The organism is Flavivirga jejuensis (assembly GCF_030540765.1).
GTDB lineage: Bacteria > Bacteroidota > Bacteroidia > Flavobacteriales > Flavobacteriaceae > Flavivirga > Flavivirga jejuensis.
In genome coordinates this window covers 57672-115342 of the sequence record NZ_JAUOEL010000010.1, presented here as the reverse complement: position 1 = coordinate 115342, position 57671 = coordinate 57672, and the positions used below count along the sequence as shown (strand labels likewise).

26 protein-coding genes (2 of these 26 cut by a window edge) are annotated in these 57671 nt (G+C 32.1%); 3 read left to right on the top strand and 23 right to left on the bottom strand.

What is annotated here, in order from left to right; genetic code table 11:
• The 10 genes from Q4Q40_RS22575 to Q4Q40_RS22530 form a co-directional block, all read right to left on the bottom strand.
• A protein-coding gene (locus tag Q4Q40_RS22575) for a hypothetical protein (protein ID WP_303304329.1) crosses the window boundary here: on the bottom strand, positions 1-433 show its 5' portion. 404 nt of this gene lie to the left of the window's left edge; only the first 433 of its 837 coding nucleotides appear in the window; the start codon lies at positions 431-433; its stop codon lies off the left edge, out of view.
• Positions 434-642: 209 nt separating this feature from the next.
• Positions 643-4779 (bottom strand): T9SS type A sorting domain-containing protein, encoded by a 4137-nt coding sequence (locus Q4Q40_RS22570; RefSeq protein ID WP_303304328.1) that lies wholly within the window; start codon positions 4777-4779, stop codon positions 643-645.
• 713 nt (positions 4780-5492) lie between these two features.
• Positions 5493-5936, bottom strand: coding sequence for a hypothetical protein (locus Q4Q40_RS22565; RefSeq protein WP_303304327.1), 444 nt, complete (start codon positions 5934-5936; stop codon positions 5493-5495).
• Between the two features lie 132 nt (positions 5937-6068).
• Positions 6069-6293 carry a hypothetical protein gene (locus Q4Q40_RS22560; RefSeq protein ID WP_303304326.1) on the bottom strand — a complete coding sequence of 75 codons (225 nt, stop codon included), beginning with the start codon at positions 6291-6293 and terminating at the stop codon, positions 6069-6071.
• Positions 6294-6381: 88 nt separating this feature from the next.
• Positions 6382-6621 carry a hypothetical protein gene (locus tag Q4Q40_RS22555; RefSeq protein WP_303279719.1) on the bottom strand — a complete coding sequence of 80 codons (240 nt, stop codon included), beginning with the start codon at positions 6619-6621 and terminating at the stop codon, positions 6382-6384.
• 166 nt (positions 6622-6787) lie between these two features.
• Positions 6788-7384 carry an adenylyl-sulfate kinase gene (gene cysC / locus Q4Q40_RS22550; protein WP_303304325.1) on the bottom strand — a complete coding sequence of 199 codons (597 nt, stop codon included), beginning with the start codon at positions 7382-7384 and terminating at the stop codon, positions 6788-6790.
• 191 nt (positions 7385-7575) lie between these two features.
• Positions 7576-8760, bottom strand: coding sequence for a T9SS type A sorting domain-containing protein (locus Q4Q40_RS22545; protein WP_303304324.1), 1185 nt, complete (start codon positions 8758-8760; stop codon positions 7576-7578).
• A gap of 151 nt (positions 8761-8911) precedes the next feature.
• Positions 8912-10840 (bottom strand): glucosamine-6-phosphate deaminase, encoded by a 1929-nt coding sequence (gene nagB, locus Q4Q40_RS22540; protein ID WP_303304323.1) that lies wholly within the window; start codon positions 10838-10840, stop codon positions 8912-8914.
• A complete protein-coding gene (locus Q4Q40_RS22535) occupies positions 10827-12200 on the bottom strand; it encodes a sugar MFS transporter (RefSeq protein ID WP_303304322.1) in 1374 nt (457 codons plus the stop codon). Before Q4Q40_RS22535 ends, nagB begins: the two co-directional genes overlap by 14 nt.
• Before the next feature lie 477 nt (positions 12201-12677).
• Positions 12678-16763, bottom strand: a complete 4086-nt coding sequence (locus tag Q4Q40_RS22530; protein ID WP_303304321.1) for a hybrid sensor histidine kinase/response regulator transcription factor — start codon at positions 16761-16763, stop codon at positions 12678-12680.
• A 395-nt stretch (positions 16764-17158) separates the two neighbouring features.
• Between Q4Q40_RS22530 and chrA the strand changes: the two genes are divergently transcribed.
• Genes chrA through Q4Q40_RS22515 form a run of 3 tightly spaced genes read left to right on the top strand, consistent with a single transcriptional unit; the run spans position 17159 to position 21388 of the window.
• Positions 17159-18394, top strand: a complete 1236-nt coding sequence (gene chrA / locus Q4Q40_RS22525) for a chromate efflux transporter (RefSeq protein ID WP_303304320.1) — start codon at positions 17159-17161, stop codon at positions 18392-18394.
• Positions 18395-18399: 5 nt separating this feature from the next.
• Positions 18400-19422, top strand: a complete 1023-nt coding sequence (locus tag Q4Q40_RS22520) for a sulfotransferase family protein (protein ID WP_303304319.1) — start codon at positions 18400-18402, stop codon at positions 19420-19422.
• Positions 19409-21388, top strand: a complete 1980-nt coding sequence (locus Q4Q40_RS22515) for a beta-N-acetylhexosaminidase (RefSeq protein WP_303304318.1) — start codon at positions 19409-19411, stop codon at positions 21386-21388. Before Q4Q40_RS22520 ends, Q4Q40_RS22515 begins: the two co-directional genes overlap by 14 nt.
• 725 nt (positions 21389-22113) lie before the next feature.
• On the opposite strand, the gene Q4Q40_RS22510 is transcribed toward Q4Q40_RS22515, so the two are convergent.
• The 13 genes from Q4Q40_RS22510 to Q4Q40_RS22450 all read right to left on the bottom strand — a co-directional run.
• The gene (locus Q4Q40_RS22510; RefSeq protein WP_303304317.1) at positions 22114-23601 is read right to left on the bottom strand and encodes a RagB/SusD family nutrient uptake outer membrane protein; all 1488 of its coding nucleotides are present in this window, start codon (positions 23599-23601) and stop codon (positions 22114-22116) included.
• A 13-nt stretch (positions 23602-23614) separates the two neighbouring features.
• A complete protein-coding gene (locus Q4Q40_RS22505; protein ID WP_303304316.1) occupies positions 23615-26836 on the bottom strand; it encodes a SusC/RagA family TonB-linked outer membrane protein in 3222 nt (1073 codons plus the stop codon).
• A gap of 222 nt (positions 26837-27058) precedes the next feature.
• Positions 27059-28282 carry a FecR family protein gene (locus Q4Q40_RS22500; protein ID WP_303304315.1) on the bottom strand — a complete coding sequence of 408 codons (1224 nt, stop codon included), beginning with the start codon at positions 28280-28282 and terminating at the stop codon, positions 27059-27061.
• Between the two features lie 245 nt (positions 28283-28527).
• Positions 28528-29709 carry a glycosyl hydrolase family 18 protein gene (locus Q4Q40_RS22495; protein WP_303304314.1) on the bottom strand — a complete coding sequence of 394 codons (1182 nt, stop codon included), beginning with the start codon at positions 29707-29709 and terminating at the stop codon, positions 28528-28530.
• Positions 29710-29930: 221 nt separating this feature from the next.
• The gene (locus Q4Q40_RS22490) at positions 29931-30539 is read right to left on the bottom strand and encodes an RNA polymerase sigma factor (protein ID WP_303304313.1); all 609 of its coding nucleotides are present in this window, start codon (positions 30537-30539) and stop codon (positions 29931-29933) included.
• 406 nt (positions 30540-30945) lie between these two features.
• On the bottom strand, positions 30946-32391 hold the full coding sequence (locus Q4Q40_RS22485) for an aryl-sulfate sulfotransferase (RefSeq protein WP_303304312.1): 1446 nt from the start codon (positions 32389-32391) through the stop codon (positions 30946-30948).
• A gap of 188 nt (positions 32392-32579) precedes the next feature.
• A complete protein-coding gene (locus tag Q4Q40_RS22480; RefSeq protein WP_303304311.1) occupies positions 32580-32846 on the bottom strand; it encodes a hypothetical protein in 267 nt (88 codons plus the stop codon).
• A 778-nt stretch (positions 32847-33624) separates the two neighbouring features.
• The gene (locus tag Q4Q40_RS22475; RefSeq protein ID WP_303304310.1) at positions 33625-34278 is read right to left on the bottom strand and encodes an MBL fold metallo-hydrolase; all 654 of its coding nucleotides are present in this window, start codon (positions 34276-34278) and stop codon (positions 33625-33627) included.
• Between the two features lie 2 nt (positions 34279-34280).
• Positions 34281-35021 (bottom strand): 4'-phosphopantetheinyl transferase family protein, encoded by a 741-nt coding sequence (locus Q4Q40_RS22470; protein ID WP_303304309.1) that lies wholly within the window; start codon positions 35019-35021, stop codon positions 34281-34283.
• A 3-nt stretch (positions 35022-35024) separates the two neighbouring features.
• Positions 35025-36377: an MATE family efflux transporter gene (locus Q4Q40_RS22465; RefSeq protein ID WP_303304308.1), complete on the bottom strand. Its 1353-nt coding sequence runs from the start codon at positions 36375-36377 to the stop codon at positions 35025-35027.
• 81 nt (positions 36378-36458) lie between these two features.
• Complete coding sequence (locus Q4Q40_RS22460; RefSeq protein WP_303304307.1) at positions 36459-38864, bottom strand: TonB-dependent receptor; 2406 nt, start codon at positions 38862-38864, stop codon at positions 36459-36461.
• A gap of 143 nt (positions 38865-39007) precedes the next feature.
• Positions 39008-39865 carry an ACP S-malonyltransferase gene (gene fabD, locus Q4Q40_RS22455; protein WP_303304306.1) on the bottom strand — a complete coding sequence of 286 codons (858 nt, stop codon included), beginning with the start codon at positions 39863-39865 and terminating at the stop codon, positions 39008-39010.
• Positions 39866-39894: 29 nt separating this feature from the next.
• Positions 39895-57671 carry the 3' portion of a non-ribosomal peptide synthetase gene (locus tag Q4Q40_RS22450; RefSeq protein ID WP_303304305.1) on the bottom strand. The gene runs 6115 nt beyond the window's last position, so only the last 17777 of its 23892 coding nucleotides appear in the window; its start codon lies off the right edge, out of view; the stop codon is at positions 39895-39897.

The following is a 57671-nucleotide window of genomic DNA, read 5'->3' as shown; positions in this document are numbered from 1 at the left end:
TTTCTGCATGAACATAGGCGCCTTCTCTTGAGGGTAGTTTTATAAAATAATTACCGTCATAATCAACAAATCCTATACCTATTCCAGTAGAACCAGAAACAAAATATATTCGCATATCGTGATATGCTCCATTATATAACCATGGGTCTGCGAAACCAACATCATATAATAAACTCTTTATGTAGTTAGTGTTTCGATAAACTTCTGAAATGCTGCTACTAGATGCTATTATAAAATCATTAGTATTAGGAACTTGCATAGCAGCAACGGTAATTCTATTATTTCCAATATGTTGAAGATATTCAGTCATGGCCGTAAAAATAGCAGTCCTCTGTTCTAAATTGTTATATTGAGGCTTCTGTATTTGGCTTCTTGATAAACTTGTGATTAAAAATAAAACTAAAAAAGCAATATTTTTTATATAATTTTTCATGTTATTATTGTTTAAATTAAAAAGTGATTTATTATTAAGAAACTGTTTAAATTTTATCCTTTAGTTTATTTTGCCGTCTTAATCTCTCATTCTAAAGCAAAATGTCTTTTAATAGCGATACTATTCGCATTTATTTTGCCTTGGCTGAAAACGTAATCCTCCCAAACTAATTCCAAAAACAAAACTTAAACAGTTTCTAAGTTAGTCTCTTATTGTTTTACTATTTTTTTTGTATACGTGTTACTATCTGTTACTACTCTAACATAATAGAGACCCGTTTGATACGTGCTAAGATCAACCTCTAGACCATTAATGTGCTCTTGGTTATATGGTAATTGCTTTATTTTAACCCCATTGCTATTATAAACCTGTATAAGAGCAGATTCATTATTTTTGAGTTTGATAATCATTTTATTATCTACTGGGTTTGGATATATTAATACATTAGAATCGCTAATAGTCTCATCTTTTAGACTGTCTTCATTAATAATGTCTTGTTTTTCTCCTGAATTCTTATTCCCTGAACCTGAACTTCCAGTCCATGGATCTGTAGTTACATCTGTTATATTCATATATGTTCTAAGATTTTCTGAACCCCAGACATGTACACCTCCCTCAATACCATCAATAAAAGGATTGGTTATTCCTGTAGTAAGCTTCATTAAAACAAGTGTAGAACTATTATTAAAAAATGGACTTTCAATTGAAATACTTTGTTGGGTATTATTTTTGAGTAAACTCCACCCCCTAGCTAAATACGTCGCTACATCAGCTTCTGGAACTCCAATTATCATAGGTAGTGCACTATTGGTATTGGATGTTTTAGATATTTTTTCTTGTAGGGCACACGTCTCACTCGTTGTGTCATATTCCCATTCAATATTAGTTGTAGCGTTTAAACCTGTTGATAGCCAAGGTAAAACATAGGAAGATTCCTTACTAAAAACTGAAACAATGTATGGACGTGCACTTAATATATCTTTTAGTTCACCAGAAATTGGATCAGATTCAAACTTATAAACCTCAGGTGCTACATATTCAGAAGCTCCAACGAATACTGGAGAAGCGATTTCTATATTTTCTACTGTAGCACTACACGTTCCATCATCATCACTTCTTTTCACATAAACAGTCATTCCTTCTCCAAGAATCCCTGCAACTTGAGAATCAGCAGGAAAATTTAAATCTATATTCACCGTTGTATCCACAGGTTCGCCAGCTGCATTTAGTTCTGATCTTGTATAAACCCCAACTGCAACTAAAACAAGATCTGACAGAGAATAACAGTTACCTCCCGCATTGTATTCCACGAAATCTTGAACACAAAATTTATAATCTTTAAATTTTTTAAAAGTAGTGTAATAAGGCAAGGCCGATCTTAACAATTCTGCCGCATCTTCGGTCATAGTTAATATTACTTTACCCCCTGCTTCTAATACAATGTTTGCTAAAGGGTTTTGAATATTTTGGTCTAAAATACATTCTGAAAGTACTAATAGATCCACGTTATTAAGTGCTCTTCTAGAACATGTCCATCCATGGGCAGCATCTTCATAAAATTTTATTGCATGTTCTGTTAAACTAAATGCTTCATCAACATAGACCTTAGCACTAGAAGTAAAATCCCAGAAAGCTCTACTTACTTTATGCGATAATAGAATAAAATCGTTGTGATCGTGAACCGCTTCATCAGAATCATTTGGATTGGTAGGCACTTGCAGGACTTCTGTAACACCTCCTCGCTTATAAAGATCATAAACCAGTACTTCAGTTGTATTACCATCATATACATTAAGGCTTGCCGCACTTTGTAATACTCTCTCCACATTAGTAAAACCATGCATAGGATGGGTAGACGGAAAACCATCAGTACCATAAGAAGCTGGTGCTAAGAAATGAATCTGATTTTCTGAAGACTCAACCGAGTAATCATCTAATGCATGGACTATTGAATATCCTTTATTAGTTAAATCTGAATGTAAATTGGTTATTTTATGATATGCATCAATTTCAACTTCAGAGGTATTCGTTGATAATGCTATGATTTCATGAGTAGTCAAAGGGCTTAGTTCTGTTATTGTTATCTCAGAAGTATCATAACCTCCTGTTACCCAATAAGAACCATCTAAGGTAGATCCTACATCATCTAAATTACGATTTTTATGACCCTCCCAATCATATAAGGTTACTTCATTTGTACTAGTTTCATCTCTAAAGGTAGGCTGCAAATCTGCATGAGAAACTGGTATCGTATAAGTGTTATTATAGTAGTCATGACCAGAATGTGTCTCAGCATACCTCTTGTTTAGTATATAATTACTATTTGGATTGATTTGATTGCCATGAAATTTCAGATTTGTAACCTGAGTCATCTCTACATCGAACCAGATATCTCCACCATAATTACCATTAGTCAATGCAAGATATGTAGGATCCTGGTTAAAATTGCTATAGGTTAAATTATTATATACCTCTACATCGTCAACATTTGAATAATTAGACGTACTACCAATATACATACCTGCCAGCAAATTATTGGAAAATGTGTTGTCATGTATACGATGTCCTCCACTCGATGAATTTTCTACTTCATTACCAACAGACATCCCTACACCATTATGGCTAGAACTATTATTAGCCACCTCTATGTTTCGAGAGCCATCCAGATATATACCTGCAGAAACTGCTACTGGAGAAATACATCTTCTTACTGCATTACCAGAGATAATACCATTCCTAGAATAGTTTTGAGAACTACTTAACGTCGCTCCACTAAGACTTAATACCCATTCGTAGTTACCAGCAGCAACGATACCTATATTAGCAATATCAGTAATTGTATTATCACTTATTGTAAATCCATCTACGTTCCCATTTACAGTTAAAGCTTCTGTATATCCAGGGGTTATGTCGTGTATATTGTTTCCACTAATAGTTACATTTGATATTGGAGTACTATCTGTACCAACAACTTGTATAGCACCTAAGTTATTACTAGCAAGAGGGTTTAATTTTTTGATTGCATCATTAGTCCAGTGCATCTCATATATTTCATTATTAAGAATATTTATGTTGTCACCAAATCCATTAAAAATAATACCGAATCGTGTATCAAATTCTCCTGCAGAAACGACATCTGTAGTAAGTCCAGTAAGCTTTAAGCCCTTTACGGTTGTATTGTAACAATCATGGCAGGCAATCATTGATGTAAATTGACCAGTGAGATTACTTCCATCTAAGACAGCTATTTCACCTGGATAGGCTTGTAGAGTTAAAGAACTCTCTTGTGTCACGCCTTCTAAATACATAATACTGGTTAATGTATGTGTCCCTTCTCTAAAGTATACCGTTACATCTTTATCTACTTTAGTTGCAGGAACCGTTGACCAATCGTTGAAAATAGCACCAAAATTAGCAGAAGTTAGGTATTTCCATGGGTCAGATTCAGAGCCATTACCTCCATATCCAGAAGTTCCAGCAGGTACACTAGCATCTACATAAAACTCTGTAGCAGTAGCTGCACTGAAAGGTAAAATAGTACCTGTTGCTGTATTACTGTTATAAGATCCTGTAGTTTCCAAAGAGGCATATAGGTTTGATAACCCTAAGCCATCACGGCTAGACAGCCCTATTAAATGGCCATACCCAACAGCTACATTTGTGAAAGTATTATTGTTGAGACCAAAAACTTGGGCATTATCTGCTATAAGGTAAATTGGGTATAAATAACTATTATAGTCTGGTGGTGAATCTGCTATGCTTGCATCTGCTGTCCATGATATATTATTAAATTCGCAATTTTCGACAGTAACAGTAGGTTGGTTACGATTTATAACATTTATTAAAATCCCATAATTTTCATAATACCCTCCAGTTACCGTAACGGCTCCCAAAGTAAAGGCTTGTAGTGTACCAAGTGTTATGCTTAAACCAACACCACCAGCGTTACTATGATTAATTATAAAATTAAACCCAGACCAAGCTTTAACTGTTATTGTTGAAGTCGATTTTCCTTCATCAAATGTTAGATACTGTACAGTATCTGCTGTACCTCTTACATGAATGGTAATATCTACATTATCATCGTTATTGTACTGATTTGCAAAATAAACAGCTGTGCCTAAACTATCATAAGGGTGACCTGAGGTTCCATCACCATGATCTTCAATAGTAATAAACGTGTTAGGATAATCTGCCTGTAAATCGACATAGATATCTTTTGTAGTTCGAACTTGTGCGTAAGAAGCTGCATAGTTAAATAATAGCATCAAAATGAGAAGTGGTATTAGTTTTTTTGGCAAACCAGACTGTTTGCGTTTTGATTTTTCGGGTGATTGATTTTTCATAGTTTTAATTTTTATTTTTATACTTTTCAAGTAATTGAATCATTCTATTCTTTAGAAACCTCTGTTTTTTTTTAAATTTTATTTCGTTCATTTCGTTTTGTAAAATTGAATATTCTTATAGTTTTTATTTATAAGTTATAGGTTAGCAAAAGGTTAATATAAATGTCATAAAAGGTTAACATTTAGTTATAAAACAAAGCATTATGTTTTATCGATATGTTTTTTACGGGAATACAGTAATTTTGAGTCTTATTTTTTAAGCGACTTTTTTTTTGCAGATTCCCAAACAGAAGTTAAATTTTCAGGGTGAAAAGTTGGATGAAAACCTTTAAGAGGTTCCGATTTTTTAGGCAGGAAATTAGGACACTAAAGAATATGCTCCCAAATGGAAACAAAAAACGCCAGTAAATATTTATTTTACTGGCGTTTATTAATTTAGGTAATGAATGACCCCGCAACAGGCTAACGAGGCATCAAACGGAAAATATTTTTAAATCTATCCTACTTTCGGTTGTGCTATTTCTTTCAAGCTACGCAACAATTATTTCAGGTTCACGGCAAAAGGTGGAAATTACTTCTGAACCAAGTTCTGCAAAGGTCTATTAGATACACTTAATAAGCAAGTCTTTCAGCCGTGGTATAACAGTATAATCAGACCTGTATAGAACTCTAGAGCTAATTCTGCATAGACATCGGAACAATTATAAGGCTCATTAATCTATTTTTTCGTATTTAATCTGTATCTGAGGAACCACCGATGTGTTACTGATAATAAGGGTATTCTCTTCCTCTTCAAATTCTACAGTTTTTTTCGTAGTGTTTATATTTTGGAAAAATGACAATTGATTATCTTCTTGTAAGAAGAAACCATCTTGTTCTTCATCTATTTTCAATTTAGTAAGATTATATATGTACGCCCCACTTCTTGGATTTACATCATCAGCAGTATCTGAAAATAGTGAAAGAGTATCTCCAGAGGAAATAGATTCCCAATTTGTTGCCCCACTATTTAGTTCTATCTCTTTCCATTTTGTTAAATGAGCGTATGTTGCAATTTCGGTTATTGCTATGGGTTCGTTATTAGTGTTTTCTAAAGAACAAGAAAACATTAAAGTAATAAGAGATAATAGTGCTATAAAATAAATTTTAAATTTCATGTTTTTAGTAATTGTATTTATTAATAAGACACGAATTTTCCTATTTAGTTGCGTCGATTTAGAGTGTTTTTAGGTTATTTAATGGCTAATAGAGGGAATATAAACGAAAAAAAGCGATATTCTAATATCACTTTATTGCTTTAATAATTTTTTTAATGTCTTTGGATTCATTTGATTATTAAAAAATGTAATCAAATATATCTTATCGTTTTTCCTGTCTTCTTTATAAAAGAGAGAAACATTTTTATGAACTACGCCTTTTCGAATTCTTAACTTTTCATTCACAAATGGGTGGACAACTTGTTCTTTTTTCACCTTTTCCAGCAATGTATTGGTAAGGTCATTAAAGCTTTTCATTTCTTTTTTCGTCCACTTTATTTTAAGATTTTCAAGAACTTCAATATAAGTGATCTTCGATAGTTTCGTCTAAACTATTTTTATTTACTTATATACCGTAAGCTTCGTTAATTTCTTTCATGACTTGCTCATGGGTAAACGTGTTCCCTTTTTCTATATCTTTTAATCCAGATTCTATCAATAATTTTTCAGTATCAGAAATATCATCCGACCAATCTGAAGATGCGGAAATGTTGTTTTTTATAGTTTTTAATTTAGAAATAATAGTTTCATCTTTAAGACCAACTAGCCATTCCATTAATTTATATTTTTCTAATTGAATATCCATAACATTACCATTATACAAACAAAAAATAACAATTTTTGTATATAGTTTTGCTTTCTATAGGCTTAAGGTATTCGATCTACGGGAGTAAATGATAAATCTAAAAGTTTGTTAAATCGAGACCAATTTGGTAACCACTTAAAATAACACGAATTATTTGGGTCTTATTTTATATATTTAATTTTAACTTATCTACTATTTTAGCATAAATTAAATTTACAGACTCATCAATAGTATTTAGATGTGAAACTTCTATATCTGGATTTTCTGGAGCTTCATAAGGTGCAGATACTCCTGTCATATTTTTAATTTCCCCAGCCCTAGCTTTTCTATAAAGACCTTTTGTATCTCTTTGCTCACATACTTCAAGACTTGTATTTACAAAAATTTCGATAAAATTTTCAGGCTTTACAGTTTGCTTTATACGATCTCTATCAGATTTATAAGGAGAAATAAAAGTAGCAAAAACAACAAAACCAGCATCTATAAATAATTTAGAAATTTCACCAATACGTCGATTGTTTTCAGAACGATCTTCTGGTGAAAATCCTAAATCCTCATTTATTCCAGTTCTTACATTATCTCCATCTAGAATATAAGTATGTATTTTTTCTTTATATAGGAGCTCTTCCAAGTTATTAGCAATAGTCGACTTTCCTGCCCCAGATAATCCAGTAAAAAAAACCAAAAAAGAATTATGTTTATTTAATACGTTACGGTCATTCTTTGATATTGTATTAGTAATTGGATGTATATTTTTAAACATTTTTTTAGTGTTTAGTAACTTGACTACTTTTAATCATTTAAATCATTGTATATCTACAAGATCAACCTTAAAACATCATTAATTCTGGTGGTTCAACATTTGTTTTCTTCAACAAAAAGATTTTCAAAAAAATATGTCAGTATCTCATAAACTTATACAGCTTATGAGATACTGACATATTTTATTCAAGTTTAATCTTTTATTATTTTTTTTGTCTTTATACCATTTTCGGTATAGATTTTTAAAAAATAAATTCCTTTAGCCTTCGTAGTAAAATCAATTTCTTTTTCTGTCGTTTCCTCAATCAATTGACCAATACTATTATAAATCATAATATTTTTTACATCATCAAGATTTTCGATGTAAAGGGTCTTTTCGACTGGGTTAGGATAAACTGCCACCTTCTCTAAGGTGTCTTGAGTACCAGTAGAAAGACTTTGAACAGCAGCAACAGAAGAAGAAGAAGAAGAAGAAAAAAGAGTAATATTTGCTTGATAACTATAAGTAAAATACGTAAACCCCTCTAAATTGATATTATTAGTCCATCCAGATGATCCACTCGTCCAATCTGTAGTGAACGTATCTTCTGCTTCACTCATAGAGTTACTAATTAACCAATTTCCCATAAAATTTGTTTCTGATGAAAAAATGATCGACACATCTAATCCTGGTGTACCATTAGCGAAATCAATAATCCTATCATCTGCATAAGTGAAACTTGTAGATGGATTAGCTACATAAGCATGCAAAAGTAACTTATCTAAATTAGCTCCTATAGTTGCTGCTTGAGCCGCTGTTGGCCAACCTACATATGCTTCTGTAGTAATAGGGTGAGAATTATTATTTGCCAGAGTTCTCATGTCTTGTAAAATTGAAATAAAGTAATCGAAGGCTCCAGCATTAGTACAAGGTAAATTATTAGGTGTTAAATACGTATTACAATAATATCCCCCAGAATTTGTATGAGTATCGATCCAAAATTCAAATTCTAAATTATAAACATCAAATTTTTCGTTAGCATTAGTTCTACTATTATTATAAGTATCTATAACATTTGTAAAGAACCATGCATTTTCTGCCACAGCACCAACAAAAAGTATCCCATAGTTTGTTTTAGCTTTAGATATGAAGTCCGCTAAAATGAAATTGGTAGAAGTACTTGATAAATTATGATTGGCATTAACTATATGAAGTTCATATAATAATAATTTTTCTATTCCATTGGATTGTGCATAAGATAACAGAGTGTTTTCAGCGGATTCATTTCCCAAAATAGATGAAAAACCGTCAACGTACATAGAACGAAGTGTGTCTGCGTTTGCTTTGAAATTTAATGTTAATAATATTAGACAAGTAAAAAATAAAGTTTTCTTCATGGTTTTGTTTTTAATGTTAATTATAAAATATTAGGTATTATGTTCTATTTGATTACATATTTTACCCCCCTTTATTTAGTTTTTACAGCTACTACAGCGGTTTCATATTATTCTGAATTCATTAGTTTGTTGTCTATAAAACAAAAACAGGTTAGTATTCCCACCTCACAAAGGCTTCCATAGCGGCGTAGTGAGACAAGCCTAATTCATGGTATAAATGGGCTGTTTCTCTGTTTCTGTCTTCTGCTCGCTGCCAAAACTCTCTGCTATCTGTTCCCTGAAATACCACACCATCTTTTTGAGATTGATGCTTGAAAATACCTTTTCGTTTTTCTAATACTTGGTCAGGCCCCATAGGAACAGCCATTTCTATCTCATCAATGCCCCATTCTTGCCATGCACCTCTGTACAACCAAACCCAACAGTCTTTCATAAACTTTTTAGGTTTTAGTAGTTTTACGGCTTCAAAAACGGCATCTAAGCATACTTTGTGTGTTCCATGGGGGTCTGCCAAATCACCAGCTGCATATATTTGATGTGGTTTGATTTGCTCAATAAGATTCATCGTTATTTCGATATCTTCTTCACCTAAAGGTTTTTTCTCTATAGCTCCTGTTTCATAAAATGGCAGTTCCATAAAATGAATCTGGGCATCTGGAATACCTATAAAATAGGAGGTAGATTGGGCTTCTCCTTTTCTAATTAGTCCTTTGATATAACGAACCTCAGGAATATCTATTTCACTTGCTTTTTTGTTTTTAAGAAATGTTTCTGCTTTTTTGTAGATCGTTTCTGCCTCTGCTCTTTCAATTCCAAATTTGGCATTATAATCACATACAAAACTAGCGAAACGCAAGGCTTCATCATCTGCTACGGCTATGTTTCCTGAGGTTTGGTATCCTATGTGTACTTCGTGTCCTTGTTCATGTAAGCGTTTAAATGTACCTCCCATACTTATGATATCATCATCTGGGTGCGGACTAAAAATAAGCACGCGTTTTTTTGCGGGTTCGGCACGCTCTGGGCGTTTAGCATCATCGGCATTGGGCTTACCTCCTGGCCATCCTGTAATCGTATTTTGTAGTTTGTTGAATATTTTAATGTTTATATCGTAAGCTGGACCTGAATCTGCCAATAAATCACTCATACCGTTTTCTATATAATCGGCATCGGTGAGCATTAGAATAGGTTTTTTTAAATGAAGTGCTAAGCCTAATACTGCTTTTCTTACAAGCTTGTCTGTCCAGGTAATTTTTTCGACTAACCAAGGTGTATTTATACGGGTTAGTTTAGAGGCTGCTTCTTTGTCTAATACAAAGGTGGCGTTATTATGTTCTTGTAAAAACGAGGCGGGTACCAGATTGGTTACTGTACCTTCAACGGATTCTTTTGTTATATGGGATTTGCTTTCGCCCCAAGCCATAAGGATTACTCTTTTGGCTTCCATAATCTTTTTGACTCCTAAAGTAATGGCTGTTCTTGGGGTGTTGTTTAAGCCTGAAAAATCACCACTGGCGGCAACTCTGGTTATATGGTCTAACGCTACTAATCGGGTTTTTGAGTTTTGTAAGGAGCCTGATTCGTTAAATCCTATATGACCATTGCCTCCAATACCTAATATTTGTAAATCGATACCGCCGTAAGCTTCTATTTTTGATTCGTATTGGCTGCAATATTCTGAAATAGCATCTTTGGATAAGGTGCCATCTGGAATATGGTAGTTCTCTGGTAATATATCTACGTGGTTAAAGAGTAATTCTTTCATAAAACGCACATAACTATTTATAGAATCGGGTTCCATAGGGTAGTATTCATCTAGATTGAAGGCTATCACATTTTTAAAGCTCAATCCTTCTTCTTTATGTAAACGTACTAATTCGGCATATAAACCTTTAGGGGAGGAGCCTGTGGCTAAACCTAATATACAGGGTTGTTTTTGGGCTTGTTTTACCTTTATTAAATCTGCTATTTCTTTAGCTACCGCTTTTGAGGCTCTAGTCGAGTTTTCAAAAACGATGGTTCCTACATTTTCAAACCTTTTTTCAAAATCTGTAGATTTGTCTATATTACTCTGTAACATGCTGTTTTATGTGTTTCTTTATTGTAAATCTTTCTTTTTGCAACTTATTGCCTGACCAATTTTTGTATTTATGCCCTCGCATAGAAAAAAACAAGATCAATGCATAGCAAGGAATTAATAGCCAATAACTATGGGTAGAGGCTGTTGCTAAGGCATCTACTTCGTTAATACCGCTAGTTATAAGGGCTTCTTTATTGGCATCTACCATTCTACCATATAGTGGTGGGATTATCGCGCCTCCTGAGATAGCCATAATTAATAAGGCGGATCCTGTTTTTGTGAACTTGCCTAATCCTTTCAGGGTTAATGGCCATACTGCTGGCCAAACCAAAGCGTTGGAAATTCCCAGTGCTGCCACAAATAAAATGGAGGTAAATCCTGTGGTACATAGGATGCAAATACTATAAATGACCCCTAAGGTGGCACTGATTTTAAGTGCGGTGCTTTGCGTTAAGTATTTGGGTATTAAAATAACACCTAGCCCATAGGTGCATACCATGGCTAATAATGTAAAGGTTGTAAAAAACTTAGCATCTGTAGCAGGAAAACCTAATGAAATACCGTATGCGATAATAGTATCGCCTGCTATAACTTCTGCTCCTACATAAACGAATAGGGTTAGTACGCCCAACCATAAATGAGGGAATTGAAAAATACTGGTTTTTGTAGTCGTGCCATCTTTTGTGTCTTCTATTTCGGCGGCTTCTACATGAGGTAATGGGGCTTTTCTAATTAATACTCCCAATATAAATAAAACGATAGCCATCACTAGATAAGGTGTAAAAACACTATCTGCCATGGTATCTAAAAGCAGGCCTTTTTCTTCTGTTGAGCTACTGGCTAGCTTATCTTTTACTTCGTCTATTCCTGATAATAATAAGGCTCCAAATATTAAAGAGCCTAAAGCTCCTGCTACTTTGTTTGCTATGCCCATAATGGCAATACGTTTGGCGCCACTTTCTATGGGTCCTAAAATGGTAATGTATGGGTTTGCTGCTGATTGTAATATGGTCATACCGATGCCTTGAATAAAAATACCAGATAAAAACACCCAGTAGGTTCTTGCTTCGGCTGCAGGGATAAAAACTAAAGCTCCAATAGCCATAATTATTAAGCCTAAAGACATGCCTTTTTTATAGCCTATTTTATTTAAAATATAGGAAGCTGGCAGGGCCATCACTACAAATGAGATATAGGAAGCCGAGGCTACCAAATATGATTGGGCATCGGTTAACTCATTAATGGTTTTCATAAAGGGAATTAGTGCCCCATTTATCCAGGTAACAAAACCGAAAATGAAAAATAAACTCGCTATAATTATGATGGGTATTTTATTACTACTATTATTAGAGTGTGCCATATTTTTTTTAATATATTTCTTTATTCAGCTAATTAATTTCTGTTTACAGTATAAATACTGGACAGTAAATCAAACACTCCAAATGTATTAAATGAGAAAAAAAATTGAGTGCAAATATTTTTCAAAATATGCCGACATATTCGTAAATTTTAAAAATTTTGGATGAAATATACCAGACTGTTTTATTATATAAAATACAGCAGTAATGGAAGATTTTTTATAAACGTATTTCAACAAATTAATTGAAAATTCAATAAAAGGTATTAAACCTCAGGGGGAACTCTAACCCCAATAATAGGAATCGATCCAAGAGCCAATATATTAAATTATTGATCCCGCTAAAAAACGGAATTTACCTGCCTACTACTAGTCCTCTTACGAAGGGAAGGCTCTGGATTTGCTCTATAGGCTGTATTAACGATTATTTTGAACCTTTAAAACTTTACATATCAAAAAACTTGTAGTGAAAATTGTAATTTATTTAGTTTTAGACAATTCATATTTTGCTAAAAACGACTCTAAATCTATACTTCCGGATTCATTTTTAAAAACCGTTGGAGTCATTTTAAATTGTTCTTTAAAACACTTCGAGAAGTACCTTGTATCATTAAAACCTACAGCAAAACAAGCTTCAGAAACATTATATTTATTTTGAACTATTAAAACTGCAGCCCTTTTTAAACGTAATAATCTAAATAATTCAGTAATTGTTTTTCCTGTTAGTTTTTGACAATTTCTATATATATTTGAATAACTCATACTCATAATAAGAGCAAGATTTTCTAGTTTGAAATCGGGATCTTCTAATTTTGAATTTAAGATAGATATCAAGCTTTCTAAAAAAATAGAATCTTTAGATTTTTTTGGAATATTTTCTGGAGTACTTAAATATTGCAAACTTACTTTTGAAGATATTCTTTTATTTTGAACTAAAATACTATTCACTTTTAAGTGTAGCTCATTTATATCAAACGGCTTACACATAAACTCTATCGCACCATATTTTAAGCCTTTTAATTTGTGTCTGGTCGAATTTTTTGCTGTTAAAAATATGATAGGGATATGTGAAACATCATTATCTTTTTGTATAATTTTACACATTTCTAAACCATTCATAACGGGCATAGAAATATCTGAAATTATGATATCTGGCAATTTTTGTTTTACGATTTCTACTCCTTCTTTCCCATTGTAACCAGAATAAACATTGTAGTTTTCATTAAAAACTTCACATAAAAAATGTTGCATTTCATAATTATCTTCAATAATTAGTATGGAGTCTTTTTTTGAATTAATCTTTTTAGTGTTAATTTCCAAAAGCTCTACATTTGAAGTTGAATTAACAACATTTGAGGTTGGGTTAACAACTGCTTCATCTAGACTTTCAATCTTTTCGTCGTCAGAATATTTATCTTCATTTAATGGCAACACTATAGTAAAAGTAGAGCCTTTATTCTTTTTTGAATTTACATTTATTTCTCCTTTATGTAAACGAACTAACTCTTTTACAAATGCTAGTCCTATTCCCATACCAATATTATTACTTGTTTTATTGGATCTATAGAACAATTGAAAGATATCATCATATTCCTTTTTTGAAATCCCATACCCAGTGTCATTAATAGAAATTTCAAACATGTCTTTTTCATGATTCAAACGTGTTGTAATTACAATTCGTCCTTCTGATGGTGTATACTTAAAAGCATTTGACAGCAAATTATAAATCATGTGTTCTAACAATTCATTATCAAACCACAACATATACTCTTCTGCAAAATTATTTATTTTAAAATCGATTCTTTTAAAACGTGCTTGTTCATGAAATGAATCTGATATTTCTTTAATTTCTTTAATAATATCTTTTTTTAAGACTCTCAATTTTAATTGCCCTATTTCTTTATTTCTCACAGTTGTAAGTAAATTGGCAATTCTAGATAATCTTTTTGCATTATTAAAAATAACCCTAAGCCGTTGGTTTAATACTAAATCTTTTTCTACTTGCGATTTTTTTAAGATATCCCCTACTGGTCCCATTATAAGTGCTAATGGGGTTTGTATTTCATGAGACATTTTAGAGAAAAAATTCATTTTCTCATAATAAATTTTAGATTCTTGTTCATTTTTAATTTTTTGGCTAAAAAGTTTTTTTCTTAAAAGAATCCATTTGTAAATACTAAAGACTAAGGCACAAAAAATAACAACGTATAATAAAAATGCCCACGGGTGCATCCAGAGTGGTGGTTTAATAACTATTTTAATAGATTTTAATGGAATATTTTCATTCACTGTTGATGCTTTTACCTCGAAATCATATTCCCCCCAAGGAATATTGGTATACGCAGCCATACGATTATTCTTAGTAAATTTCCATTCATCATCAAATCCTTTTAACCTGTATTTATACAAATAGTTTGTATTTAATACGGTTCCCACTACAGAAAACTTAAATGAAAATGATGATTGATTATTTTTCAACTCAATCAATTTTGTGTTTTCAATGCCTTTACTTACCTGCTCTGGTATTATAGATAAAGCAGGCTTATTGAGTATTTCTATAGCGTTTATATATAATTGAGATTTTATTGAAACTTTTGAAATATTTTTAGGATCAAAGCCATCAACCCCATTTAGTCCTCCAAAATATAAAAAGCCTGATGATTTATCTTTATAAGCGCATCCTTGAGCATAATAGTCACTAAAAAAGCCATCTGCTTTTGTATATTTCACAAGACTAGAATCTTTTATGTTTAAATTCCATAAGCCGTTATTAGAACCTAACCACAAACTTTCTGGATTTTCCATTAAAATAGTATGAAATGAGATATCATTAATTAATTGAGAATTACCAATTTTCTTATATGATTTGTTGTTAGTATTAATTATATGGATTTCCCCATATAAATCTACTAACCAAAGATTGCCTTTAGTATCTGAAACCATTGAAACAATTGAATAAAAGTCTCTTTCATTATCGGTATATGAAACGTTATGAAATGTCGAATTACTTAGTATTATATTTTCATCTAACCTAAAAAGCCCTCCTCTATCAACTCCAATCCATAAGTTCTTATTATCATCTTCTACAATGCATCTAATCAATTCACCATTTAATCCATTTTCTCTAAAGGCAAATGATCCAATTTTTTCTTTTTTTGAATTATAAACAACTAAAGAAAGATCGGAACCTACCCAAATTCTGCCTTTAGAATCTGTAAACGTTGTTAAAATATCTATAGCATGTTTTCCTTTAGAATCTAAAACAAGAATTTTTGAAATTTCATCTTTTTGGGAATCATAAAACCACAACCCATTTTTATATGTCCCAATCCAAACATTACCATTTTCATCTTCTGTTATTGTTTGTATGTAAGCTCCTCCTAAATCTTTATTATTAACTAAAAACTGTCTTTCTTTACCTGTTTTGAGATTTTTTTTTGTTAATCCTTTACCATCAGTTCCAATCCAAATGTTATCATTAGAATCTTTCAAAACAGATAATATACGTGCGGATGTATTTCCTATTAATCCATTATGATGAAAAACTTTATTATGGCTATTAACAAGTATATTTATATCTCCATAATTTGAAATGACCCATAAGTTTTTATATAAATCCTGATTTATATTTATTATAGAATTAGTACTTAGAGAAGATTTGTTGAGAGGCACATGTCGATAGAGCATTATATCGCCATTTTTAGGGTTAATTTTATACAAGCCTTCTCCATCAGACCCAGCCCAAATAATCCCATCATCGTCACAAAAAAGAGATAAAATCATATCCTTTTTCAAAACATCTATACCATTCCTAAAATAGGACAGTTGTTCAAATTTGTTTTTAACTAAATCATACTTAAATAACCCCATAAATCTTGTCCCAACCCATAAATCATTGTTTTTATCAAGGGTTAAATACATTATTCCTGGGTGTATATTAAAAGGCTCTTTTAATTCACTTAACTCATGGTTGGTATATTGCAATAGATTTCCATTATTCGTACTTATATATAACCTATTACTATCAACAACCTCTAAATCGACTATTTCGGCTCCATTAAATTGGGATTTAGGAACAGATAAAATATCTTTAAGCTCCAAGGTTTTGTTGTCCAATAAATAAAGTGTGTTAAAAAAATCGGTAACATATATTTGTTTCTTTTTTACAAAGACCTTATTTATTAAAATATTCTTATTAGTTTTTGAGAAGGAATTATTTAATTGAGAATAACTTCCATTTCTTTCCTTTCTCGATAATAATCCGTTTTTGGAAAGCACTAAAAGATTACCATTAGTATCTAAAAAAATCTTTTCTATCTCATCATCAATACTAGTACTATTAAAAACAGAATCTATTGGATGAAACCAAAACTCATAGCCATCATATTTTAAAACCCCTTTGCTTTGAGACATCCATATATAGCCTAAAGAATCTTGAACGGTATGTTTAATAGTGCGATATCCGTTATCTATTTCAGGAGAAATATGAAAAAACGAGAGTTGATTTTGACTAAATAGGCTATTTAAAGTTAAGGTTAAGTAAGCAAATAAATATAGGTTCTTCATGTAAATTTTTATACGAATTTGGGTCTTCTTATAAATTATCAATGACAGAGAGCAAATATAAAGTTTATTAAATACAAACAGTTATTTTAGTAATTTATACTTACAAAACCCACCTATACCAGTAACAGAAAGGGATTGAAACAAAAAAATGCTAATACACCTAACCTTTTTGCATAATAATTACCCCTTTGCGATTGTCCTTTAAATTACTTTTACACCAAATCTTTAAGATATCTTCTATTTTGGTGGGCAAAAAAAATGATACTACAACTACAAAAGGGAAATGGAATTAAATCATAAAAAGGAAGGTTTTGCAATGGTCTCTTTTTTTTGATGTAATGGATCCTAAAAGACAAAAAGATTCTTAAAAGAAAAGTAGAAAATCTTTCCATATAATGACACAAACAGATAAAACCAATATCCCATCAACAAAAGTAACACTGCCATTTTTATTTTGGTCTTTTTTAAAGATTGGAGCAACCTCTTTTGGTGGGTTTATGGCATTAATATCTGTTGTTCAAAAAGAATTGGTAGAAAAAAAACAACTTATAAAGGATCAAACAATTTTAGATGCCACTTCATTAGCATCAATTTTACCTGGTCCTATGGCAGTTAATGTAATTGTTTATATAGGCTATTCACTTAAGGGAATTAAAGGCGCCATAGTTAGTATGCTAGGAATTTTACTGCCATCATTTCTTTTTATGTTATTACTTTCAATTATTTATATTGAATATGGGCAATTTCCTCTTTTAGCAAATTTTTTTAAAGGTGTATTGCCTGCTGTTATAGCTATTATAATATCGGTAGCAATTAATATGGCAAAAAAACATATTAAAGATTACAAGCAAGTTTTAATATGCATAGCTTCAATTTCAGCATTATTTTTTATAAAATCAGTTTTCAACACTATTATTATCATAATTGGTGGCGGGTTTTTAGGTTATGTAATTTATAAAAATTACGTTAAGCCCGAACTTAACCCTCAAAAAAAGCCTTTTAAAATAAAAAAGCAATTAGTAAACACTTTACTAATTGCAACTTCAATAGGTATAATAGTTACTATTATACCATATCTGCTTACTGGTGAATCTTATAAAAATGCATTTATTCAAAAACAATTAATGTTAACCTTTTCTAGTATTAGTGTTACATTATTTGGTGGTGGCTATGTTATTATCCCTGCAATGCAGGAAATAATAGTATCACAACTCCAATGGGTAACTAAAACTGAATTTATTGAAGCCATTGCAATGGGACAAATAACGCCTGGCCCCATTTTTATAAGTGCTACTTTTATTGGTTACAAACTAGGAGGTCTTTTAGGGGCTATTACTGCAACGTTGTCAATTTTTATTCCTCCTGGATTAATTATGATTTTCTTTTCTGAGTTTTTAAATAAAATAAAAAACTCAAGCGTTGTAAAAGCAACTTTTAAAGGCATTAGACCTGCTGTTATTGGTATGATTTTCTCTGCCGCTTTTACCATTGGTAAAAGTATTTCAATAAACTGGTTTGCAGGATTTATTTTTTTAGCTGTTTTATTGGCATCTATAAAATATAAGATCGATGTTGTTTATTTAATTCCACTTTCTGGAATAGCTGGAATCCTTTTTTTTAATTTTTACTAAAACTTATGAATAAAACAAAAGCCATACAAATTATTGGCACTCAACGCTCGGGGTCAAATCTCTTAAGAGTCATGCTAAATCAAATTCAAGACATTGATGCACCTCACCCACCCCACATTTTAAAAAGATTCTTTCCGTTATTACCTAAATATGGAAACTTAAACGATACGCATAATTTTAAAACATTAATAGATGATGTTTGTAAATTAATAGAACTCAACCCTGTACCGTGGGAAGGTTTCACCCCTGATAGAGAAAAGATCAGGTTGCTATGTACATCAAATTCGTTAATAGCCATTTTTAATGCTATATATAGCTTAAAAGCAACCGCTACCAACTCTACATATTGGTGCTGTAAAAGCATGTTTAATGTACAATACGCTGAAGAAATAGAAACATCTGGCATAAACCCTTTGTATATTTATTTATATAGAGACGGAAGAGATGTAGCGCTTTCTTTTAAAAAAGCTATTGTGGGACCAAAACACATATTTCACATTGCCAAGCAATGGAAAGAGAACCAAGAAAAGTGTATTCAATTAGGAAAAAATATAAGTAGCAACCGTTTTTTTTCAATTTGTTACGAAGATCTATTAGCAAACCCTGAAAAAATACTTAGAGAACTCTGTGTTTTTCTAAATATTAGCTTCAGCAGTTCAATGTTAGACTATCATATCTCAAACGAATCTTTAAAAACCGCTAGTTCTGGAAAAATGTGGCAAAATTTATCTAAGCCTGTTCTTAAAGATAATTTTAATAAATTTTTAAAAGACATGAGTTATTCAGATAGAACATTATTTGAAAATATAGCTGGTTCTACACTATTAAAACTTAATTATAAAGTGGATTTAAACAAACAAGAAAAATCATTTTCAAAAGAAGAAATTGAAAATTTCAATATTGAAAATGAATTGTTAAAACAAAAAATCACATTAAATGCATGCAAGGAAGATTTAAACAAAAAGCAAGCACAATTAAATTTATTAAAAGAAATTACAAATAGAAATGATGTTTATGTTAACTTATAAAAACACAAAAAAAATATTGATTGTAAGTTGTATTGTTTGCTTATTAAGCATCCAAGCTTCGGCTCAATTAAATTTAATTCCACACCCTAATACTATTAAAATTCATGGTGATACTTTAGAGCTTAAAAAGCTTAAAGTAAGTTACGATACAGGCTTAAAAAACGAGTTTGAAACACTACAAAAGCTAATGAGTGAATTGCATGTAAAAGTAGTTGAATCAAAAAATGCTAATATTGAATTATTAATAGTTGAAAATAAACTTAAAAACCTAGGGGATGAAGGCTATAATCTAGAAATTAATAATAAAAAAATTCAAATTATAGCTGCAAAACCAGCAGGTATCTTTTATAGCTTGCAAACATTACTGCAATTACAAACTAAAACTAAAAACAGTAAAATATCCTTTCCTTGTGTTTCTATACAAGATAAACCTGCTTTTAAATGGCGTGCATTTATGTTGGATGAATCGAGACATTTTAAAGGTAAAAAAGTTGTTTTTGATATGCTAGATCAAATGTCAAAATTAAAAATGAATGTATTTCATTGGCATTTAACAGACGATCAAGGTTGGCGTATTGAAATAAAAAAGTACCCCTTATTAACAGAAATAGGAAGTTTAAGAAATAACACGCAGATAAACGGTGTTAAAAGTGATAAAAGAACAGGAAAACCCCATTCTGGTTTTTATAGGCAAGAAGACATTAAAGACATTATTGATTATGCTCAAAAAAAGCACATAACCATTATTCCTGAAATTGAAATGCCTGGACATGCATCTGCAGCGATTGCGTCATACCCCTGGCTAGGCACATTAGACAAACCCATAGAAGTACCTGTTACATTTGGGATTTTACCTAATATTTACAACGTTGCCAATAACAGTGTATATACATTCATAGAAGATGTTTTACAAGAAGTTATCGATTTATTTCCTAGTAAAATTGTTCATATAGGAGGGGATGAAGTAAAATTTGGTCAATGGAAAAATAATAAGGAGATTAATGATTATATGGCTAATAATAATTTGAATACATTTTCAGACATTCAAATTTTATTTACAAATAAAGTATCAAATTTTATAGAAAGTAAGGGACATAGAATGATGGGGTGGAATGATATTTTAGGTGAAAATTTACACCAATGGAGAGCAGGTGAAGAAAAGCAAGAAAACAACCAAAAACTTGCAGAAAGCGCTATTGTTCACTTTTGGAAAGGAAGTCGTGAACTTATGCTATCCGCTATTTCTAAAGGTCATGAAGTTGTAAATTCCCAACACAATTATACGTATCTTGATTATGATTTTAATTCTATATCTCTTGAAAAAGCCTATGGGTTTAGTCCTATTCCAAAAGACATCGACAAATCTTTAGAAAATAAAATTTTAGGACTCGGTTGCCAAATGTGGGGAGAATGGATTCCCAATATAGAAGACCTTTATAGACAGGTTTTCCCAAGAATAGCTGCGTATGCGGAAGTGGGTTGGACACAAAATGAGTATAAAAATTTTACAAGATTTCAGAAAAGTCTAAAAACAGTAAAGGCCAATTGGGAAAACTCCCCTTATTTTACACAAGGCTCAAAGAATCCAGATTATGTAAATGTTGTATTTAATGTAGACATGAATGGTTCTCCTTATTTTAAGGATATTGAAGGAGGTCGTGAATTTCTTATGATTTCTGGCACATTTACAAACTCAAACTCAGGAGCAAAAGAATACTGGCACTCAAATGGAGTAACATTAACTGATTATGATTATGATGGTATTTACACAGGCACCAGACTACTACAAAAAAACAGTGCTTTACAATTCATTCTTTTAAAATCACCAGATGGTAGTTGGGATAATCATATAAAAATTTTAGGAGATAAATCTTGTAAAAATATAACATCAGAGAACAATTATAAAATTGAAATTAAAGAGGAAAATTTAAAGGTTAATTTTAAAGTAGGTCAATGCTTAAATTAACTAAACCATAGGCAATAACGAATTATATATTTACATTAGAGCCAATCAATACATACAATAAACATAAAGTTGACTAATTCCTAAATAACCAATACAGGTTATAAAGGATTAAAATAACATATTCAAAGAGGCTGTCTAAAAAGTGATAAACTTTCATTCTTAGCAAAGTAAAATAAAGAATCTTATTTATTTAAAAATGAAACATTAAAATTTTTAGGGATGTTTCATTGCTTTGCTGCTACTTTCAAAACAAAATATATTTTGTTTCTCGGTAATATTCAGAATGACACTTTTTAGAGACCTCTTTTTTGATTTGTTTTGTTTCTTTCCATTACACTAGGCGCTATTTCATTTAGGCCGAGACATTTTTCTCATGTCTACCAAAAAACATTAAAAGAAAGCTTTATAAGCTACTTCAATACTAGCATACGAGGTATTCAATAGGAAATATTTTTTAAAGATCCGAGTATTAAACCTAAAGGTTCCGCTAAAAAAGCGGGAGTTTGATATAGCAAAACACAATCTGGATTTAACAATTAAAGACTACATTTATCCAACAATATGCTAACCCTAATACAATGGATCAATAAAATACTTTAAAACCAAACGATATTAATCAAAAAACCTAAACAACGATATCAATATCATTGTTTAGGTTTAAATATTTATTTTTAATCCTTTATAATCTGCATCGGTTATTTAGGACTAAACATTATTAATAATAATTAATTTCCAAGGTTTGGATTCAATTCAACTTCAGAAGAAGGAATCAAAGCCCAAGGATTCGCTTCATTTATAGTGCCGATCACTGGTAAATCTAAAGCATCTTTATTTGCTGCTACTTCTTCAATAATTTCAGTTCTTACCATATCGAACCATCTAGAATACTCTCCTGCTAATTCCCATGCACGCTCTTGAACAATTTCTGCTTGAGTAGCACTTGTAACATCTACTGATGGGTCTGGAACGTTTACAGGCTTACCTGCAGCTCTTCTTTTTACTTTATTTAAACTAGCCAACGCTTCTGTATCAGTCGAACTTGTCGACATAACTCTCGCTTCAGCATATGTTAACAATAGCTCAGAATAACGCATTAAATATGCATTTAAGTCTGGACCTCCACCGTTATAATCAAATTTATCATCTTTAAGTGTGCCTCTCCATTTTGCAAAGTATGGATGCTTATGTAAACTATTTTGCCATGTAATAACTCCTCCTCCAGCTGCAGGAAATTCTGTAGTAAAAGTGGCTTCTTTTCGTGGTCCTTCTGGAAACCCATTAAAAAAACCTACTTCTGTAAAGAAATCTTGCCATCCTGATTCTTCTGGACTAACAGAACCAACAGATTTCCAATTTCCAAAAGTCCAACCACCACAACTATAACAGAAATTTATTGCAAAAATACTTTCAGAATTGTTTTGTGTAGTAGGGTCATTCCATAGATCAGCAAAATTAGCCACTAAAGCATACGGACCATTATCAATTACATTTTTTGCCTCAGCCGCTGCCAATGCATAATTAGCAGTATTTTTTAAAGGAAATCCTGCCGATGTTAAATAAACATGAGCAAGATAAGATTGAGCCGCCCATTTAGTAGGTCTTCCTTGCTCATCTCCCCATGTTGCTGGAAGCAAACCTTTAGCTTGAGTAAAGTCTGATATAATCTGAGCATAAATAGCTTCAAAAGAAGCTTTTTCCTCTTCTCCAGAAACTTCAGTAGAACTTAATAAAGGCACTTCTCCATATGTTCTTACCAAAAAGAAATAAGCCAATCCACGAAGAAAATGTGCCTGACCTGCCGCTTGGTCTAAATATTCTTGAGAGGCATCTACCTCTTGGTAATAATCAAGTACAGTATTTGTTGTTAATACCATTTTCCACCATGGATTCCAATTTTGAGCCTTTACATTACCATTATCCGCATCTGGATAAAATTGATCATACTGTCTGAAATTATCTTTATTACCAGCTCCCCAAGTGGTAAGATCATCACCTCCAAAATAAGGTATTTGACCATGTACATAAGTCGCAAATGATAATAGAGAATTGTATTGAGCTGTCACAGCAGCATCTAAATCTCCCTCTGTTTGGAAAAAATTACCAGCCGTTAAAGTTCCTTCTATGTCAGGCTCAAGTTCCTGACAGCTGAAAATAAAAAGACTGGTAACAACCAACATAAAAAAACTAATCTTAAATAATATATTTTTTTTCATAATATGTTTTTTTTTAAAAGTTAACATTAAGCCCAAGAGTTACTGTTTTTGTATTTGGAAATACTCCATTATCTACTCCAGGGTCGATATCGCTACCTCCACCACTAGATACCTCTGGATCAAAGCCAGAATATTTGGTCCATGTAATTAAATTTTGAGCACTTAGGTAGACTTTAGTTGAAGTTATACCAATGGTGTTTAATGTACTAGATGGTAAATTATAACCTAAGCTTATGTTTTTCAACCTAATGAAAGAGCCATCTTCTATAGAAAATGAAGAAATTGGTCTGACTGCACTATTCAAACTAGGAATATTGGTATCGGTATTGGTTGGTGTCCAAGAGTCTAAACTTCCAGGGTTAAGAGCATTCCTAGATATAGCTCCCCATCCATACGTACTAGTACCTATAGCATTATAAATCTCATTTCCTTGTAAGGATTGCACAAATAGATTTAACTCTAATCCTTTATATGTTAATCTATTATTAATACCGAAAACAAAATCTGGATTACCATTACCTAAAATAGTTCTATCATTTTCAGAATCTATCACTCCATCATCATTAAGGTCTTTATAGGTAGCATCACCTGTAGTAGGATCTGGCCCAGTGTATTCATAACCATAGAATGATCCCAATGATTCTCCAACTTTAACAATGGTAACAGCACCAGAAAACGAATTATAATCACCACCTAACTCAATTTGCTCTAAATCGTCAACTAATGCTAATACCTTATTCTTGTTTGTTGAAAAATTTGCTCCCATTTCCCAAGAAAAATCTTTGGTAGTAACCAGGTATGCATTAACCGAAAATTCATAACCTTTATTTTCTACCGCAGCAGCATTTACCCATTGGTAATTTGATCCTGTATAATTTGGCAAATTTCTTCTCATAAGCAAACCTTCTGTTTTTTTACTATAGTAGTCAAAAGCACCACTAATCTTTCCATTTAATACAGCAAAATCGAAACCTACATTGGTTTGTTTAGTTTCCTCCCATGTTAAATTTGGGTTAGCTGCTGTTTCGGAAGGTCCTATACCAATTGATAAGCTAGAATCAAGATTTCCTCCAAAAACATAATTGTTACCATTTGTTGTTAGAAAAGCATGAGCTGCTTGTGTATCAACTTTATCACTTCCTGTTACACCCCAACCTCCTCTTAATTTAAGGTTGCTTATAACAGAATCATCTCCAAAAAAATCTTCGTTTGAAATGTTCCAACCTAATGAAAAGGAAGGAAATATTCCTGTTTGATCATTTAAAAATTTACTGGATTTATCTGCTCTAATAGACCCTGTTAGTAAATATCTATCATCAAAACCATAAGTTACCCTACTTATATAAGATTCCAAACTATTTCTACTTGATCCAGACCTAACTTCTTGGTTAGTTCCTAAACCTAAATTATCTGCTCCTAAATTAGAATTAGGAAAGTTTTCAGATGATGCTTCTGTAAAACGACTATTGTATTCTGACTGTTCAAATATAAGATCGGCAGAGATGTTATGCTTTTCGTTAAATATATTTGTATAGGTAAGTCTGTTCGTATTTTGATACGAAAGTCCATCACTTACATTACTTGTAGCACTATTTCCTGTCTGAAGAACTCTAGGATCAACATACTCTCTAAAATTACTATAACTAGAATTTGCTCCTAAAGCAATATTAAAGCTTAAATTATTTGTAATTTCATAATTTAAAGCAATTCTTGATTGTAAATACTTTCCATAAGTTGTACGATCTGCTACAGTTGCTAAAAAAAGAGGGTTTTGCCATTGATTAGCAACATTATTTACTGAAAATAAATTAAATTCTCCATCACTATCATAAACAGGAGTTGTTGGATCGAATGTTAGAGCTGCTGCCATAAGGTTTTGGTCTCCAAAAGCAGAGGTGTTACTAGCTCCATTTTTACGAGTATCGCTAGTCGCAAACACATTAAAATCCATCTTTATTTTTTCGCTAATTTCGGCACCAAGATTAGCTCTAAAACCAAATCTCTCATAATTTGTGCGCTTTATTAACCCTTCTTGTTTAGAATGATTAGCAGACACATAATATGAAATACCAGGTCCACCTCCACTAAATGCTAACTGATAACTATTTGTAATAGCTGTTTGAAATATTTCATCTTGCCAATCTGTTCCTCCATTAGCTCTTAATTCACTTATTTGTTGGTCTGTATAAATGTCCACACCACCTTGTTCAAGACTTTTTCTATTTGCCAATTCTGCAAAATCCGCTCCGCTTAACAAATTAAATTCACCAATTGGATCTCCAACCGAGATAAAAGAATTAAACTCAATTTTATTCTTTCCTTCTTTTCCTTTTTTAGTTGTTATAATTACAACACCACCAGAAGCTCTATTACCATAAATAGCTGTAGCACTAGCATCTTTTAGAACACTAATAGTTTCTATATCTTCGGGAGCAAAATTAGCTGTACTTGCTCCAATAAACCCATCTACAACATAAAGAGGATCGTTATTACCAAATGACCCAGAACCTCTAACTCGTATCTTAAATCCACTACCTGGAACCCCATTATTTTGAGTTACTTGTACACCAGATAGTCTACCTTGTAATGCCTGATCTACAGATATCATTGGTTGATCTTCAAAATCTTCAGCAGAAATTTGAGAAACGGCACCTGTAAGATCAGATTTCTTTTGAGATCCTCCATACCCAACAACCACAACTTCGTTTAAACTTGTTGCATTTTGAATAAGAGTAATATTCATTTCTACACTTTCATCTACTAAAATCTCTTGAGTATTATAACCAATAAATGAAACTACCAATACCGCATTTTTGTCTTCAACATATAAAGAAAATTTTCCGTCAAAATCGGTTTGCGTACCATTTTCAGTACCTTTTTCAAGAATATTAGTTCCTGGCAGCAAGCGTCCATCAACATCTCTAATAATTCCAGTAATTCGAATACTTTGGTTAGACTCTTCTAATTGGCTAGAAGTAGTCGGTAACGTTTCTTTTTTAATAATTACAGTATTATTTTTATTAACATCGAAATTAACATTGAAAGAAGAAATACTTTCATTCAATAATTTACTAACCTTAATTTCTCCTTTTTTTAATACTACTTTTGGATGTTTTTTAAATAAATCTTCTTGGTAGATAAACTTATAATCCGTTTGGCTACTAATCATTTTAAAAATTTCATCTACAGTTACTACTTTATCAGTATCAACTATAATTTTTGCGTTTTGCGACATTAAGTTGTTCGGTGTCATACTAAACATCGAAAAGCAACATACAAAAATGAATGTTCTCATAATAAGTTTAAAAAACTGTTTTCTAAATAGAAAACAATTTTTAATTGATTTAATTTCCATAAATTTACATTGTATTAGTTAGTTAAAACATTTAATTAATTGTGCGTAACAAAGAGAGGAAGGTTTATTTTCGTTGAGATGTTAATATTTCTATTCCTCTTTTTATTTTAATATTATTGTTTTTTCTTTTATTTCATAATTACTTATAAAGTTTGTATTTTTTATCAATAATAGTATCTCTTCTAAATCTTGAGATTTACTTAACTCTCCATTAAACTTATACTTTTCAATTTCTTTATTTTGAAATTCTATACTTACGTTATACCATCGCGATAATACTTTCATGATGTCTTTTAATGTTTTTCCTTGAAAAACAAAATCTCCATTAACCCAAGCTATTTCACCTTTTATATCAACCTCAACAATTTCCATTTCACTATTGAATACATTTAAAATTGACTGCTCATTTGGAGCCAATACTTGCTTGTTTGCTAACGTGTTGATTATAATTTTACCTTCAATTAAAGTGGTATAGACATTCGGCTCATCTTTATAAGCTTTAATATTAAATTTTGTACCTAACACTTCTACTTCTTGAGATTTATTATATACTTTAAATTTCGCCCCATTATGCACATTACCAGGTGATACGTCAAAATAAGCTTCTCCATATACAAGCTCTACCTCACGAGTTTCTCCATTAATAAAACTAACAGGGTATTTTAATTGGCTTTCAGAATTTAACCGAACTTGGGTGCCATCAGATAATTTAACGAAATATTGACCACCTCTTGGAACGGTTAAATAGTTAAATTCTATTTCCGTTGCATTTTCTTGACCCCTCGTATTATAAACAATTTCCTTTCCATTGCTACTCAAATTTTCTGCTTGAAAATTTGCACCATTTTCTAGGATTACTTCTAAACCGTTCCCTAAGGTTAAAGTGGCTTTGTTTTTACCAACCTCAATATTATTTACTACTACGGGTGTATTATTATTAAGAGTAATAAGTATATCATCTTTAAAGAAATAACCACCTATTAATATTCCTGCTAAAACGACAACAATGGCATGTTTTATTTTTCCTATAGCCCTAAAACAATCTCCAATTACAGAACTAGAAAACGCAACTTTCTCCTCACTAAAAGACTCTTTTTCAATATTTTCCCAAATCTTATGCTTTCGTAAGCTCAACATTTTCTCTGCATCCTTCATTGAATTCACTATATGGCAAGCCACAATAATATCTTCTTCATTATATTCAGAAAATTTTTTTCTAATAACAAACCTCATCTTTTCTTTTCCTTTTTCCGTTACCATACGAACAAAAAGCGGGTTGTTTATTAATAATTTTACCTTTTCTATACTACCTTGGTCTTTTTTCAATTTAATATTTAATAAATATTAGAGCCCTGATTTATCACCATTGTTTATTATTAAGAGTATAATTTCTTAAAATCTAATAAGTAAAATTCAATTATTTTTATTTGTAGTTATAAAATATCCAAACTAGAATCATTATTCCCCAATTACTATTCTTAAAAAGAACTACTCTTCAGTAATTTTAAGGGATACAAAGAAGAGACTACTTTTTATCTCGCTTCAAGTATCTGGGAATCACAGTTATTTATTTACTTCTCTGAGCTTGCCCAATCCAATACTATTTTATTCATTTCTTGCCATTGTTTTTTAGCTGAATTTCCATCATAAATCCACATCCCCACACTTGAAATACCTTTTTCTTGAAATAGACTCAATAAATGACTTGTGCTATCTTTATCTGCTGCATAAAATTTCTTTAATCTACCGTCAATACTACTAGTGTATATATAAACCCATATTCTATCTAACCAAGACCAATATTTATGTACTGGCTTATCCTTATTAATGTCTTGCGGGCTTGGATAATAGCTTTGTCCATTTTTAGCATAGAGATCTTTAACACCAACATTATACTGTGGGTCTAAATAATAAATATTACTATATGCAGGTATATTAATCGTTAGTTTTTCAGTAGGTACAAATTCCATCCAAAAATTCAACGCTTGCTCTGCATATGGGTACGAACATGTGGGTCCCATTCCGTAACAATCTAATCGTTTTTTTAGTTCATCATCCATTTTCCCACCTCCAAAATTCTGATCATAAAGCATGATTCTAATATTATCACAATAATTACCAATAGTCACTGGATCATACCACCAAACAAATGGTTTTTGAAGCATTGCAGGATAATAACCTACAGCCATTGCTAATTTTAGACCTTCCTTATGCAAACGTTCTGCTGCGTATTTTACGAACTTGATATGTTCGTTTTTTACTTCGGGTGTAATATGCTCTATATCCATATCAATACCATCAAAAGCATACTTCTTTGCTTTTAAAATCCATTTATCTACCGTTTTTTTTCTTGCTTCTGGTGTATCAAAACTCTTTTCACTACCCCCTACTGCTAAATATACGATACGAATTCCTCCTTCATGAGATGCGCTAATAAACTCATCCCATTCTTTTCTATCATAATTTTCTGGTTTTACAAACATACTAATGTGATCTCCAGATCCTGATGCTATTATAGGCTCTATATAGCTCAACAAAGGCTTTCCTTCTTTTGGCACTAACCATGGAGAAAAAGTACGTTCCTGACCATAACTTGATAATAGACAAAATATTGAAGTAGTCGTTATGATCACTTTTTTCAATGCATTTATTTTGAAAAAAATCAGAAAAATAATCTTGCTTATAATATCCAATAAGCCAGAAGACTCATTTTTAAACCTTAATTTTACTTTATCTATACTATTCTTGGTCATTTTTTAATTAAATATTAGAGTAATTATTTATCGTCATTGTTTATTATTAAGAGTATCGTTTCTTAAAATCTAATAGGTAAAATTCAATTATTTTTATTAGTGAAACTCAATTTTGGGAGTCTATAAGACACATTCAAAATTCTAAATCGAACTAATCCCTATTTTTAGCAAGGTTTAGGTTTAATACCTCTACTCTTAGAAATTAATAAGCAAAAATGGAACTAAACTCTCGCATTAAGTTTCTCATCACTCAACTTTCTCTTTAAGTTGGAAATTGCACGAGACAAAAGATTATAAACACCTCCTTTACTAATACCCATAATATCGGCTATTTCGGATCCGTCTAATGATTCAAAGTATTTTAAATAAATAATTTCGCGCTGCTTAATAGGTAACACATCTACAACATTATTAACACGACTAAGATGATCTTGATCTGGCATTCCTATTTCTTCTATCTCATTTGACTCCCAATCTGATAAATCTTTATTTTTATTTTCCTTTTTTATTGTGTGTACAAGTCTATAACGAAATGCAAAAAGTAAGTAGTTAGTTATAGAATATTTTATAGTAAGATTTTCTTTTTTATTCCAGAGGTAAATAAAAAAATCTTGTAACTGATCCTCAACTAAATCTTGATTCTGGGTTATCTTGATCCCATATAAAAGAAGTTTATCAAAATTTTCATTATAAATATAACAGAATGCTTTTCTACTACCTTCTTTAAAAGAATTCCATAACAAATTATCATCAATTTTTGAAGACCCAAATTTTATTTCTTTATCAAAATTAGAAATTGGCAAACCATTGTTATTTTTATTAAAATTCATTTTTTTAATGTTTCTCAACTTATATTTACTTTATATCTAAAATTTTCATTTTATAATTCATCATTAACGAATTCAAACATAATTATACAGTGATAATGATATTTTAAGAGAAATAAAGAATTTCTTGAAATCAACTACCCCCGAGGCAACCATAGAAGTATTTCTCTGGTTCCATACCCAATCAAGTTGAGCACAGGTTTTGGTCTAGAAAGGTCAAAAACCAAAATTCTGTGTTTAAAGTCCCGTTTTAACGGGACTAATAATTTCAACGGTAATCCAGAGACAAAGTCTAAGCGAATTTTTTTCGATTAAAAGGGGGCTTGAGGTTTCTTTATGTTTTATTACTCATAAATAAGTGTTAATCAATATTTACACTAATTTATCATTCATCAGATTGTATTTATTTCTATTTTATAAAATCATTAATTTTATACATTTTGTCAACATACTCCGTTCTATAAGATTTATAACTAGCTTCTAACTGTCCAATATAATTTCCAGATATATCAAAATAGTAAACCCTTTTTTTATCAGATGAGCAAAACATAACATATTTATTATCTATAAGATATGCACTCCCTTTTGAAGCAGAATAAAATTCTTTAGGCATAGCAAAATTAATCTTTGGGGTTGCTGTCATTTTCTCTTCATCTATAATGAATGATTTAACCTTAGGAATAGAATCGTTAAGGCCATTATCTAAGAGCATAAGCTCTCCTCTACTATTTATATGAGCAGCATGTTGTCCGTAAAATTTCAAATTATCGGGCAAATTGAAATCGCCATCGTCACCTCCTAATTTCCATATAAGCTTTCCAGATTCTCCATGTATTTTCCATATTTGATTCAGGTTTCTAAAAGAGATTAAAAAATGTCCTTCTTTATCCTGCCATAAAGAATTGGCGTGTAGCCAATCTTCTTTTTTATCCATTATACCTGGATAACTCACTGGATCAAGAACATCTAATGCAGACCATTCCCAGACCTTATTTCCCTTTTTGTCTATAATAATAATACCATCACCTATTACATTTTCTTGGGCACTACCTCCTAAAGAGGTCATATCATATTTACCTTCTACATAGCTTAACGCCATGATATTATCATGGTTATCATATCTAACTTCATGGTGAATAACCTTATCTAAACCTTTTTTACCTGTTTGAATTCTAAAAAGAATATCCCCCTTTAAATCAAATTCGGCAATTTCTTCTCCCCTCGTAAACTTAGTAGGGTTTATACTTAATATGGTTAAAAAAGTATGGTGCTTTGTCCAATGTGCTACTTTAATACTTCTAGGTACTTCATGATACCATACAATTTTCATTTCGTTATCTAGAAGAAGTAAATACCCTGGAATATCTAAAGAGTGACTGAGTACATAACCTTTAAATAAGTTTTTCACAACAGTACTATCAGATTTTGGGTGGTTAAAGGGAAGCCAATAAGGAATTGAATTAGTTGTAAATGTTTTTTCTTCACTATAACTTTTACAAGTATTATCTTGAACAACTACACTATATTTATATGACGTATTTTGCTTAAGGTTTGTTAAAGTAATTTGATGTGTTTTTTTGTTTTTTGAAAGTTGTGTGTAATAAAAATGTTTTCCATTTATACTATCTAGAGAACTTTCTTTATCAACCCAATATTTAACATAAACATCCAATGCTTTTCCTGTTTTTACAAGAACATTATATTTTAGAACATTATTTTTAACTGGAGCTATAGACACCTTCTCGATGTCATGAGAGTTTACGCATTCTCCTTCCCACTTATTTTCTTTTTTACATGCAAAAAAGCAAAACAATACAAGAGTAAGGATGATACAACTATATATACTTTTATTCATTTCTTATTATTCTATTTTTTTCAACTTACATAGACATTATCTTATCTAGTAATACTTTTTGTTTAAATCAATTTTTAATGTCTTTACTCTAAATCTGACTCAACATATTGAATACCTCCCTTTTCAAATCATACTTATACAACTTCAAAACTGAAGCCTACAAACTGATTATTAAGATCGTAAAAGCTTTATGCTTGTAATTCGATAAAAAGAAAATCTCCTACAGGAAAATCTGCCGAACCACTATAAATCCCATCATTATCAAGGTCAGACAACAGCACAAGACTAGAAGTCCAACCTGTACCATTTGCGTTTCCGCCTATTCGCAGTTCTTTTCCTGTTTCAGGATATGCTGCTCTATTTAAATCTACATTAAAGGTTACACTTTGCCCATAGGCAGTAGCAAATACAGTATAAACCAAAATAAACACTGTTAACTTGTAATTTTTCATCATGTTATATTATATTAATTAAAAAGAAACTGCTTTATTTAAATAGCTTAGAAGTTAAAATCCTATTTAATTTTAAAGCAAATCACTTTCCTGCTCTCAGTTGTAAACTTACTAGTAATATGTATTTATATATGTTGGTATTTTCTGAAATCTTGTGAGACATATTCGTAAAATTGTATTAATAAAAATCCTTTTCATCTGTAATGTCTACAAACACATTCTAAAACTGCCAAAGATTACTTTGCTACACTTTATAATGAAGCATCAAGAGTAACGGATCAATCCCAAACTATTATTTCAATCCACACACAACTTTTGGGATTGATCCTTGTTATGGGTTCGTTATTATTGTTTTCTAAAGAACAAGAAAACACTAAAGTAGCAACAGATAATAGTGCTATAAAATAAATTTTAAATTTTTAGTGATATTATTTATTAATAAGATACAAATTCTTCCATTTAGTTTCGTCAATTTAGAATGTTTTTTATGAATCTAGAAAAGATGAATTTTGGAATGAAGTACGTATTGAAGGGTCTAAAAATAGACTCACTATATTATCTAAAATTGCTTTAATAGTTCTTCAATAAATTCTTTGTCAGTAACATTATTCCTTTCAGAAGTTTCATTGTTTAATATAACGTAACATCAAGTCTTATAATAAGGCATCTAGAATTTTATAGTGTTCTTTTTCTAGCTTTATTTCTGAGTAAGTTTTGTAAAATCATTCCAATCAAAAATTTATTGAAATCGAACAACAATTTCTTTAAGTTTCTATCATTTTCACTTAAATAAAAAAGGGTCAGGAGCATTCTTTCGAATTCTAAATTTCACAAAATGAGTTCTATTATTAAACTGGAAATAAATATTATTATGTAACAAAAAATTTAAACTCTTACCTGGTTGTTTTCCAAAAGAATGCCCAGGCCAAAACTTCGTATCGAGTTTTATATATTTTTTGATAAATTGTACAGAATCAAACAAATCATTTGCTCCTTTCTCATCACATATACCAACACCTTCAATAAAAAAAGTATCTCCTGTGAATAAATGATTTTCTATTAAGTAACATATTCCTCCTTCTGTATGACCTGGGGTTAAAATGGGAGTTACTCGAAACTCGTTAAAATCAATAGTTTTTAAATGATCAATAGGAATCAAGTTTATACATTGGAAACTGGAATTATCAATTTCAACTTTTGACATAAAAATTGGACAGCCATATGTTTCGGCAAATTGCTTCGCTAAATTGGTATGATCATGATGTGAATGTGTTAGCAATACTGCTAAAAGTACAATGTTATTGTCCTTCATAAAAGTATCAATGGTATGAAAATCCCAAGCTGGATCGATTAATACGCCTTTTCCATTAAAGTGAGCTAAATAGCATTGATTTTTAAAATTAGAGTGGGACACTTTAAAAACTTTTACATTCATAATTATTCATGACTTAAAGAAGCAAACATTCCCCATACTTCGTTAAAATTAGCTTTTGTTTTTCTAGGAAGAGCAATAGAAATAGCATAATTGTCATTAATATGTGCTATTGCTTTATACTGTCCAAAATGGTGAAATGAGCATTCAAATGTAGAATTTTCAAGAGTAATGCTAGATATTGTTAGTAAAGAGAAATCTAACATCATTCCCGTTTTAATCACTTTTGACAAAGATTCTTTAATACTCCAAATAACAGTGTATCCAGCGATAGTATTCATGTTAATATTTTTCAATAACACTTTCTCTTCATCTGTAATATAATTTAAAATAACATTTTCTTGATTGGTACTAATTTTTTCTAGATCGATTCCCATGGGGTGGTTTTCTTCAAAAGCAATACTTATTCCCATAATATTACTGTGGCTAATACTTACTTGTTTATTTTGCATCGCTTTGCATCGTACTACTGGAAATCCAAAAATACCAGAATCTATCCATATCGAATTTTCAATAGCCACCTTAGTTAAACTCATAAGTGCCTGTTTTGCAGCTAACCTCCCTAGTAAATAACTTATTTTTCTACGATCGTGTATAAGCATATAGTAACGTTTTTTTTCTTCATGGTGAAGTTTTTCTACATGTAGAAAAACTTCGTCTAGCTTGCTTTGAACAAAAGCAACGGCAACAATATGTATATCGTTCTCCCTCATCATAGTTATATTTTGAACAAAACTTTTTTCCATACACTATTTCTCAATTAATGTTGCTTTAGTTTTTTGTACTCTAATTTTCCAAAATAAAAAATAGGAAGCGGATAGTATCGTAAATAATCCCCAATTAATCCATTCGCTTAGCCATACTATTGTAATACTTGACTTCCATTCGAATATGGAATAATAAGCAAATAACAGATAACAGCTAAAACTAATTACAGCAACATAGGATATTATTTTAGTCTCTCCAATTCCTATTATGGCGTACATATTAATCATACTAACAGAAAATAAAAGCGTTGACACTAAGATTGTTTGCAGTATTGGAATTGCTTTGGCAATTTCCTCAGTATCATTCGTATAAATATTTAAAAAGAGTTCAGGAAAAATATAAAGAAGTACGCAAAGCAGCAAGCTAATTCCTAATCCAATTTGATGCGACTTAAAAATCGCGATTAAAACATGGTCTTTCCTGCCTTGTCCCAATAAATTACTTACTATAGTATTCACCGCCTTACCTACTGCCATAGCTGGAATGCTAATAAATAAGTATAATGATCGTACGACATAGGAAGTTCTTAAATCGCTCCCTCCCTTTTTTTCAATCATTATGAAAAAAATCCAAGTAGCAGTGATATAAAACAAGTTTTGTACAATTAATGGAAACGTTTTTGAAGTGATACTTTTAACAAACACTACATCAATGCTTTTAAATTTAAAAAGCGCATACTTTTTTATCAATCCCAATTTAAATATGAAGCATATATATAGTATCGAGGTACACATCTGGGCTATTATTAATGCTAAAGCTGCACCAAAGACCCCTAACTCAGGAAATCCGAAATTTCCAAATATTAATATATAGTCCAAAACCAGGTTTACTACTATGGTAATTAAAACCCCATAAGTAACAATATAGGTGCGCCCAAGACCGGAAAAAAAAGCAACAAAAAAACTATTGAGAATAAAAAAAGGTAAGCCAACGGCAATAACATCCAAATATATTATGGTGTTTTCAATAATCTCTTCACTCTCTACCATCCATTGTAACCCACCGTTTTTAGTTAAAAAAAACAGACCAAGAATAAATAGTAACAGTACTATGCCTAACAGTAATATGTGATCTAATATCTTTCCAACTTCTTTATATTTTTTTTCTCCAGTTTTACGAGCTACCAACATTTGACTATACTCTGAAAACCCACCCCATATAAAAGAATAAAATATTAAAGCCATGGATGCCAACATTGTTCCATTCAACTCGCTTTCACCTAACCTATTTACAAATGCAGTATCTATTATTTGGCTTATACCTACTGCTAAATTGGCCAAAATTAATGGGAATGCAATAACTAATATATTTCTATAATTTGCTTTAATCTTCATCTCTTTTAAAATTCAATCAATTTCTGTTCCCATTAGAAGCAAATAGTTACCATCTTTGTGGAAATTCAAATATTTTGATCGTTACCTACTATCAGATTCCTTTTTATCTCTTTTTTTACGAGATACCCCCTTATTCTTTCTGTTCCCAAAACGATAAGAAAAGTTCATAGAAACAAAGTTGGATTCTCCCTTAAATCGACCATATACTCCTAAAGCTTCATGAGTTTCTAAATCGAAATTTAGAGACCTGAATAGATTGTTAAAATTGAGATTGGCAGTTGCATTTTTATTCAAAAAAGTCTGGCTTAGTCCTAAGTTAACAAAATATACCTCCCCTTTTTTTGATTGTAATCGCTGGTCTGGGCCTTGATACAGCATAAAAGCAGAAAGCGTTAGACTTTTGGTTATGTTAACGTTGGAATTAAATCTAAAATTAAAAACGGTTCTATCTCCTTCAAATAATTCATCGTCAATAGTACCTTGGATTTTTGTTGAATACAAATCAAAACCAGCATTGAAATTCCACCATGAAACAGGTTTATAATTTAAAGACATCTCTAATCCAAAGGAATTATTAGCATCATAATTAAGATAACTTATAATATATTCATCTCCACTAGAATCATTAGGGTCTAGAAATACATTTCTGGCAATTTCATTTTTAGTCTTTCTATAAAAAACATTTGTGTTTATACTTCCTTTTTTAATTTGCTTTATATAGTTTAATTCTATGGAATTAGTAAATTGAAGTTTTAAGTATGGATTTCCAATAAGTCTAAATCTAAGGTTTGCAAATTGGCGAATAGGGTTTAATTGATCTAATCTAGGACGATCTACTCTTCGGCTTACATTTAATCGATATGAATTTTTATCATTTGGATTATATCTTAATGCCCCCGAAGGGAAGAGGTTAAATATTTCGTTTGAAAAATCAATATGAGGTTGGTTTTCTTTGTTTAAATATGTGTCTTCTTCATATTGCTCTATTCTTATACCTAATTGATAAAACCATTTATCCAAATCTTTAGAATATATTCCATATGCGGATAAAATATCTCGATCATTGTTATACTCCGAGTTTAAAAGCACATTATCATTTAAATACTTATTTGTTGTTCGACGCATTCGATACTCAGCGCCAAGCTCCAATTTGGAAGTCTTCGATAATGGATTAGAATAATCCAAATTTATTATTGTAGTTGTACGTTTATCTTTAATAAACTCGTTAAAGTCTTCTTTCAGACTAAAAATATTAGCAGCATCTTCCTCATTATCAAGAGCATTATAATCCGCTTCTATATCTAGAGTATGTCCTTCTTTATCAAACTCTTGTTTATATATAAAATTATAAGATCCAATAAAGCTCGTTATGTTATTATTAAAATCTAATTCAGAATTTGGTTGATCATTTAGATTGTATATGATATCAGCCAACATGGTATTTTCCCTTGAAGCAACCGTTTGATTCGTATAAATCGAAACTGCTTTTTTGTCATTAATATAATAGTCCAAACCGATTTTGTATAAATGATTATTATTACCAAAACTTAATGCAGAAAATTGCGTCGAATTGTCTATTTCTTTGCTTATAACAGAACTAAAGAGGTTTTTTCCAATATTATTAGAATAATTACCATAAACATTTATTTTCTCTCCTCGATAATTAAGAGCTGCAAAATTATTAAATATAGTATTTGCTCTCTTTATTAAGCCTGAATTGAACTTTCCGTTAAGACCTGATTTATTATTTTTATGAAGCACAATATTGATAATACCACTCATTCCTTCTGGATTGTACTTCGCCGATGGGCTCGTAATTAATTCTATTTTCTTAATGGCTGTGGAAGGTATTTGTTTTAACAATTGAGCGGTATTTAAATTTGACGGTTTTCCATCAATCATAACCCTAACATTATCATTACCTCGAAAACTCAAATTACCACTTTGACTGTCAACAGTAACCGATGGTATATTGTTCATTATTTCGGATGCACTTGCTCCAGCTGTCATCAGATCTTTACCAACATTAATTACTTTTCTATCTACACGTTGTTCGATCGTAGATTTTTCCAAAACAATCTTAACCGTATCTAGTTCTTGAATTGATTCTTCTATACTTATTATTCCAAAATTTAATCTTTTATTTCCACTAGAAATCAAAAACTCTTTAGTTTCAGTCTTATATCCAATAAATTGAATCTCTAAAATAAATTCTCCCTCAGGCAAATCTCTTACCTTAAAGTTCCCTTTACTATCAGTCATTCCGCCTGTTAATATTTTTTTATCTTTTTTATTCTTGATAATAACCGTAGCAAATACAACTGGCTCTTTACCGCTTTTATCAATTATAGTGCCTTGTACAACTCCAATTTTTGATACCTCCGACTGTATTTGAAGTTCTCCATTTTGAGCCATTAAACCCAAAAAGTAAAAATTGAAAAAAACTAATACCGCTATGTGTTTAAATAAACATCTTTTTTTATCCATATTTTTCAAAAATCATATGTATAAATTGATTTTAAATTCATTTTTTCACTCATATCTGATTTTATTATTTTAATTACATTAAACGTAATAGTCCCTTCATTTATAAATAAATTGAATTGTAGCACCACGTATTTTCCTTTATGCTACCTAATCCCCTCCTTAATAGGGCTACAGCTATTACAAATTTCGGTAGTCATTTTGGTTAACATAACTTTTCCGACCTCTTGAAATTCACTTACATCTTGTCCCATTAAGTAACGAATTGAATCACTCCAACATACAGAACGGGAAATCTGGTTACTAAGCAAATCTACTATCAAATGGTTTTCATAAGGGCGTCCAGTAACATTGGCTATAACTGGAATTTTAAGTTCATTAAAGTTAAAGTTTGATATGAAGTGTGAAAATTCCTTTTCCGCTAGCTCCATATACGGAGAGTGAAAAGCCGCGCTCACAAATAATGGAATTATGGTTATGCCCTGTGCAGTAAAATCTTTTACAACTGCTTTAATATCTGCTTCCGTACCAGAAATTACGGTTTGCGTAGGCGTATTATAATTTGCTATACTCAAGTGTTCATATACATCCGCTGCTAATTTCCGTTTGACATCTTTTATATCCACCCCTAATACAGCGGCCATACCGCCACCAGAAACCTCACTCATGAGTTCGCCTCTTTTTTGTACCAGTCTTAAGCCTGTTTCAAAATCAAAGGCTCCCGATTCCAACAACGCATTATACTCACCCAAACTATGACCTATAAGATAATCTGGAACTTGGTTGTGTTCTCTATACAAAAAACTATTTACCACATAGATGGCTGGTTGTGTATACTGCGTTTTTACCAACTGACGATTAGGATCATTAACACAAAGTTCTTCGATATCATAACCTAGAATGTCTGAGGCTAATTTGGTTTCATATGGGTACTTTCCAAACAGATCTTTACCCATTCCTTTATACTGAGATCCCTGACCAGGAAACATAATGACTTTTTTCACATGACTAGATTTAAGTTAAACATTTGCTTTTATTTTTTATTATTCAATACCAATTCATTGATCCACCGACTAACAAAAGGCTCTTTTATCAATCCAAAATGATCGCTTTCTGTTTCAATAACATTCACCGATTTGTAATATGGTGCCCAACCTAGTGTAGGATCATCCGAGTAGGATTTTTTTGCTTTGATTACATCAATGCTATGCGTTAAATTCGAAGATAATTCATAGGTCATCTTCATAGCATTATCATATATATTAATGATATTGAAGAAAAATGCCTTATTAACATTAACTCCTTTTTCAAGAAGAAAATCATACATTAATTGTTGCTTGGCTTTCCCTGATTTATTACTAATTTTTTCAGAAAACGCAGTGACTTCATCTGTATCAAGAGACAGGTTTAGATTCCCAGATAACATCAGAAATAATGACTTTACTTCTTCTTCAACAGTTACTTTTGGAAGTTCTATATAGCTATCTAGCAAAACAATTTTTTCTACCTCAATGGCTTCTTTTTCAAGTTGTACAACCATTTCATTAACGACTAATCCTCCATAACTATGGGCTACAAGGGTTACTTTACGAACATTTAGTTTCTTGATGATATTAGTGTTATGAGCCGCCTGCTCCTCAAGGGTCTTCAAAAAAGCATCTCCATTCAATGTGCCTTGCATTTGTATCCCATAAACCGAGTTGTTGTTTTCTGCAAATTTTTCCGCCAATGCTTCATAACCATCAACGATTCCTGGCATTCCTGGTATAATAAAGGTGCCGCTTGCATTAGAACTTGTATCCTCTAATTGATTAAATACAATCAAATGCGGGTCTAGCCTCTTATCTTTGGAATTATCCAACAATAACGCATGGTTCTTAATTGTTGGCGTAGAGATGAAATCCTTCAACATAAAAGATGGCTTATTTAAATCATTTCGAATATGTTGAATCAACTGAATTGCGAGTAGAGAATGTCCGCCTAATTCGAAAAAATTATCTTGAATACCTATTCGATCAACATGTAATACCTTTTGCCATATCTCAACCAATTTTAATTCCATTTTAGTTGTAGGTGCGACATACGCATGGACACTGGCTATTTCTAATTCTTTTCGATTTAATGCTTTTCTGTCTATTTTACCATTGGTTGTTAACGGAATCATGTCAAGTGAAATGATAAAGGAAGGAATCATATATTCTGGAAGACTTCTCGACAAGAATTCTTTAATCAAATGAGGATCAATTTTTTCTCCTTCAATAGCGGGAACGCTATAGGCTACCAATTGTTTAGTCCCAAGATGTTCTTTGGCAATAACAACACTGTTTTGAATACTTCCATGTTGGTTTAGCGTATATTCTATTTCTCCTAACTCAATCCTATAACCTCTTATTTTAACTTGATCATCTATTCTTCCTAAAAACTCCAGATTACCATCGGGTAACCATCTTGCCAGATCTCCTGTTTTATACAGCATGCCATCTCTAAAGGGGTTCTTGATGAATTTTTCTTGTGTTAGCTCTTGCCTATTTAAATATCCAGCTGTAACGCCTTTCCCTCCTATACATAATTCGCCAGGAACACCTACAGATTGAATATTATGACTAGCGTCAATGATATAGCAAAAAGTATTTCCTATTGGTTTTCCAATATTTTTCTCATCTGATGCTATCTCTCTTTGAATTGAAGTTACGGTCGTCTCTGTTGGACCATACTCATTGATTATTTTTACGCCTTTGTCTCCCCATCTAGCAAATATTTTTTCATCAAAAACATCGCCACCTGAAATCAACCTCTTAAGACATGAATCTGGTATATATGGGAGTTCCCTCATAAAAGATGGGGTGGTATGGAGGTGTGTTATTTTCTTATTTTTAAGAATATTTGAGAACCGCTCCATATCTAATATATCCTTTGAAGAAATTAAATGTAAAGTCCCCCCATTCAATAGAGCAAGATACATTTGTTCAACACTAGCATCGAAGGAAAAATTAGAAAACAATAAAAACTGATCACTTTCTTCAACTTGGAAATATAACTTTTGAGATCTCAAAAGATTAGTAACATTTTCGTGTTTTACTAGTACCCCTTTAGGTTTTCCTGTTGATCCTGATGTATATATAACATAAGCCAACGCATTAAAGGTCGTTTCGTTTTTCAGGGTTCCTTTTACTTTAAGAATGGATTGATTTTTCTCCCAATTAGGTGATAACACTATTTCTCTAACGCCAAACTCTTTTGTAATATCTCTAATTGATTCACCTAAATGTTCTTGTGAAATTATAATACCAGCTCCGTATTCTTTATCTGTAACACTATCTGAAACAATAAACTTTTTACGTTGCTCTGGGTATTCAGGATCAATTGGAACATAGGCGCCTCCGGATTTTAAAATTCCCAATATCCCTATAATCATTTCAATAGAACGATCCATGCAAATACCTACCAGTGTATTTGGTTTTACGCCATGTTTCTGTAAGTATAACGCTAGTTTTTTACTGCGTTCATCTAATTCTTTATAAGTTATTTCAGTATTTTCATATGATAAAGCTATGTTATCAGGAGTTTGCTTTGCCTGTACTTCAAATAGCTTATGGATACACTTATTAGCTTCAGGAAATAGTATCTCTGTTTTATTAAAATCATATAACAATTTTTGGGTTTCGGATTTTGAAATAATATCTAAGCTGTTAACATGTTTACCATCATGTAGTAAGTAATTATTAAAAAAGGTCTCAAAATATGCGACCAAATCTTTCAATTGATGTCCCGATTTTAAGTCTCTTTCTTGATTAATTAAAATCATTATTTCTTTTCCAGTAAGGCTTACGGTAATATCCAAATGTGTATTCGTTCTTTCAAAACCCAGTAACGAAATATCTTCTTCTTGATTTTCCGATTGACTTGAATGCACCTCTTCATTATCTTGAAATTTATCAAGTACATGAAAATCTACATAATTAAACAACACATCAAAAAACGGATTACTCGAATAATTTTCATTCGCCATAACCGAAATTTCATTTAATGAAAGTCTATCTTTTCCTTTTAATTCTTGTAATTCTGATGCAATGAGCCTTATATATTCTATCCAAGTACATCCTTTGGAAAGAAGCATGTTGAATCTAAAAGGAATACTATTTAAAAAGCAACCCAATAATTTATCGCCATCTTCAATAATTGGACGTCTATGTGATACTAACCCAGCCGTTATATCTTCCTGTGATGACAGTAAGTTCAATATATAGACATAACCAGCAATGAATAATGTTTTTGGTTCAATATTATCCTGTTTACACTTACTTAACACCTTACTTGTAAAACGCTTGTCATACTTCTTAAACAGTCGATTACTAGTCTGATTGTCAGTAAAAATATCCAAGCGCTTATAATCAGAAATCTTATTTTTCCAGAACGAAATATTAGCTTCATTTCTCGATTCTATAAAATCTGAAACAATACTGTCATACATGCTAGATTTTAATGTGACAGGACGGTAGGCTTTATTTTTCTTTAATGCTTTATAAGTTTCAAATAATTCAACCCTAAAATTCTTTTCCGACCATCCATCGAACATGGCATGATGAAATTGGAAAGTCAAAATAATATCTGAATCTGCAATTTGAAAAATGTGTATTCGCCAATTAGGCGCTTTAGTGACATCAAACGGATTTTGTATCCTTTCGTGCTCTAAGAATTTTTGAATATGGATTTGTATTTCCTCCTGAGTCAATTTACTAATATCTTCAACTTCTATATTAACAGGAGCTTTCTTGTGTATAATCTGAACCTGTTTCTTAAAGTCGTAGAGGTGATATGAAGTTCTTAAAGTCTCATGTTTTTCAACCATTAACTCCATAGCTCTTGTTAACAATTGAATATCTAAGGCTTTAAATTGAAATACAAATTGATCATGATATACCCCTAATTCATTATTTTCTCTCATCAACTCACTAGTGTATATCATACCTGTTTGTATGTCACTCATAGGGTATACATTCGCTATATTATGCGGTTGCGGATGATTATCCTTAACAGACGTTTCTATATCGGCAATGGTTTTGTCTATGTTTTCTTTTAATTGCCTTATATCCTTTACCTGATCTGAAGATTGAGAAATAAAATAGGCCATCCCTTCTATAGTTGGGTTCTCATAAAACGACACTATTGGAAATCCTATATTGAACGACTTATTTAGAATACTTATAAGACGAATCGTTTTTATGGAGTCTCCTCCTAACTGAAAGTAATCATCTTTTATTCCGACACGATCTAATGAAAAATGTGCTTGCCAAATTTGAGCAATTTCCTTTTCTATGGAATTTCTAGGAGCTACATAATCCACCCCACTTGAAATTCCTGAACCATCAATATCTGGCAGTGCTTTCCTATCCACTTTACCATTACGAGTCAAAGGAATATGTTCCAATTGAACATAATGGCTTGGAATCATATAATCTGGTAAGCTCTTGGATAAAAAATCACGAATCTCTGCGGTAGAGCGCTCCGCATCTTTGAATACAATGTAAGCGATCAATTCTTTTTTCCCATTTTCTACCGACTTTGCCAAAACAACAGCATCTCGAATCGCTTCCATGAATTGCAATTGCATTTCAATTTCCCCAAGTTCTATCCTAAAGCCCCTTATTTTAACCTGATTATCTATTCTTCCTAAATACTCCATATTTCCATTAGAGAGCCATCGGGCCAAGTCTCCTGTTCTATACAACCTTGAGGCTTCTTTGAATGGGTTTTGTATAAATCGATCTTGCGTTAATTCTGGACGATTCAAATAGCCTCTAGCCACACCTACTCCACTAACATACAATTCTCCTGGTATGCCTATTGGACATACATTTTGCGCAGCATCCAATATATAGCAACTTAATGTTGGTATGGCTTTTCCTATATTGCTAATACCTGAGTTTATTTCTGCCTCTTGAATCCTCTTAAAAGTTACATGAACAGTCGTTTCTGTAATACCGTACATGTTAATTAATTTACTTTGAGGATGTATTTTATACCACTCTTGAAGTTTTAACGGGCTTAAGGCTTCCCCTCCAAAAATGATATATCTAATATCTGTAGCGGAATACGTTGAAAGATATAATTCCTGAAGTAAATAAAATGCTCCTGGAGTTTGGTTCAATACAGTAACCTTTTTCTCAAATAACAGTTGTGCAAAGGCACTAGGGTTTTTAGTTGTTTTTTCTGGTACCACAATTAATTTACCTCCATACAATAAGGCTCCATACATTTCCCATACCGAAAAATCAAAACAAAAAGAATGAAACATGGTCCAAACATCCTGTTCATTGAAGTCAAAGTGACTTTCTTTATTTTTAAGTAGACTTACTACATTTCTATGCTCAACAATGACACCCTTTGGTTTTCCTGTCGATCCGGAAGTATAAATAACATATGCCGCATTATTGGGGCTACTCATATGTTTTAATTTCCCCCTTACACTTAATAGGAACTTATTTTCTTTCCAATTTTCAAACAACGAAATTACTTTAACACCTTGTTCTTCAAAACCCTCTAATATATTTTGCTTTAAATTGGAATTAGTAATTACAAATTTCACTGCATTTTCATCGTTGCCAGACAGTACACTATCATTAAGCATATAGTTAATTCGGTCTTGCGGATATTCTGGATCAATTGGGACATATGTTCCACCCGATCTTAAAACACCTAAAATAGCAACGACCATTTCTATAGATCGCCCAATACAAATTCCTATTAATGTATCTGGTTTTACGCCCTGTTTTTGTAAATAAAGTGCTAGTTTTTTACTTCGGTATTCTAATTCTTTATATGTTATTTCTTCATCTTCGAAGGATAAAGCAATGTTATTTGGAATTTGTTTGGCTTGCGTTTCAAAGATGTTGTGAATACATTGATCTTTTGGAAAGGCTATGTTTGTGACATTAAAATTCTCTAATAGCTTATATTGTTCTTTCTTCGTTAAAAAGCTATATTCTTTTAATAAACTATCCTGCTGTTTTGGTAGGGATGTTAATATGCTTTGTATGTCGATTAAGAATCGTTTTACAGTGTCTTCACTAAAAATATCCGTATTATATTCCAACGATAAAATCAATGAATCATTTTTTGGGTTGTTTGAAAAGTCAAATGTCAAATCAAACTTCGAAGCATTGTATTCTAAAGGCTCAAAAACAACGGTAGACTCTTTTAATTCTAACGGTTCATCGATACTTGCATAGTTTACCATGACCTGAAATATTGGTGTTCGAGCTGTATCTCTTTCAGGCTGAATGGCATCAACTATTCTATCAAAAGGTATGTTTTGATATTCTTGACTACGAATTAGTTCTTGGTGTGTTTTTTTAAAGATATCAAGCAATGTATCATCTTGATCAAATTGTATTCGATTAACCAGTGTATTAATAAAAAACCCTATTAAATCTTCTAAGTTCGAGTGAGGTCTGTTAGCAGCAGTAACTCCAACACAGATATCATCTTGATGGCTATACTTATGTAATAAAATATAAACACCAGTCATTAAGCTAGTAAATAATGTTCCTCCTGAATGAACACTAAACTGTTTTAATTGATTTAAAGTAGATGCCTCAAATTCTATAGTCAATCTTTTTCCTTTTCCACTTGAAATTTGCGGTCTAGCAAAATCTTGAGGTAGTGAAAGATTTGTATAATTCTTTAAATGTGATACCCAATGCGCAAGCCCTTTAGAAAACAAATCATTCTTAAACAAGTCATGTTGCCACATGGTATAATCTATATACTGAACAGGAAGTGGTTTAAGTGTTGGAGAATTTCCTTTTATATAAGCAGCATAAATTTCGTTTAGTTCTCTAAACATTATATTTATTGACCAAGCATCCGAAATAATATGATGCATACATAAACCAAATAGAAACTCATCTTTATCAAGTGTTATAATTAGAAATCTCAATAACGGTCCCTTAGACAAGTCAAACGGCTTATATACTAATGATTTAAATAACTTTTGAGTTTCATTCTCTTTCTCCTGTAGTGAAAATTTAGTACAATCTACAATTACAACATCAATCATTGCATTAGAATCAATATGCTGAAAAGCATTTTCACTATCATTTTTACGGAAAGTAGTACGAAGGCTCTCATGCCGATTAATTAAATAAACTAAACTTTGCTCTAATGCATGAATATTTAATGCGCCTTTAATACGAAATTTTGCAGGCACATGATATCGATTTCCTTGTCCTATTTCCGCCAAAAACCATAACCGTTGTTGCGCAGAAGATAAAGGTAATTGCTCTCTTTTTTCTACGATAGTTATAGGAGGCAACAACTTAAGTTGACTACTATCCACCTCTTTAGCAAGCCCTTGTAAATCAGGAAAATCAAACAGCTTAGATAGTTCTAAATCAACATTGAATTTTTTATGAATTCTTGAAAGTAACTTAGTAACTAATAAAGAATGTCCTCCAAGTTCAAAAAAATTGTCATTAAGGCTTACTTGATCAATACTCAAGATTTCTTGCCATATTTCGGCTAATCGTTCTTCGGTTTCTGTTGTTGGTGAAATAAATTTAGCTTCTCTAGAAACCTCAATATTTCTATTCAATAATGCCTTTCTATCTATCTTTCCATTAACAGTTAATGGAATCTCTTCAATAGGCACTATAGATGCCGGAATCATATAGTCTGGAAGAGTTTTCGATAAATAATCTTTAAGACCTGGAACGTTCAATTCTGTTCTTTCAAGAATACAGAAAGCAATCAAATTCTTGCTGCCGTTATAATCTTTAATTATAACAACACTACTTTGTACATGCTCATGATTGTTGATTGCATTTTCTATTTCTCCTAACTCTATTCTAAATCCCCTAATTTTTACCTGATTATCAATTCGTCCAATAAATTCAATATTTCCATCAGGCAACCATCGAGCCAAATCTCCAGTTTTGTATAACCTACCTTTATCAAAAAAATTGCTAATAAATTTTTCATCAGTGAGATCTTGTCTATTTAAATACCCTCGTGCAACACCATCTCCTCCAAGACATAATTCTCCTGAAACGCCTACGGGTTGAAGTTTGTTTGAATCGTTTAGGATATAAGCTGTAGTATTGTTAATTGGTTTCCCTATTGGTATATCACTATCGTCGACTTCTTCTATTTTATAAGTTAATGAAAATGTCGTATTCTCCGTTGGACCATAGCCATTAATAATTTCTAAATCATGACAATTATTTTTTAATTCGCGAATATGTTTTGGAGATAATTTTTCTCCTCCAACTAAAACCGTTTTTAAGTTTTTGAACAAATCGCAATCCGCTTCTACTATCTGGTTTAGCCAACCAGAAGTAAACCACATAATATTCACATTATTTTTAATAATTATTTGAGATAATAATTGATTGTTTAAAAGAACCTCGCGGGATGATACTACTAATTTTCCTCCGTTTAAAAGAGGTCCAAAAAATTCAACTGTTGTGGCATCAAATGAAAGAGCACCTGTAGTTAATAAAACGTCTTCAGAACAAAACGCATAAAAATTCGAGTTTTTAACTAACCTAACAACATTTTTATGTTCAACTACAACACCTTTCGGTTGCCCAGTAGACCCCGAAGTATACATGATGTATGCCACATTATTAGGTGTACCAACCGACTTTAAATTTTCCGTCGTATTCAGGATTATTTCATTATCATTCCAATCCGATGCTATTGAAAACACCTCTATATTCTGATTTTCTATGGTATTTACAAGGTCTTTTTTAAGGTAATCTTGAGTGAGTATTAATTTTGTGGCGTTTTCGTCATTTCCATTTACAATACTATCATTTACTATATAGTTAATTCGCTCATTCGGGTAATCGCAATCAATCGGAACATATGCTCCTCCCGATCTTAGTACACCAAGTATTGTTACAATAACTTCAATTGATCGTTCCATAAAGATACCCACCAAAGTTTCGGTCTTCACACCTCGGTTTTGTAAATAAATGGCAAGCTTTCTACTTCTAAATTCTAATGCTTCATACGTTAATGCCGTTCCTTCAAACATTAAAGCAATTTTATTAGGTGTTTGTTTCGCTTGCGTTTCAAATAACTCATGAATACTCTTTCCTTTAGGGTAAGTTACTTTAGTATCGTTCCATACATATAACTGTTGACTTTCTTCTTTTTCAGATAACATTTTAACATTTGTCACCTTTATGTTAGGATTCGTAATCGTTGCTTCTAGTATTCTTTTATAATACTCAAGATGTCTTTTGATAGAACTATCAGAAAACAACTTTTTCTTATATTTTATTTGGATGGTAAATTGTTCCTCTAAATCAAGAATTTCCATTGAATATTCATTGATAATTTCCTGCTGTACACTATCCATAAAACGAACTTCTGCCTCAGGATTTAAATTTAAAGTCTCATCAAAAATATTTTGATAAATAAATGATGTAGAAAAAAGCGTATCACCACTTCCTTTTACCAACCCTATTTCTGTTAGCATTTTCGGGTACGGATATTTAAGATGGTCTATAGCAACCATGAACTCAGATTTTAATGCCTTTAGCACATCCAAAAAACCTTTCTCTCCAGAAACTTCAGTTCGAGTAAGCATCATGTTTACATAATACCCAATACCTTTTTCAAATTCTTCTTTGGGACGACCGCTAGTTGGCATCGTAACTAAAATATCTTCTTGATTAGTCAGCCGATTAAGTAAGATTTTGAAAGCAACTAACAAGTATAATGATAGATTTACCTTTAAAGATTTGGCGTTGGATTTTAAGACCTTTAATAGTTCTCCATCTAATTCAATTTTTTCAATACCATTGGTTTCATATACTTCTAGAGCCTCCTCATCCACATGATCATATGGTAAACTTAGTTTTTCTATATCACCACTTAATTTTTCCTGCCAATAAGACAAATCTTCAAGACCTTGTTTACTTTGGATATAATCAATTTCCCAGGCAACAAAGTCAAAATAAGTCCTATCTGAAGCACGATTCTTAGAGAGCGAATTCCCCATTCTTAATTGCTTTAATGATTTCGTAAACATCGAAATAAACGGTGTGAATGAAGTACCGTCAAAGACAGCATGATGAATAACAAATAGTGCATACGTTTTTTGTTCCCTTTTATTTATTCGAACATGCAAACGAATGACTTCTTTTGACAAATCGAAAGGGGTGTGTAAGAGTCTTTTGAAAACATCGTTACTATTTTCATCGTCTTTTAATTCTTGAACATCTTGCAACAATAGTCCATTAGCAGGTCGTAATTCTTGAAATAATTCACCCTCAGCATCCATAGCAAATACAACTCGAAGAGCGGGGTAAGCTTCCAATATATGCTCTGCAACCTTATAAATTAAATCCGCATCAATATCTCCTTTCAAACATAAACCAACAGGAACATTATAGACAATTGAATTAGGATCAAATAATTGAATATGCCATAGCCCTTTCTGTCCTTCAGACAATGGATATTTTTCTGGAAGTGTTTTTTTCTCCTTTTCTTTTTCATCTACATTGCCATTTAAATTGGTGATTGCCATTTCAATGATATTAAATGCCGATTCGAAATCATCAGCACTTAAAATTTGTCCCATTTTAACCTCTACTTCAAAATATTCATTAATTCTACGAACAAATTGGATCACTTTTACAGAATCAAAATCATAATCAATAGGAGATAAACTTAAATCAAGAGCTTCCATTTTTATCTCAAAAGTATCTTCCGCAATAGACTTTATTTTATTTTGTAAACTTTCTCGATTATTTGCCTCTTGATTCGTTCGATTTTCGCCTTTCCTTTCCTCAAAAGTGCTATTTCTTGGTTCTTTATCCACTCCCGGTTTCGAATATTCTTCCAATACAATATGAGCATTCATTCCTCCAACAGCATAACTATTTAATGCAGCTCGTCTGGGATGATTTCCATTTTCCCAATATTGGGATTGTTTGTTAAAAACTAAAGAATGATTCGGATTTAGCTCCGTATTTATTTGTTCTAAACCTGCAATACCAGGAATCATTTTGTGCTCAAAAGCTTTTAAAACCTTAATGATTGAAGCTATTCCCGAAACTAGTTCTGTATGACCAATAACAGGTTTTACTGTTCCAATATGCCATTTCTTTTTCGGGTTTTTAGAATACTTTTTATATACTGAATCTATAGCTTCTAATTCCATAGCATCCGCAATACGATTCGCTATTCCATGGGCTTCCACGTAATCAATAGTATCAACTGGAATACTAGATTTCATCAAGCTTTTTTCTATGACATTCTTAAGCCCTTTAGGGTTAGGGGCATCAAAAGAAAATCCTTTTCCTCCATGAAATACCGAACTTCCTTTTATCACTCCTAAAACTTGATTATTTTCTTTCTTAGCATGTTCTAATAACTTAATAATAAGAACTCCTACGCCTTCACTTCGCACATAACCATCAGCATTATCACCAAAACTTAAGGTATATCCTTTTTTACTAAACACTTCGTTAAATTCCGAAATTTCTATCGACATCTCTTCAGGTGAAATAACATTAATACCGCCTATGATAGCTTGTTCGCACTCACCCGATGCCATACTTTGTATTGCCCTGTGAATAGCTACATAACTACTCGTACAAGCAGTATTAACAAATTCGCTTGGTCCTTTTAAATTTAAATGATAGGAGATTTTATTTGGAATAAGATGAACTAATGAAAAACTATCTCCAGTACCACCTTTATAAATTTGTTGTTGTGCTGCTAAAAACACTCCGGTCGGTTTAGAAGACAAATCTTCTTTTTTCACCCCATATTTAAGCATTGATTTGGTCAACTCTTCAAAAATTAATCGTTCTTGAAACGACATCATTGATAAATCGAACTCACTTAGGTTTAGTGTAGCGCATACAGATTCATATTCTAAATCCGCTAATTTCCCATAAGAAACTTCCGCATTTAAACCGTCGACTTTTAATTGTGAATTAGAAATTGTTTTATCCCAAAGCTCCTCTTCTGTTGAAGCTGAACTAAAACGCCCTCCCATACCTATAATTGCGACATCTAATTTTTCAGAATCGACAGTTTCATATTGTTGTTTGACCTCTTGCTCTTTAGGAGCAACTGTTACAACATTTTTTTTATTGGTTTCCGAAGAGTTTATTGCTTTTGAAGAAAATCGTTTTCTTTTGGAAAATTTAAGAGATTGGGATTCTTTCATTTTTAATCCATCATTTATAGTTGATAGATCTCCATTATTATCTTCTTTCTTGAAAAAAGATTCATATTCCTCAACAAAATAACTTGCTAATTCATTAATAGTTAAGTATTCGAAAAAAACAGATGCGGATAGTTCAGGAAAATCCTCAGAAATTTCTTTGGTAATACTTCCTATCAGAATAGAATCTATCCCCATAGACCCAAAATCAGCCTTTGTATTGATTCTATCTTTATCCAGTTTCAATACCCTACTAATAATCTCCTTCAAATAGTTTTCTGCATTTTGAACTAATTTAGTATTTGAAGAAAAATTAGAATCTTCTATTTTTTTGGTATGTTTTGATTCTGTTTCTTGTTCTAATTCTGAAGAAATTTCAATTTCCCCATCGCTTTTAGCTACTATAATTTGTTGAGTACTTTTTTCGTTCTGAGGATAAAAAACAACGTTATCAAACCCTGTATTAGTAAATACTTTTTTCCAATTCTCTTCAGGTAATCCGGGGCTTCCTTCAAGCCTTAGTTCGCTATCTTGATATAACCACCAACCTTCTAAAAGACCAAAGGTTAAAGTAAAAAACATTTCTGTCTCTGCGAGCTCATTAAGTAATAATATACCCTCTTTTTTCAAGACACTCTTAATATTACTAATACTTGTCTTAATATCTTTTGTAGCATGAACAACATTGGCTCCTATTACCATATCACAAGTACCAAAATCTATCCCCTGATTAACGGGAGTCTTTTCAATATTGAAAAGTGTAGTTTCAAGATAAGTCGCAACATCTCTATATTTATCTTCAGCATAAATGAGGAAACTCTTTGATATGTCAGTATAGATATATCGGATATGATCCTTAAATTCTTTCAAAACTTCGAATAACAATTCACTAGTTCCTCCTGTTCCTGCCCCTACCTCTAATAGGGTAAATTTTTCGCCTTCTTCAAGATTAGCAATGCTGTTTTTTACAGCTGTTTTTACTAATTGACATAGCAGTCTATTAAAATAATCAACGTGCTCATTCTTTTTATAAATTCCAGCCACTAAATCCATACTCCCTTCTGGGAAAATAATATCAGTAGATCGAATCGTTCCTTTAAGAATACCTTCAAACGATTTTAAACAAGCTTCTAATAAATTAAAATAAGCTGTATAATCTGGATACGCTTCTTTTGCAGAATTAAATGTTTCTTCTAACTTAAAAAGCTTTAGTGTATCTTTAAAAACTACGAGTTTATTTTCTTCTATAGATAAATAATTGGAAATACTCAGACTCCTGATCAACTCATTGAATAACCTTTGATATTTATCTATAATCCCCAAATCTATACGGAGTTTTTCCATATCCGCATCAGAACCATTTTCAATTCCCATTCCCATCAAGACTTGAAGAATCCCTTTATAACAAATATCTTTTAGAGTGGTTTCAGCTTCCACTTCAATAACTTTCTTTTCTTCTTTTATTTTAGAAATCTTAAGAGTTGACGTTACGGATTGACTGAATATTTTTTCTTTTGGTTCTTTTTGCTTATTAGTGGTAATTTGGACTTCATGATTTGGTTTATTACCATTTTCAACCGACGTGATGTAATTTTTAAATCTTAATAACACATCTCCTTCATCAGATAATAAATCAATATCATAACCTCTACCTTCTTGACTCTTGCGTGCATAACATAAACTAGTCTTGCTAACATCGCCATATATAGTTACTTCTCCAACTGAGTCTGGTAATTTTAAAACACTGGAATCTTCTATAAAGTTTATTCCCAAACAAGTATGCAGTGCACTATCCATTAAGCCAGGCTGAAGTACATAATCTGGTTTTATATCCAATCGGATTTTATTCAATGCCTCTTCTTCACTAAAGTATAAAGTCTCCATGCCTTGAAAACTCCTGCCTAAGTTTAAACCCCATGATTTGAGCTCCTCATAATATTCCGCTCCTGCTTTTTGATGGGTTAAACGACTTTTGATTTGAGCGATATCTACTTTCGGTAGCATCAGTAATGGCTCTGTGCTTAGTATACCTTGAGCATGAATAACTTCTTGGTTATCTTCTGACTGACTGTAAACTTCGTATCCTATATTTCCTTCATCTTCAAATAAGCTAACCTGAATCGCTTTGGTTTCTCCATTAACCCGAATGGGATCCAGCCATTTAATATCCTTCAATTGGGTAACAGGTTGATCAAGACTTTGAGCTCCTGCTTCCCTGACCAATTCTAAATAGGCTACTCCTGGAAGTATTTTTTCACCTCTTACAATATGTTCTGATAAAAAGGACTCTTTACCGCTATAAATACTGGTGAATTTCTGTTCCTCCATATTGGAACGATTCTGATGTAATAACGGGTGAAGCTTCCCTATTCCATTAGATAGTTCGGTGGTCTTTGATTTTGTAATCCAATAGCGCTCCTTTGCAAATGGATATACTGGTAGGTTGATTTTATTAGGTATATTCTCTTCAGAATAGAGCATATTCCAATCTATGATCACTCCTTTTACCCAGAGCTGCGCTAAGGAAACAGCTTCTTTATCTCGAATTGCTGTTTCTATATAGCTTTTTCCTGCGCTTCCAGTTAGCATGATATCGTTGTTATCCTTTTTGATATTTCCTGTGAAAACCGAAGTTCTTTTTCCTGACTGATAGGTGCTTAGTTTAGATTTTAATTCTTCTATGTTATTTACAACTAATGACAAGCGTTCTTCCATAGATTCCCTTCCTAGTTGTAAGGTGTATGCAACATCATATAAGTTAACAGGGCTATTCGTTTCTAGGTAATTTACCAGGTTCGAAACTTGTGCTTGTAATCGTTCTGGATTTTTTGCAGAAAGTAGAATTATCGCTGGGTCGTTGCTTTGGTATTCCTTTAATTCTTGATGGTATTCTTCTAAGATAATATGCGAGTTCGCTCCTCCAAAACCAAAACTGCTTACTCCAGCTACTCTTGGATGATTTTCTTTGGCTTCCCAGCTGGTGGTATCCTTTTGTAAAGTTAATGGGCTGTTTTTTAGTTTTAGGTATTCATTGGGTGTTTTTAAGTGAGGGTTCCCTGGAATCATTTTATGTTTTAGCGATTGGATAACTTTTATCATTCCGGCTACTCCTGCTGCTGCTTCTAAATGCCCTATATTCGTCTTTACACTGCCTATTTTTACATGTGGAACTTCGGGAAGTTTTAGCCCCTTATCTTTGTACAATTCCTTAAAGGCTAGTTTTAATCCTTCTGTTTCAATTGGGTCGCCTAGTGGGGTTCCGGTTCCATGGGCTTCCATATAACCGATGTTTCGGGGATCGATATTAGCAGATCGATAGGCTTCAAGTAAAAGATCTCTTTGAGCATTGGGGTTTGGAGAAGTCAACGTATTGGCGCTTCCTCCGTGGTTCTCGGATGTTCCTCGAATAACGGCATGAATTCTATCGCCATCTGCCTTTGCTCGACTGAGTGATTTGAGGACAACAATTCCGACTCCTTCTCCACGGACATAGCCATTGGCGCTTTGGTCGAATGTTTTACATCTTCCATCTTCGCTCAGCATGCCTGCTTGGCTAAAAGACAGCGTAAGTTCTGGGCTTAGCAAGGCATTTACGCCTCCTGAAATAACCACATCGCAACGTCCACTTCTAATATGTTCTACAGCCCTGTGAACAGCAATTAACGAGCTACTGCAAGCCGTATCGATGGGTTCACTTGGACCATGAAGTCCCAATAAATATGATATTCTATTCACTAAAATGGAATGCGTACTACCCGTTGAGTATTGAGCCAAACTTGTATCATCGGTATGCTTAGTTACCATTAATGAATAATCTGTACCAGATACTCCAATGAATACGCCAGTATTTGTTCCTTTTAACTTTTCATAAGGTATTCCAGCATCTTCTAAAGCATGATAGGTTGCTTCCAAAGTAAGACGTTGCTGAGGATCCATAAGTTCTGCCTCCAAAGGAGAAATCTTGAAATATAAGGGATCAAATTTGTCGATATCATCAATAAATCCTCCCCATTTGGATTTTGTCTTGCCTTTTTCAACCTGTGGGTCTCCATAAAGTTCCTGCCAATTCCAACGAGTTTCCGGAATTTCACTAATTAAATCTTTATTGTTTTTTAGGTTTTCCCAAAAACTATCTGGATCTGGAGATTCTGGAAAACGACAACTCATACCTACTATAGCAATAGGTTCATTGGATAATGCTTTGGTTACTAGCGAATCACTTGATTGTGTTACAATTCCTTTTCGAGAAAATTGCCTTTTTCTTTTCGATACATCAAAAGAAATTTTTGCTTCCTCAACTTGAGTTTCAGCAGTTTCACTTGGTGCTGTCTCTGGTTTATGCACTTTGCTTAGTTCATCAACATAGGTTTCAGATAAAAACAAGGTCAATTCCGCTATGGTAGGATAGTTGAAAAAGGATGTTGGTAAAAGATCTATGTCATAATAATCATTAAGTACATTGGAAAGACGCGTTAATAATATGGAATCAAGCCCATAATCTCCAAAATCTTTTTCTGGATCTAATGCGCTTATTTCTAATTTCAAAACAGATGATACCATCTCTAAAAGCACTTTCTCAACCTTAGCGACTAAAACTGAAGCATTCAGAACTGGTGTTTCAACCGATTTTGCTTTTTCTTGATAATTACGTACTAATTTTGAAGCTATTTTTTTACCTTTCCCATAGGTTACCACGACTTGTGATAAATTACTTTTCAATAGTTTTTCAAATGCAATTATCCCTTGATTAGAAGGCAATGGTTGAATGCCCCATTTTTTTTCGAGATACTTTTCGCTTTCGGCATCCATTTGCATGCCTGCATCTTTCCACAACGACCAATTGATACTTATGGCATGCCCTTTTCGCTTGCCTTTTCGTACAAGTTCATTACGGTGTCTTGCATAATCATTAAGCCAAATATTGGCACTTGCATAATCTGCCTGACCTACATTTCCTAACACCCCAGCTATACTGCTACAATAAAGCATGAAATCTAAATCGATTTCCTTGGTCGCCTGATCAATATACTTGGCGCCATCTATTTTTGGTGAAAGAACAGCCCGAGCTTCTTCCTCGGATTTATTTATTAAAAAACTGTCTTTTAGAACTCCTGCAGCGTGAATAATGCCATTTAGTTTACCATGGGTATCAAGTATCTCATGAATCAATGCATCAACAGCATCTTTATCGGTAACATTACAGCAGTGGTAACTAGCGTTCACTTTTTTAAGTGCTGCGGCACTTAACCTACTGGTTTTACTTCTCCCTGTTAGTATGAGCTTAACATTCTTACCTTCAGCCAAATAACTGACAAATAACTTTCCTAAACCACCTGTTCCTCCAGTGATTAGATACACGCCATTTTCCTTGACCACAGCTTGGCTATCGGATAAAGCAACAGGTTCTAAATGTTGAACCTCTCTTTGTCCTGAAACATAACGCACTTCTTTAGTAGAATCTTGGTGTTCGGATTGAAGGATGTCAACAAGCGCACTTAATTCTTTAATAGATAAACTATCTACGCCTATAACCTTCCCTTTTAATTTGGGATTTTCAAGTTCAGACGTTTTTAACAATCCACGAACAAAACTGTAGTTCACAACATCTTGATTACGATATA

What these genes read in the sequence shown, in the direction of transcription:
- Q4Q40_RS22570 (WP_303304328.1), bottom strand. Translation starts at nt 4,779, where the DNA reads ATGAAAAATCAATCACCCGAAAAATCAAAACGCAAACAGTCTGGTTTG.
- Q4Q40_RS22565 (WP_303304327.1), bottom strand. Translation starts at nt 5,936, where the DNA reads ATGAAATTTAAAATTTATTTTATAGCACTATTATCTCTTATTACTTTA.
- Q4Q40_RS22560 (WP_303304326.1), bottom strand. Translation starts at nt 6,293, where the DNA reads ATGAAAAGCTTTAATGACCTTACCAATACATTGCTGGAAAAGGTGAAA.
- Q4Q40_RS22555 (WP_303279719.1), bottom strand. Translation starts at nt 6,621, where the DNA reads ATGGATATTCAATTAGAAAAATATAAATTAATGGAATGGCTAGTTGGT.
- cysC (WP_303304325.1), bottom strand. Translation starts at nt 7,384, where the DNA reads ATGTTTAAAAATATACATCCAATTACTAATACAATATCAAAGAATGAC.
- Q4Q40_RS22545 (WP_303304324.1), bottom strand. Translation starts at nt 8,760, where the DNA reads ATGAAGAAAACTTTATTTTTTACTTGTCTAATATTATTAACATTAAAT.
- nagB (WP_303304323.1), bottom strand. Translation starts at nt 10,840, where the DNA reads ATGTTACAGAGTAATATAGACAAATCTACAGATTTTGAAAAAAGGTTT.
- Q4Q40_RS22535 (WP_303304322.1), bottom strand. Translation starts at nt 12,200, where the DNA reads ATGGCACACTCTAATAATAGTAGTAATAAAATACCCATCATAATTATA.
- Q4Q40_RS22530 (WP_303304321.1), bottom strand. Translation starts at nt 16,763, where the DNA reads ATGAAGAACCTATATTTATTTGCTTACTTAACCTTAACTTTAAATAGC.
- chrA (WP_303304320.1), top strand. Translation starts at nt 17,159, where the DNA reads ATGACACAAACAGATAAAACCAATATCCCATCAACAAAAGTAACACTG.
- Q4Q40_RS22520 (WP_303304319.1), top strand. Translation starts at nt 18,400, where the DNA reads ATGAATAAAACAAAAGCCATACAAATTATTGGCACTCAACGCTCGGGG.
- Q4Q40_RS22515 (WP_303304318.1), top strand. Translation starts at nt 19,409, where the DNA reads ATGTTAACTTATAAAAACACAAAAAAAATATTGATTGTAAGTTGTATT.
- Q4Q40_RS22510 (WP_303304317.1), bottom strand. Translation starts at nt 23,601, where the DNA reads ATGAAAAAAAATATATTATTTAAGATTAGTTTTTTTATGTTGGTTGTT.
- Q4Q40_RS22505 (WP_303304316.1), bottom strand. Translation starts at nt 26,836, where the DNA reads ATGTCGCAAAACGCAAAAATTATAGTTGATACTGATAAAGTAGTAACT.
- Q4Q40_RS22495 (WP_303304314.1), bottom strand. Translation starts at nt 29,709, where the DNA reads ATGACCAAGAATAGTATAGATAAAGTAAAATTAAGGTTTAAAAATGAG.
- Q4Q40_RS22490 (WP_303304313.1), bottom strand. Translation starts at nt 30,539, where the DNA reads ATGAATTTTAATAAAAATAACAATGGTTTGCCAATTTCTAATTTTGAT.
- Q4Q40_RS22485 (WP_303304312.1), bottom strand. Translation starts at nt 32,391, where the DNA reads ATGAATAAAAGTATATATAGTTGTATCATCCTTACTCTTGTATTGTTT.
- Q4Q40_RS22480 (WP_303304311.1), bottom strand. Translation starts at nt 32,846, where the DNA reads ATGATGAAAAATTACAAGTTAACAGTGTTTATTTTGGTTTATACTGTA.
- Q4Q40_RS22475 (WP_303304310.1), bottom strand. Translation starts at nt 34,278, where the DNA reads ATGAATGTAAAAGTTTTTAAAGTGTCCCACTCTAATTTTAAAAATCAA.
- Q4Q40_RS22470 (WP_303304309.1), bottom strand. Translation starts at nt 35,021, where the DNA reads ATGGAAAAAAGTTTTGTTCAAAATATAACTATGATGAGGGAGAACGAT.
- Q4Q40_RS22465 (WP_303304308.1), bottom strand. Translation starts at nt 36,377, where the DNA reads ATGAAGATTAAAGCAAATTATAGAAATATATTAGTTATTGCATTCCCA.
- Q4Q40_RS22460 (WP_303304307.1), bottom strand. Translation starts at nt 38,864, where the DNA reads ATGGATAAAAAAAGATGTTTATTTAAACACATAGCGGTATTAGTTTTT.